The 55,419-nt window shown below is 76.2% G+C and carries 51 protein-coding genes and 1 pseudogene (2 of these 52 only partly in view); 24 read left to right on the top strand and 28 right to left on the bottom strand.

Annotation, left to right across the window (positions count from 1 at the left end):
* From ACGF07_RS04900 to ACGF07_RS04890, 3 genes are all read left to right on the top strand, one after another.
* Positions 1 to 1,566, top strand: the 3' portion of a protein-coding gene (locus tag ACGF07_RS04900; RefSeq protein WP_392895490.1) for a sensor histidine kinase. Its footprint begins 42 nt before the window's first position; only the last 1,566 of its 1,608 coding nucleotides appear in the window; its start codon lies beyond the left edge, outside the window; it ends in the stop codon at positions 1,564 to 1,566.
* Between the two features lie 125 nt (positions 1,567 to 1,691).
* Entirely contained in the window at positions 1,692 to 2,174 is a 483-nt protein-coding gene (locus ACGF07_RS04895; RefSeq protein WP_350738031.1) for a hypothetical protein, read from the top strand.
* Positions 2,171 to 2,371, top strand: a complete 201-nt coding sequence (locus ACGF07_RS04890; protein ID WP_392895487.1) for a hypothetical protein — start codon at positions 2,171 to 2,173, stop codon at positions 2,369 to 2,371. The genes ACGF07_RS04895 and ACGF07_RS04890 overlap by 4 nt, the downstream gene beginning before the upstream one ends.
* Before the next feature lie 118 nt (positions 2,372 to 2,489).
* Here ACGF07_RS04890 and ACGF07_RS04885 read toward each other — a convergent pair whose 3' ends face one another.
* Both ACGF07_RS04885 and ACGF07_RS04880 read right to left on the bottom strand, forming a co-directional pair.
* Positions 2,490 to 3,395 (bottom strand): hypothetical protein, encoded by a 906-nt coding sequence (locus ACGF07_RS04885; RefSeq protein WP_392895485.1) that lies wholly within the window; start codon positions 3,393 to 3,395, stop codon positions 2,490 to 2,492.
* Between the two features lie 132 nt (positions 3,396 to 3,527).
* On the bottom strand, positions 3,528 to 3,830 hold the full coding sequence (locus tag ACGF07_RS04880) for a hypothetical protein (RefSeq protein ID WP_350738039.1): 303 nt from the start codon (positions 3,828 to 3,830) through the stop codon (positions 3,528 to 3,530).
* 493 nt (positions 3,831 to 4,323) lie between these two features.
* On the opposite strand from ACGF07_RS04880, the gene ACGF07_RS04875 reads away from it, so the two are divergent.
* Positions 4,324 to 4,818, top strand: a complete 495-nt coding sequence (locus ACGF07_RS04875) for a hypothetical protein (protein ID WP_392895483.1) — start codon at positions 4,324 to 4,326, stop codon at positions 4,816 to 4,818.
* A 43-nt stretch (positions 4,819 to 4,861) separates the two neighbouring features.
* Here ACGF07_RS04875 and ACGF07_RS04870 read toward each other — a convergent pair whose 3' ends face one another.
* The 5 genes from ACGF07_RS04870 to ACGF07_RS04850 form a co-directional block, all read right to left on the bottom strand.
* A complete protein-coding gene (locus ACGF07_RS04870) occupies positions 4,862 to 6,997 on the bottom strand; it encodes a PIG-L family deacetylase (RefSeq protein WP_392895481.1) in 2,136 nt (711 codons plus the stop codon).
* A gap of 120 nt (positions 6,998 to 7,117) precedes the next feature.
* Complete coding sequence (locus ACGF07_RS04865) at positions 7,118 to 9,055, bottom strand: stealth family protein (RefSeq protein ID WP_392895479.1); 1,938 nt, start codon at positions 9,053 to 9,055, stop codon at positions 7,118 to 7,120.
* Between the two features lie 425 nt (positions 9,056 to 9,480).
* Positions 9,481 to 10,179 carry a hypothetical protein gene (locus ACGF07_RS04860; RefSeq protein WP_392895477.1) on the bottom strand — a complete coding sequence of 233 codons (699 nt, stop codon included), beginning with the start codon at positions 10,177 to 10,179 and terminating at the stop codon, positions 9,481 to 9,483.
* 5 nt (positions 10,180 to 10,184) lie between these two features.
* The gene (locus ACGF07_RS04855) at positions 10,185 to 10,754 is read right to left on the bottom strand and encodes a hypothetical protein (protein WP_392895475.1); all 570 of its coding nucleotides are present in this window, start codon (positions 10,752 to 10,754) and stop codon (positions 10,185 to 10,187) included.
* Between the two features lie 158 nt (positions 10,755 to 10,912).
* Positions 10,913 to 12,208: an MFS transporter gene (locus tag ACGF07_RS04850; RefSeq protein ID WP_392895473.1), complete on the bottom strand. Its 1,296-nt coding sequence runs from the start codon at positions 12,206 to 12,208 to the stop codon at positions 10,913 to 10,915.
* A gap of 47 nt (positions 12,209 to 12,255) precedes the next feature.
* On the opposite strand from ACGF07_RS04850, the gene ACGF07_RS04845 reads away from it, so the two are divergent.
* Positions 12,256 to 13,668 carry a PLP-dependent aminotransferase family protein gene (locus ACGF07_RS04845; protein WP_392895471.1) on the top strand — a complete coding sequence of 471 codons (1,413 nt, stop codon included), beginning with the start codon at positions 12,256 to 12,258 and terminating at the stop codon, positions 13,666 to 13,668.
* A 169-nt stretch (positions 13,669 to 13,837) separates the two neighbouring features.
* Here the strand turns inward: ACGF07_RS04845 and ACGF07_RS04840 are convergent, their stop codons facing one another.
* Together ACGF07_RS04840 and ACGF07_RS04835 are read right to left on the bottom strand one after the other, a co-directional pair.
* Positions 13,838 to 15,211 carry a solute carrier family 23 protein gene (locus ACGF07_RS04840; RefSeq protein ID WP_392895469.1) on the bottom strand — a complete coding sequence of 458 codons (1,374 nt, stop codon included), beginning with the start codon at positions 15,209 to 15,211 and terminating at the stop codon, positions 13,838 to 13,840.
* Complete coding sequence (locus ACGF07_RS04835) at positions 15,208 to 16,335, bottom strand: aryl-sulfate sulfotransferase (RefSeq protein ID WP_392895467.1); 1,128 nt, start codon at positions 16,333 to 16,335, stop codon at positions 15,208 to 15,210. The genes ACGF07_RS04840 and ACGF07_RS04835 overlap by 4 nt, the downstream gene beginning before the upstream one ends.
* Before the next feature lie 133 nt (positions 16,336 to 16,468).
* On the opposite strand from ACGF07_RS04835, the gene ACGF07_RS04830 reads away from it, so the two are divergent.
* On the top strand, positions 16,469 to 17,137 hold the full coding sequence (locus tag ACGF07_RS04830) for a helix-turn-helix domain-containing protein (RefSeq protein ID WP_392895466.1): 669 nt from the start codon (positions 16,469 to 16,471) through the stop codon (positions 17,135 to 17,137).
* A 302-nt stretch (positions 17,138 to 17,439) separates the two neighbouring features.
* A complete protein-coding gene (locus tag ACGF07_RS04825; protein WP_392895464.1) occupies positions 17,440 to 18,009 on the top strand; it encodes a hypothetical protein in 570 nt (189 codons plus the stop codon).
* 223 nt (positions 18,010 to 18,232) lie between these two features.
* Here ACGF07_RS04825 and ACGF07_RS04820 read toward each other — a convergent pair whose 3' ends face one another.
* Positions 18,233 to 18,916: a hypothetical protein gene (locus ACGF07_RS04820; protein ID WP_392895462.1), complete on the bottom strand. Its 684-nt coding sequence runs from the start codon at positions 18,914 to 18,916 to the stop codon at positions 18,233 to 18,235.
* The gene (locus ACGF07_RS04815) at positions 18,913 to 19,794 is read right to left on the bottom strand and encodes an NAD(P)-dependent oxidoreductase (protein ID WP_392895460.1); all 882 of its coding nucleotides are present in this window, start codon (positions 19,792 to 19,794) and stop codon (positions 18,913 to 18,915) included. The genes ACGF07_RS04820 and ACGF07_RS04815 overlap by 4 nt, the downstream gene beginning before the upstream one ends.
* Positions 19,795 to 20,092: 298 nt before the next feature.
* Here ACGF07_RS04815 and ACGF07_RS04810 point away from each other — a divergent pair, with 298 nt between their 5' ends.
* Entirely contained in the window at positions 20,093 to 21,088 is a 996-nt protein-coding gene (locus ACGF07_RS04810) for a helix-turn-helix domain-containing protein (protein WP_392895544.1), read from the top strand.
* Positions 21,089 to 21,143: 55 nt separating this feature from the next.
* Here ACGF07_RS04810 and ACGF07_RS04805 read toward each other — a convergent pair whose 3' ends face one another.
* On the bottom strand, positions 21,144 to 21,602 hold the full coding sequence (locus ACGF07_RS04805; protein ID WP_392895458.1) for a MarR family winged helix-turn-helix transcriptional regulator: 459 nt from the start codon (positions 21,600 to 21,602) through the stop codon (positions 21,144 to 21,146).
* A gap of 107 nt (positions 21,603 to 21,709) precedes the next feature.
* Here ACGF07_RS04805 and ACGF07_RS04800 point away from each other — a divergent pair, with 107 nt between their 5' ends.
* From ACGF07_RS04800 to ACGF07_RS04775, 6 genes are all read left to right on the top strand, one after another.
* Positions 21,710 to 22,642, top strand: coding sequence for a DUF4253 domain-containing protein (locus tag ACGF07_RS04800; RefSeq protein WP_392895456.1), 933 nt, complete (start codon positions 21,710 to 21,712; stop codon positions 22,640 to 22,642).
* A gap of 251 nt (positions 22,643 to 22,893) precedes the next feature.
* A complete protein-coding gene (locus ACGF07_RS04795; protein ID WP_392895454.1) occupies positions 22,894 to 23,979 on the top strand; it encodes a tetratricopeptide repeat protein in 1,086 nt (361 codons plus the stop codon).
* Positions 23,980 to 24,072: 93 nt separating this feature from the next.
* A complete protein-coding gene (locus tag ACGF07_RS04790) occupies positions 24,073 to 24,753 on the top strand; it encodes a (2Fe-2S)-binding protein (RefSeq protein ID WP_392895452.1) in 681 nt (226 codons plus the stop codon).
* Positions 24,750 to 25,754 (top strand): FAD binding domain-containing protein, encoded by a 1,005-nt coding sequence (locus ACGF07_RS04785; RefSeq protein ID WP_392895450.1) that lies wholly within the window; start codon positions 24,750 to 24,752, stop codon positions 25,752 to 25,754. The genes ACGF07_RS04790 and ACGF07_RS04785 overlap by 4 nt, the downstream gene beginning before the upstream one ends.
* Complete coding sequence (locus ACGF07_RS04780) at positions 25,751 to 27,862, top strand: xanthine dehydrogenase family protein molybdopterin-binding subunit (RefSeq protein ID WP_392895448.1); 2,112 nt, start codon at positions 25,751 to 25,753, stop codon at positions 27,860 to 27,862. Before ACGF07_RS04785 ends, ACGF07_RS04780 begins: the two co-directional genes overlap by 4 nt.
* 337 nt (positions 27,863 to 28,199) lie before the next feature.
* Positions 28,200 to 28,994, top strand: coding sequence for an NAD-dependent epimerase/dehydratase family protein (locus ACGF07_RS04775; protein WP_392895542.1), 795 nt, complete (start codon positions 28,200 to 28,202; stop codon positions 28,992 to 28,994).
* A gap of 190 nt (positions 28,995 to 29,184) precedes the next feature.
* Here ACGF07_RS04775 and ACGF07_RS04770 read toward each other — a convergent pair whose 3' ends face one another.
* Both ACGF07_RS04770 and ACGF07_RS04765 read right to left on the bottom strand, forming a co-directional pair.
* Positions 29,185 to 29,445, bottom strand: coding sequence for a GlsB/YeaQ/YmgE family stress response membrane protein (locus ACGF07_RS04770; protein WP_350738091.1), 261 nt, complete (start codon positions 29,443 to 29,445; stop codon positions 29,185 to 29,187).
* Between the two features lie 396 nt (positions 29,446 to 29,841).
* A pseudogene (locus ACGF07_RS04765) lies at positions 29,842 to 30,066 on the bottom strand (hypothetical protein); the annotation flags it as partial.
* 283 nt (positions 30,067 to 30,349) lie between these two features.
* On the opposite strand from ACGF07_RS04765, the gene ACGF07_RS04760 reads away from it, so the two are divergent.
* A complete protein-coding gene (locus ACGF07_RS04760) occupies positions 30,350 to 31,489 on the top strand; it encodes an MFS transporter (RefSeq protein WP_392895540.1) in 1,140 nt (379 codons plus the stop codon).
* Between the two features lie 162 nt (positions 31,490 to 31,651).
* Here the strand turns inward: ACGF07_RS04760 and ACGF07_RS04755 are convergent, their stop codons facing one another.
* Positions 31,652 to 32,458 carry an SAM-dependent methyltransferase gene (locus ACGF07_RS04755; protein WP_350738094.1) on the bottom strand — a complete coding sequence of 269 codons (807 nt, stop codon included), beginning with the start codon at positions 32,456 to 32,458 and terminating at the stop codon, positions 31,652 to 31,654.
* A gap of 53 nt (positions 32,459 to 32,511) precedes the next feature.
* On the opposite strand from ACGF07_RS04755, the gene ACGF07_RS04750 reads away from it, so the two are divergent.
* Positions 32,512 to 32,922 (top strand): MarR family transcriptional regulator, encoded by a 411-nt coding sequence (locus ACGF07_RS04750; protein ID WP_392895446.1) that lies wholly within the window; start codon positions 32,512 to 32,514, stop codon positions 32,920 to 32,922.
* 127 nt (positions 32,923 to 33,049) lie between these two features.
* A complete protein-coding gene (locus ACGF07_RS04745; RefSeq protein ID WP_392895444.1) occupies positions 33,050 to 34,153 on the top strand; it encodes a glutamate--cysteine ligase in 1,104 nt (367 codons plus the stop codon).
* Between the two features lie 350 nt (positions 34,154 to 34,503).
* On the opposite strand, the gene ACGF07_RS04740 is transcribed toward ACGF07_RS04745, so the two are convergent.
* From ACGF07_RS04740 to ACGF07_RS04720, 5 genes are all read right to left on the bottom strand, one after another.
* Entirely contained in the window at positions 34,504 to 34,719 is a 216-nt protein-coding gene (locus tag ACGF07_RS04740) for a hypothetical protein (RefSeq protein ID WP_392895442.1), read from the bottom strand.
* Between the two features lie 182 nt (positions 34,720 to 34,901).
* On the bottom strand, positions 34,902 to 36,626 hold the full coding sequence (locus ACGF07_RS04735) for a putative Ig domain-containing protein (protein WP_392895440.1): 1,725 nt from the start codon (positions 36,624 to 36,626) through the stop codon (positions 34,902 to 34,904).
* Between the two features lie 293 nt (positions 36,627 to 36,919).
* The gene (locus ACGF07_RS04730; protein WP_392895438.1) at positions 36,920 to 37,504 is read right to left on the bottom strand and encodes a MarR family winged helix-turn-helix transcriptional regulator; all 585 of its coding nucleotides are present in this window, start codon (positions 37,502 to 37,504) and stop codon (positions 36,920 to 36,922) included.
* A complete protein-coding gene (locus ACGF07_RS04725) occupies positions 37,501 to 39,198 on the bottom strand; it encodes an MFS transporter (protein ID WP_392895539.1) in 1,698 nt (565 codons plus the stop codon). Before ACGF07_RS04725 ends, ACGF07_RS04730 begins: the two co-directional genes overlap by 4 nt.
* A 242-nt stretch (positions 39,199 to 39,440) precedes the next feature.
* Positions 39,441 to 40,478, bottom strand: coding sequence for a medium chain dehydrogenase/reductase family protein (locus ACGF07_RS04720; protein ID WP_392895437.1), 1,038 nt, complete (start codon positions 40,476 to 40,478; stop codon positions 39,441 to 39,443).
* 108 nt (positions 40,479 to 40,586) lie between these two features.
* Between ACGF07_RS04720 and ACGF07_RS04715 the strand changes: the two genes are divergently transcribed.
* On the top strand, positions 40,587 to 41,228 hold the full coding sequence (locus ACGF07_RS04715) for a TetR/AcrR family transcriptional regulator (protein ID WP_392895435.1): 642 nt from the start codon (positions 40,587 to 40,589) through the stop codon (positions 41,226 to 41,228).
* Between the two features lie 72 nt (positions 41,229 to 41,300).
* Here the strand turns inward: ACGF07_RS04715 and ACGF07_RS04710 are convergent, their stop codons facing one another.
* Positions 41,301 to 42,200, bottom strand: coding sequence for a DUF1906 domain-containing protein (locus ACGF07_RS04710; RefSeq protein ID WP_392895433.1), 900 nt, complete (start codon positions 42,198 to 42,200; stop codon positions 41,301 to 41,303).
* Positions 42,201 to 42,541: 341 nt separating this feature from the next.
* Between ACGF07_RS04710 and ACGF07_RS04705 the strand changes: the two genes are divergently transcribed.
* The 3 genes from ACGF07_RS04705 to ACGF07_RS04695 all read left to right on the top strand — a co-directional run bounded on the left by ACGF07_RS04705 (position 42,542) and on the right by ACGF07_RS04695 (position 46,061).
* A complete protein-coding gene (locus tag ACGF07_RS04705; protein ID WP_392895431.1) occupies positions 42,542 to 43,603 on the top strand; it encodes a hypothetical protein in 1,062 nt (353 codons plus the stop codon).
* 86 nt (positions 43,604 to 43,689) lie between these two features.
* The gene (locus ACGF07_RS04700; RefSeq protein WP_392895429.1) at positions 43,690 to 45,231 is read left to right on the top strand and encodes a CHAD domain-containing protein; all 1,542 of its coding nucleotides are present in this window, start codon (positions 43,690 to 43,692) and stop codon (positions 45,229 to 45,231) included.
* A gap of 197 nt (positions 45,232 to 45,428) precedes the next feature.
* Positions 45,429 to 46,061 (top strand): hypothetical protein, encoded by a 633-nt coding sequence (locus ACGF07_RS04695; protein WP_392895427.1) that lies wholly within the window; start codon positions 45,429 to 45,431, stop codon positions 46,059 to 46,061.
* An 11-nt stretch (positions 46,062 to 46,072) separates the two neighbouring features.
* Here the strand turns inward: ACGF07_RS04695 and ACGF07_RS04690 are convergent, their stop codons facing one another.
* The 6 genes from ACGF07_RS04690 to ACGF07_RS04665 form a co-directional block, all read right to left on the bottom strand.
* Positions 46,073 to 46,708 carry a diguanylate cyclase gene (locus ACGF07_RS04690; RefSeq protein ID WP_392895425.1) on the bottom strand — a complete coding sequence of 212 codons (636 nt, stop codon included), beginning with the start codon at positions 46,706 to 46,708 and terminating at the stop codon, positions 46,073 to 46,075.
* Between the two features lie 68 nt (positions 46,709 to 46,776).
* Complete coding sequence (locus tag ACGF07_RS04685) at positions 46,777 to 47,739, bottom strand: alpha/beta hydrolase (protein ID WP_350740403.1); 963 nt, start codon at positions 47,737 to 47,739, stop codon at positions 46,777 to 46,779.
* Positions 47,736 to 47,972, bottom strand: coding sequence for an acyl carrier protein (locus tag ACGF07_RS04680; protein WP_350740406.1), 237 nt, complete (start codon positions 47,970 to 47,972; stop codon positions 47,736 to 47,738). The genes ACGF07_RS04685 and ACGF07_RS04680 overlap by 4 nt, the downstream gene beginning before the upstream one ends.
* 77 nt (positions 47,973 to 48,049) lie before the next feature.
* Positions 48,050 to 49,090, bottom strand: a complete 1,041-nt coding sequence (locus ACGF07_RS04675) for a beta-ketoacyl-ACP synthase III (protein WP_392895422.1) — start codon at positions 49,088 to 49,090, stop codon at positions 48,050 to 48,052.
* A gap of 173 nt (positions 49,091 to 49,263) precedes the next feature.
* Positions 49,264 to 49,878: a dihydrofolate reductase family protein gene (locus tag ACGF07_RS04670; RefSeq protein WP_392895420.1), complete on the bottom strand. Its 615-nt coding sequence runs from the start codon at positions 49,876 to 49,878 to the stop codon at positions 49,264 to 49,266.
* A 147-nt stretch (positions 49,879 to 50,025) separates the two neighbouring features.
* Entirely contained in the window at positions 50,026 to 51,117 is a 1,092-nt protein-coding gene (locus ACGF07_RS04665) for a VWA domain-containing protein (protein WP_392895418.1), read from the bottom strand.
* A 477-nt stretch (positions 51,118 to 51,594) separates the two neighbouring features.
* On the opposite strand from ACGF07_RS04665, the gene ACGF07_RS04660 reads away from it, so the two are divergent.
* Entirely contained in the window at positions 51,595 to 51,801 is a 207-nt protein-coding gene (locus ACGF07_RS04660; RefSeq protein WP_350740417.1) for a hypothetical protein, read from the top strand.
* A 16-nt stretch (positions 51,802 to 51,817) separates the two neighbouring features.
* Here ACGF07_RS04660 and ACGF07_RS04655 read toward each other — a convergent pair whose 3' ends face one another.
* Positions 51,818 to 53,017: a PP2C family protein-serine/threonine phosphatase gene (locus ACGF07_RS04655; protein ID WP_392895416.1), complete on the bottom strand. Its 1,200-nt coding sequence runs from the start codon at positions 53,015 to 53,017 to the stop codon at positions 51,818 to 51,820.
* A gap of 322 nt (positions 53,018 to 53,339) precedes the next feature.
* Between ACGF07_RS04655 and ACGF07_RS04650 the strand changes: the two genes are divergently transcribed.
* Positions 53,340 to 54,527 (top strand): serine hydrolase domain-containing protein, encoded by a 1,188-nt coding sequence (locus ACGF07_RS04650; protein WP_392895414.1) that lies wholly within the window; start codon positions 53,340 to 53,342, stop codon positions 54,525 to 54,527.
* Between the two features lie 171 nt (positions 54,528 to 54,698).
* Positions 54,699 to 55,419 carry the 5' portion of a YihY/virulence factor BrkB family protein gene (locus ACGF07_RS04645; RefSeq protein WP_392895412.1) on the top strand. Its footprint extends 353 nt past the window's final position, so the window shows 721 of its 1,074 coding nt (coding positions 1–721); the start codon lies at positions 54,699 to 54,701; the stop codon falls past the right edge of the window.

The following is a 55,419-nucleotide window of genomic DNA, read 5'->3' as shown; positions in this document are numbered from 1 at the left end:
GTGCCGCTGCTGGTGGTGCTGGCCGGGCTGCTCCTGTTGCCGCTGGTCGGCCGGGACCTGCGGCACCAGCAGGACGCCCGGCTGGCGGAGCGGGCGGCCGCCGTCCTGCCGAGCGTGCGCACCCTGGTGGCCGCCGATGCCCGTGGCCGGGCCAAGGCCGAACAGAACCAGCAGCGCAAGGTGTTGGACGCCGCGCTGGACTCGGGCGTGCGGGTCGCCGCCCAGGACGGCACCGTGCTGCTCGCGGGCGGCCCGCAGCCCGCCGACGCCCGGGCCCTGCCCACCGCGCCGGGCGGGCCGGTCACCGTCCGCGACCACGGCACGGCCTGGCGGGTGCTGACCGTCCACGTGTCCGGCGGCGGGACGGCAGGCGGCGGGACGGCGGGCAATGGGACGGCAGGCGATGGGACGCTCTGGGTCAGCGAGCCCGGCGCTCTGGCGGGCAACCAGACGGCGACGGTGCGCAGGCGGGTCCTGCTCGTGGCGGCGGTCGCGGCGCCGGTCTCGGCGCTGATCGGCTTCGCGCTCGCCGAACGCGCCACCGCACCGCTGCGCCGGCTCAGCCGCCGCGCCTCGGAGCTCGACCCGGCCCTGCCGCCCGGCGGCGCCGAACCCGACGGTCGCGAGCCCGGCGGTCGCGAGCCCGGCGGCGCCGAACCCGACGGTCGCGAGCCCGGCGGCGGCGGACCAGCCGGCTTGGCGCGTACGGGCGGCGCGGGCTTCGCGGCGGAGCGCAGCGGCACCGTCGAGGTGGACGAACTCGCCGCCGCGCTGGCCCGGTTGCTCTCCCGCTACGACGAGCAGGCGCTGCGCACCGCCCAGGCGCTGGAGACGGCGCGCTCGTTCTCGGCCGCCGCCTCGCACGAGCTGCGGACGCCGCTGATGAGTCTGGGCACCAACCTGGACGTGCTGGCCGCCCACCAGGACCTGCCGGCCGGTGAACGGGCCGAGATCGTCGCCGAGTTGCGCGAGGACCACGCCCGGCTGCTGGACCTGCTCACCGCGCTCGCCACGCTCGCCCGCGGCGACCTCGTCGAGGTCGACTCCTTCGGCCCGGTCGACCTCGCGGAGCTCACCGACGCGGCCGCCGCCGAGGCCCGGCGCCGGCACCCGGCGGCCGAGTTCTCCGTCGAACTCCCGCCGGAGCTGAGGCTGTTCGGGTGGGAGTCGGGCCTGCGGATGATGCTCGTCAACCTGCTGGTCAACGCTGCCGTGCACGGGCGCGGCGGCCCGCAGCGGGCGGAGCCGGCCCGGGTGAGGGTCCGGCTGGCCCCGGCCGGTCCGGTCGCGCTGCTCACCGTCGACGACGCCGGGCCGGGTGTCCCGCCGGGCGAGCGCGAGGCGGTCTTCCACCGCTTCCACCGCCGGCGCGACAGCCCGGGCTCGGGGCTCGGGCTCACCCTGGTCGCCCAGCAGGCCGCCCTGCACCGGGGCACCGTGCGGATCACGGAGCCGCCGGGTGGGACGGGGTGCCGGGTGGAGGTCCGCCTGCCGCTGCCCGACGCCGACGCACCGACCCTTCGGCTCCCGCTCCGGCGGGACTGGATCGCGGGCGAGGAGGGCTGAGCACCGCTCCCGCGTTCCACAGGGAATCCACAAGAAGCCGTCCTACGCTCCCGGCGACCGGGCCGCAGCGGGCCCGCAACCGCCGGCCCGGTCCCGTAGACCGTCCACGGCAGAAAGGGACGCCCATGTCCGTCGACCGCACGTCCGCCAACCGCACCTCCCTCCGCCGCGGGGCCGTCAGCCGCAGGGCCGCTGCGCTGGGCGCCGTGGCCCTCGCCGGCTCGCTGTTCGCCGCCGTCCCCGCCCAGGCGGACGGGACGGGCGGCTCGCCCTCCGCCGCCCCGGCCACGCCGTCCGCCCCCGCCACCGGGTCCACGCCCGCGGGCGACGGCGCGAAGGCCGTCTGCAAGCGGCTGCCGAAGACCGAGCAGCGCGTCACCGAGGCGCTCGCCCGGCTGAACGGCGACGCCACCGTCGCCGGGTCGGTCGCCCGCCTGCAGCAGCGGGTCGACAACGCCAAGGCCGCCGGCCACCCGGAGATCGAGAAGCTCCTCAACGACCGCCTCACCGCCCGCAAGGGCCTGGTCACCACCCTGCAGACGCGCAAGAGCGACCTCGACTCCGTCGCCACCTGGTGCGCCGCCCACGACCAGGGCAAGTCCCGGTGAGCCGCCGCCCGCGCGCCGTCCTCGCGGCCCTGTTCCTCACCGGTGCCGCCCTGCTGACCGCCGCCTGCGGTCCCACCGGGCACCCGGGCCCCGGCGCCGCCGACGCCAACCAGGTGCAGGACATGCAGCACAAGCTCGACGCCGCCGACAGCGCGGCCGACCGGGCCGCCACCGACGCGGCGGCCGACGGCAACTGACGCGCCACCCGCCCGCTGACCCGCTCAGCGGGCGGGTGCGCCCGGTCGCCGTGGCGGAGCACCGCTCGGCGGCGGCCGTGGCCCGTGGCCGTGGCTGTGGCCGTGCGCGGCCATGGCCTCAGGCCCCGGCGGCGGGCTGTTCGGCGTCGCCGAAGCGGGCCAGGGTCAGGGCGCCGGCCACGGCGGCCACGAAGCCCAGGACGGCGACCGGCGTCAGGTCGTGCCGGGTGTGGTCGCCGAGGACGAGCACCCCGACCACCGCCGGGCCCAGCGTCTCCCCCAGCACCATCGCGGCCGTCGCCGACGTCACCGATCCGTGCTGCATCGCCCAGGTCAGCGCGGCGAAGCCGCCGATGCCCGCCACCGCCACCGCGTACGCCGAGGGCTCGGCCAGCAGCTGCGGCAGCCTCGGTTCCGGCAGCACCCGCACCGCCACCCCGACGACCCCGAACTGCAGGCCGGCCACCAGCCCCAGCAGCGGCGTGCGGCGGGCCCCGCCGTACCGCACCGCCGCCCAGCCCGCGACGAGCAGGGCCACCGCGACGAGCAGCACGCCCAGCCGCAGCGCGTCGTCACCCGTGCCGTGGCCGTCCCGCCCGGCGGTGAGCGCCAGCAGCAGCAGCCCCGCGCACACCGCCACCACCCCGGCCCACTCGCTGCGCCGCAGCCGCACCCGCAGCACCCGGGCCGCCCCGACGGCCGTCACCGCGAGCGCGGAGGCCAGCGCCGCCTCGACCACGTAGAGCGGCAGGCGCTCCAGGGCGACCAGTTCGGCGGCGAAGCCGCCCATGTCCATCCCCACACCCGCCAGGAAGGGCCACTGGCGCAGCGCACCGGCCAACGCGGCGGCCTCCCCCACCCGCTCCCCCGCCCGCTGCCTCGCCCGCTGCCTCGCCCGCGGCCTCGACGGGTCCGCGGCCCGTGGGCCCGTACCGGCGGCCCGCCGGGCGCCGACCGCCTGCAGCACGGTGGCCGACCCGGTGAGCAGTGCGGCCAGGAGGGCGGCGAGCAGGCCGATGAGCATGGCCCCGACGCTACGTCCGCGGGCGCCCGCACGAGCGCCTGGCACGCCGTCGCAGCCGCCCCGCGGCCGGCCCCGCGGGTGCGGGGGCGTGGCGGTGCGGGGCCGTGGGCCTGCCCGTGCGATCGGGCGTTCTCAGCCCTGGAGGGACCATTCGTTGACCACGTCGAGGTTGCGGAACACCGGCGGCCCGTCGCACAGTGCCGCGACCCGGGCGGCGAAATCCGACGTCTCCGGCCGGTCGGAGTTCTCCATCGCCTGCTCGTACGAGGGGAACTCCACGATGTTCAGGTACACGTTCTCCTGGTCGCGGTCACGGGTTTGCGCGGCCCGGGTCGCCAGTTGGTGGCCCGCGTTCTGCTCGACCCAGCTGTCGAGCAGGGCGTTGAACTCGTCGATGCGACTGGTCTTGTACTCGATGATCTGGATGAAGCTCACGTCAGGCTCCTCGGCTCAGCAGCGGATGGTCGGCTGAACGCCCTCTCCAGCGTCGCCCCGGCGCCCGCGGCCCGCAAAGGCAGGGAACGGGTCCGCCGCGCGGCTCCGGCGAGGCCTGGTGAACGGGGGCGGGCGCGGCGCGGGCCGCCCTGCCGGGGGTGCGGGGGCGGAGCGGGCGGTCGCGAGGGTGGCCGTGTGGAGGAGCGCCGTGCCCGCGCGCCGGCTGGGCCGCCGCGCGCGCCGAAGTCTCCCGCCGTCCCAAGTCCCGCGTTGCGCGCGCTGGTTGGGGGCGGGATACCGGGTGCCGGGTGAGTTCCGGCGGGCGGGTGCGCGGCGGCCCGGGGCGGCCCGGGGCGGTCCGGGAGCTCCGGCCGGGGCGGTCCGGCCGGGGCGCGTGCGCTCGCCGGGTGGGCCGGCGGGACTTCGGTTAGCGTCGGCCCTGGAGCCCGGAGCCCGGAGCCCGGAGGACGGTCGGTGGTCGGAGGTCGGTGGCATGGCGGCGGCGGAACGGGCGCGGCTGGTGGACGGGTGGCGGCGGGCGGCGGAGCGGCAGCTGACGCCGACCAAGCGGTCGCTGGTGGTGATGTGGGCGGCGTTCGGCGCCACCTTCGGCACGGTGCGGTTCATCACCCACGGGATCAGGGGCGGCTGGCTGCCCTGGGGCAACATCTCGGCCGGCGGCAGGCACCTGCACCACTACAACATCGGCATCGCGGCGCTGGCCGGGGTCGGCCTGGTGGCCGTCCGCGGTGACGAACGGGCGGTAGGCCATCCGGCGGTGGCCGCGGTCTACGGTGCGGGCACCGCTCTGATCACCGACGAGTTCGCGCTGCTGCTGGACCTGCAGGACGTCTACTGGGCCGAGCAGGGCCGGGTGAGCGTCGACGTGTCGCTGTGCGTGCTCGCCGCGCTCGGCGGCTACCTGTCGGCCGCACCGTTCTGGCACGAGGTCGTGCGGGTCACCCACCGCCGGCTGACGGCGCGCTGAGCTCGCCCCGGCCGGTGCCTGGACGGCGGTGCGGGCCCACGTGTCAGGGCCCGACGGTGCTCCAGGCGCCGAAGCTGCCGTCCGTTCGCTGGCGGCTGTGGCGCAGGCGGCCGTCGGGGCCGAGCCCGACCAGGTCGGCGAGGCCGTCGCGGTCGACTCCGGCGGCCGGGGATCCGACGACGAGGCCGTCCAGGGCGCTCCAGGTGCCGAAGCGCCCGTCGGTGCCCTGGCGGCTGACGCTGACGCCGCCGTTGCGGTTGCGGACGGCCACCACCGTGCGGTGGGGGGCGGGGGCGTCCGCGGACGCCACGGCCGGCTCGCCGTCGCCGGCGTCGTCGCTGCCGACGTCGTCACCGCCGCCGCCGACGGGTCCGCCGGGTCCGCCGGGTCCGTCGGGTCCGTCGCCGACGGGCTGGGCCGTCGGCGTCCACCGGCCGCCCGGGGTGCTCTGGGTGAGGCGGACCGTGGCGGAGCGGGCGGTGGGCCCGGGCAGCAGGCCGCCCTCGGAGAGCCGGCGGTAGAACAGCACCAGGCGGCCGTCGGGGTCCTCGGTCACGCTGACGCGGCCCACCGGCGAGACCGCCGGGAAGTCGGGGTCGGGCGTCAGGGCGGCGCCGGGTGCGGACTGGGTCCAGTGCAGGACGGCCGGGCGGGTGCCGGCTGACGCGGTGGTGGCGAAGACCTCGATCCGGCCGTCCGCGGTGGCGGCGGCGCTGGGCGGCCCCTGCACGCCGGCCCCGCCGAGACCGGTCCACGGGCCCCACGTGCCGTCGGGTCCGGTCTGGGCCCTGGTGCTGACGCCGCCGTCGCGGTTGCGCACGAACAGGTGCAGCCGCCCGTCGCCGGCGGCGGCCACGGCGGGCGTGCTCACCTGGAGCGCGGGGTCGGCGAGCGGGGAGGACGGCGCGGCGGTGGCGGGGTCGGGGGTGCCCAGGTCGGCCCAGGCCCACGCGCCGGAGGCGTCCTGGGTGCGGGAGACGATCTCGCCGGTGTCCGCGCGCTGCCCGAACACCGCGAGGGTGCCGCCCTGACGGCGGATCACGGTCAGTGCGGCTGCCAGCGGTCGGCCCGGGGCGTCGTGCGCGAGCGGGCCGCGCCACACCTTGTCCGCGTCCTCGGCCCATTCCAGCAGGGTGCCGCTCTCCACCGCGAAGGCGTGCAGGGCGCCGGTCCGGTCGGCGGCCACCACCTGGGAGGAGCGCGGGTAGCGCAGGTACTGCCGGGACTGCCAGCTCGCGTACGCGCTCTCGTCGAAGGCGGCGCCGGTGGGCAGTTTGGCGTCGTGCTCGGCGTACCTGCGGAAGGTGGCGTGCTTGTCGGCGGTCTGCGCGGTGGACAGGTCGGCGGGCGAGGACCAGGTGTTGTAGTCGCGGTAGTGCTCGACCAGCAGCCGGGCGCCGGTCGCCGCGTAGGCGTCGGCGGCCGCGTCCGCGAACCAGGCGGCGGATATGTGGTCCGGGTGGTCGTGGTCCTCGTGGGCGCTCCAGAGCGTCGGGTCGGGCGCCGGGTCCTGCACCCTGAGCAGGGTGGGCCGCTGGTCGGCCAGGACGGCGCGCAGCATGGTGAGGAGCCGTCGGCCGTCGTAGGTCTGCGGCCAGCGGGTGCCGGGGCCGTCCATGTCCAGTGTCGGGGTCCGGGCGGGGGCGGCGCTGTCGCGGGTGTCCCACAGCCGGCGCAGGGCGTTGCCGCCGAGGTAGGCGGTGTCGGCGAACTCGGGGAGGTCGAGGAAGACGAGTTGCACCGATCGGTTCGCCCTGAGGGTGAAGCGTTCGGCGACGGGGCCGCCCGGGGCGGGCCGGTAGTCCTCGTGGTCCCAGCAGGCCGGACCGGGGTCGTCGGCGCAGCCTGCGGCTCCCGTTCCGGTGGCCTGGGCCGCCATCCGGGCGTAGGCGAGGCGGGCGCCGTCCTGCCGGTGGGCGGCGTAGGCCGCCCCGCTGCCGGCGTCGCCGGCGGTGACGTAGACGGTCGTCACCTTCAGGCCGGCCCGGATGCCGGTGGACAGGTCCGGGTTCATGAACAGCAGGTCGTCGTCCTGGTGGGCGACGATCTGGACGACGGCGGCGGGCCGGTCGTCGGTCTGCGGGGGCGGGACTTTCGCCCCGGTCAGTGCGGACGGGACCGTCCACGTCTGTGACAGCGTCAGGGCCCACGCCGCCACGGCGGTCGTCGCCCGCCCCATCCCGCAACCGCCCTTCGCTCATGCCTGCCGTCACGGCCCCCCGGGGCAGGAATGAAGGATTATCACATCATGTCGGGATGTGGTGCGGCCGGGCCCGGGCGGGCCCCGTCGGTGCGCCGCTCACCCGTCCGCGGTGGCGGCGGTGGCGGTGGCGGTGGCGTCGGTGGCGCCGGAGCGGGGGGCCGGCGGGCGGTGCGGGTCGTCTTGGCCCTCGTCCTCGGGTGCGGTGACCTCGTAGGGGGAGGGCACCGGGAAGTACGCCTGGAGGAAGGAGGTGACGGCCGCTTCCTGCTCCTGCGGGGAGAGGTGGTCCTCGGTGCCGTCGGCCAGGCAGAAGTAGTCCGCCCAGCGCTGCTCCCGCAGTTCCGTGAGCCGGGCGAGGTCCTCGGCGCTGTCCGTGACGAAGTAGCCGTCGTAGAGGTGGCCCTCCACGGCGCGGGCGGTCGCGTGGGCGTAGTGGACGGCCAGGGTGACCGGCGCGAGGTCGTCGGCGGCCCGGAAGGGCGAGCGCACGGTGCCGTGCAGCTGCGCCGCGAACCGCTCGGCGCTCTCGGCCAGGACACTGCGGCGCAGCGGGTGCGGGGCGTGCTTGAGGGTGCGGGGGTAGGTCTTGCCGACGGCGGCGGCCAGCGCGTCGCGGGTGTTCTTCAGCGCGGCGACGTAGACGGAGTCGTCGGCGTCGGCGTCGCCAGGCGGGATGATCCGGTTGTCGGGGAAGCAGCGCGGCAGGCCGTTGCCGAGGAAGAAGTCCTCGGGTACCAGGGTGCGGCCGAGGAAGACGTCGTCGTTGACGTAGAGGAAGTGCTCGGCGAGGCCGGGGATCAGGTGCAGCCGGGTTTCGATGGCGTGGGAGTTGAACACCGGTCCGGCGCCGGTGCCGGCGAACAGGTCGCGGTGGGAGACGACGGTCAGGCCCGGCTGGTCGGTGTCCAGCCAGTGCGGCACCTGGTCGTCGGTGACCAGGTACAGGTGGCGGATCCAGGGCGCGTGGGCGGCGAGGGCGCGCAGGCAGTACCGCAGCTCGTCGCGGTTGCGGAAGCGCTGGTCGGCGTCGCCCGCGATGCCGCTGGCGGCGACGCCGTCCTCCGCCGCGACGGGGCCGGCGGTGTGGGCGAGGCGGGCCCGGACGGCGGCGCGGCGCTCCTGCCAGGCGGGGTCGGCGTCGTCGACCCAGGTGATCACGGCGTCGATGGGGAAGGTGACCTGGTCCGGCAGGTCGGTGGCGAAGACGTCGAGCAGCGGGTAGGGCTGCCCGTCGACGGTCGTCGTGGCGGTGGCGGCGAGGGAGGGGACCCACCAGCCGAGCGGGGTCTCGTCGATCGAGGCGATGGCGCCCTCGGAGGGCGCGGCGGAGTCCCAGAACTCGACGTCGCAGCCGGTGTCGGGGCCGTAGAGGAGAGCGCCGATCACCGCGGTCCGGTAGATCCGCACGCCCTTGACCCGGTCGGCCGGCCAGATCGGGCCGGCCTGGTCCTCCTCCGGCCCGTCCTCCTCGGCCGGTTCCGCGGCGCGGGCGCCGTCGGCGGGGTCCGGTTCCTCCTCCACCAGCGCGACGGCGGCGGGCAGTTGCTCGGCCAGGACGGTGCCGAGGGTGCGGCCGTGCTCCAGCAGGTCCGCGTAGACGGCCTGGCCGGCGAACGCGGCGGACAGGGCGGCCAGCACCGCCGTCCGGTCGCCGGGGGCGATCGCCAGGCGGTGTCGCGGGTGCCGGTCGGGAACGATGCCGTGGTCGATGCCCGCCGCCCGCAGCACCCGGGACACCTCGGCGAGGTTGCCGTCCCGGCGCTGGCCCGGCAGGAGCCTGCGGTGCGGCTCCGCGAGGAGGTCGCCGCAGCGGGTCACCCCGGACAGGGTGTCGAGCAGCTGCGCCTCGCGGGCGGCGCGGGCCCGGTTCAGCCGGTCGATCGGGGTGAGCGGCTCCTCGCCCTCGGGTTGCGGCTCGGCCTGCTGCCGGGCCGCGGGCCGGTCGCCGTCCTCCGCCGCCAGGGGCCGGCGCAGGCGTGCCAGCGCGGCGAGGGGGCGCATCGCGGTGGCGAGGCGGGCCGGGGGGACGGGCACGGGAGCTCCAGGGGCGGGGGCAGGGGGCGGAACGGCGAAACGGCGGGAACGGGCGCCTTAGGTCCGGACTTCCGACTTCACCGATTTCCTCTCCTCACACCCGCGGGGCGGTACTCGCCTCGCGCTGGGGAGATCGTATGCGACTGGGAGGATATTTCATGAACTTCGGATAACGATCGGATGTCTGTTTGAAATGTGGACACCTGGGCGAGGCTGCCGTGGTCAGGACAGGAGCGGGCCCTTTCTCCGGCTTTTCCCTCGGGGACGTCGAATGGCCATGGAGTCGGGGTGGGGCGAATGGCGCCCTGTGACATCGCTTTACCTTCGCCTGGCCATCCCATGGGGCCGTCCGAACACGGATGGCGGAGGCGTCTCACGGAAGCGTGCTGACGGAAGGGTACTGACGGAAGGGTTGCTCTCGTCGCTCAGCTCTGCAGCAGGCGGTTGAAGAAGGTGCGGTACTGCTGCAGTGCCACCCGCAGCTCCTCGGTCTCGACCGAGTCACCGCGGTTCCACTGGCTCTCGAGGCTTCGACGGCGGTCGGCGAAGGACTCGGCGAGGCGCTGCATGAGATCCGCGACGAGGGCGTCCGCGGTGTGGACGGCCTCGCGGGGGTCGTCGACGAAGTCCGTCTGCACCTGCTGCCAGCGCTCGCGCAGTTCGCGGGTCTCCGCCTCCGGGAGCAGCGGTTCGCGCCCGTCGCCGCCGTCCGGGCCGCCGGTGACGTCCTGCTCGCCGCCCTGGGCGGCTCGGGTGTCCTGCTCCTGGGGGCCGGCGTCCGCGGAGGGCGAGCCGGCGTCCGTGGGGGCGGAGCCGGCGTCCGCATAGGGTGAGCCGGCGTCCGTGGGGGCGGAGCCGGCGGTCGGGTAGGACGTGTCGGCGTCCGCGTAGGCCGTGTCGGCGTCCGCGGCGCCCAGGCCCTCGCGGGTGCCTTCACCCAGGCTGCCGCCCGTGCCTTCGTCCGTGCCTTCGCCCAGGCCCTGGCCCAGACCCTGGCCCAGGCCTTCGTTCGCGGCCGGGGTGGCCTGCTCCGCGGCTCCGGTCGACTGCTCCTTCTTCTCGGCGGCTGCGGCGATGTCCTCGGTGGACATCCGTTCCTCGTCGTCGAAGTGCGTGCCCGACATCCCTGTCATCCCCTTTCGGTGTCCGTGCCCCGGTCGGGGGGCCCGCCGCCGTTCAGGAGCTCCGCGAACAGCGCGCGGTAGTGCACCATCGCGGTGCGGAGTTCCTCGGTGGTGGCGGCGTCCCGTGAAGCCGCGGTGTTGATCGCGTGGGCCGCGCGATAGTGCTCCAGCGTCTGTCCGTGTTCGACGGACAGGTCGCGCAGCCGCTGCTCGTAGTCCTCGGTGGGATAGCCGCGGTCGTGCATCAGCAGGGTGACCAGCCGGTCGGCGTGCTGGACGGCGTCGACCGGCCGGTCGACGAACTCCTGCTGGACCCGCGTCCAGTCCTCGGTGTACTGCCGTCTCGTCTGCGGCGACAGCGGCTTGATCCTCAGCTGTTCGTGGCGCTGCTCCCGCTCCCGCAGGTCCCGCTCGGCGGACAGCCGGCTGCCGGAGCGGCGCACGGTCCTCTCGTACTCCGGGCCGAACTGCTGCTGCAGTCGGCGGCGCCGGCTCACGAACCACCACAGCGCGACGGCCAGGATCAGCAGGACGGCGACGGGGACGATGATCGCGATGAGGGTCCCGGTTGACATCAGGTCCTCCCTCGTCCTTCGGTGCCCCAGCCGCTGCCCCGAATCGGCGGGTTGAAACGTCCTCCCGCGGCCGGACGCCCGGCGTCGCGGCGGCCCGGCGTCGCGGCGGCCCGGCGTCGCGGCGGCCCGGCGTCGCGGCGGGTCAGCGCTGGGGCGGGTCAGCGCTGGGGCGAACTGCCGGGCGTCCCCGCGGGGTTCGGCGCGGGGCTCCGGGCGGGGTCCGGGACTGGGTCCGGCGCGGGGTCCGGGGCGGGGGCTTCGTCGTGTGCCGGGGTGCGGCGTGCGGTGCGGCGGTCGGCCAGGGCCGGGGCGAGGGCGGCGAGCATGGCGGCGCCGGTCAGGGCGAAGGCCCAGGGGTAGCCGGTGCCCGCGGCGAGCCAGCCGAAGGCGACGGCGCCCACGCCCATGCCCGCGTCGTAGGCGAAGTTCCACAGCGCGCTGACGGTGCCGTAGCCGGCGGTGGGCACGCGGGCGTACATCAGGTTGATCGTGGCGTTCTGGGCGATGCCGAAGCCGATCCCGAACACGGCGACCGCGACGACGACGGCCACCGGGCTCGCGGTCAGGGCCATCAGCAGGGTGCCGGCGGCCGACAGCAGCAGGCCGGGCAGCACCAGGGCGGCGGGGCCGTGCCGGTCTCCGTGCCGCCCGGCCAGCCAGCGGGCCAGGGTGGACGCCGCGGGCTGGACGAACAGCGCCACGGCGACGACGCCGGCGGCCGAGGCGGGGACGGCGAGCGGCAGGAACGTGACGACGATGCCGGCGGCGACGGCCGTGGCCGCGAAGGTCGCGGCCGGACGCAGCAGGTCCGCTGTGCGCAGCCCCTCGGCGATGCCGATCGGCCGCCCGGAGGCGCGCAGCCGGTCGGGCAGGCCGGGCACCGAGGGGATCGCGGCGAGGGCGGCCACGGCCGCGGCGGTGAACACCGCGCCGTAGCCCGCGTGCCCGGCCAGCCACACCCCCAGCGGCATGGCCAGGATCGCCGGGGCGCCGCTGACGATGCCGACCAGGGCCAGGCCTTCGCCGCGTCGTTCGGCGGGGATGAGCGCGGCGGTCAGCGAGCCGCCCGCCACCACGGTGAACGCGAACCCGAGCCCGCGCAGGAGGCACACCGCGACGACGCACCACAGGTCGCGGGAGAGCACGAGGGCGAGGGCGGGGGCGCCCAGCAGGCCCAGGCCGGCCGCCAGGACGGTGCGGTAGCCGTGCCGGTTGACCAGGGCGGGCGTGGCCAGTTCGCCCAGCACCGTCGCCAGCATCAGCGCGCCGGTGGCCAGGCCGGCCCGGCCGCCGCCCTCCCCGCCGGCGGCGGCGTAGCCGGGGACGGTCGACAGCAGCAGGTAGAAGCTGGTCGAGGCGCCCAGGATCGAGAGGAAGCGCAGCAGCAGCGGGCGGGTGAGCAGGGGCGGGCGCGGCGGGGGCGCGGGGAGGTCGGAGTCGAGCGTTTCGGTCACGGCAGGACGCTAAGGGCGCGACCGGACTGCCGGTAAGATCCGGTTCCGTGCCTGTGGAGTGGTCCAGTTCCCCGCCGGAGTTGCTGCTGGCCCTCGATCGCGGCGGCGGGCGGCCGCTGCGCACGCAGGTGGAGCACGGACTGCGCGAGGCGATCCGCACCGGTCGGCTGCGTGTCGGCGAACGGCTGCCGTCCTCGCGGGAGTTGGCCCGTACGCTCGAGGTCTCCCGGGGGCTGGTGCAGGAGTGCTACGCGCAGCTCCAGGCCGAGGGCTACCTGGTGACCCGTGCCGGGTCGGCGACCAGGGTGGCGTCCGGGGCCGGGGGCGCCCCGCCCGCACTCCCCCGCGCGGAGCGCCCCGCGTCCCGGCTGCTGGCCGATTTCCGCTGGGGCGTACCGGACTTGGGGTCCTTTCCGGTCCGGGACTGGCTGTGGGCCGTGCGTGAGGCGGCCCGTACCATGCCGGTGGCCGATCTGGACTATGGCGACGCGCGCGGCAGCGCCGTCCTGCGCGAGGTCCTGGCCGGGTACCTGCGCCGGGTGCGTGCCGCCGTGGCCGATCCGGAGCACATCGTGGTCTGCTCCGGCTACGCGCAGGGGCTGGGCCTGGTCCTCGGGGTGCTCGCCGACGCCGGGGTGCGCAGCGTGGCCTTCGAGGACCCCGGTTCCCCCGCCACCGTCGGCGCGGCCGCCGCCGCGGCCGGGCTGCGGGCGGTGGCGGTGCCCGTCGACGAGCACGGCATCGACGTCCGGGCGCTGGCCGCCACGGACGCGCGCGCCGTCGTGGTCACCCCCGCCCACCAGTGGCCCACCGGCGTGGCCCTGGCGCCGGAGCGCCGAGTGGCGTTGGTCGAGTGGGCCAGGCGGCGCGACGCGTTCGTCCTCGAGGACGACTACGACGCCGAGTTCCGCTACGACCGCGGGCCCGTCGGCGTGCTGCAGGGACTGGCACCGGAGCGGGTCGTCGCGATGGGCACCGTCAGCAAGTCCCTGGCGCCCGCCCTGCGGATCGGCTGGATGCTCTGCCCGCCCGCCCTGGCCGGAGCGCTCGCCGAGCACAAGCACCGCAGTGACCGCGGCACGCCCGCACTGGACCAGCTCGCCCTGGCCCGGCTGATCGAGTCCGGGCGCTTCGACCGCCACCTGCGCCGGATGCGCGCCACCTACGCGGGCCGCCGCGCCGTCCTGCTCGACGCGCTCGGCGCCCACGCCCCCGCGCTGACGGTCAGCGGCCTGGCGGCCGGCTTCCACGCCGTCGCCCACCTGCCCCCGGGGGTCGACGAGCACCGCGTCACCACCGCCGCCCGCGAACGGTCGGTCGGCCTCTACGGCATCAGCGGCTGCCGCGCCTCGCGCGCCACTGCGCCGGCCCAACTCGTCCTCGGCTTCGGCGACGTGGGCGAACGGGCCATCGCCGAGGGCATCGCGGCCGTCGGCCGGCTGCTCGCCGGGCGGGTGTGACGGGCCGGCGGGTCGGTGGCGTCCTGCCCGCCGCGGTCCCGCGGGGCCGGGGCGGCGGGCGACCGTGCTGGTGAGCGGGTTCGCGGGGCCGTCGGCACCGGGCGCGCTGTGGTGAAGTCGTCGGCGGGCGCGCGGCCGTGGGTGCCGCAGCCGGCGGGCCGGGCCGGCTTCACGGCGGGCAGCCGTCCGCCCCGGGAGGCGGCGGGGGTGTGAGGCCGGCGTGCGGCGGGCGGCCCGGGGGCCGGGTCCATCCGGGTCCGGCGTCCCCGTTCGCCGCGGCGCGGGGGCGGGTGGCCGTGAGGAGGGCGTGCAGGACGACCGCGGTCAGGGTGCCGGCGACGACTCCGCTGCCGAGCACCGGCCGGACCCAGTCGGGGAATCCGCCGTAGAGGCCGGGGGCCACCACGGGGAGCAGGCCGGCGGTCAGGGCCAGGCCGGTGACGACCAGGGTGTCCGGGGCCTCGCCCGCGCGGGCCCGGCCGAGCATCTCCACGCCCATGACCGTGATCACCGCGTAGACGACCAGCGCGGCTCCCGCGACGGCCGCCGGCGGCAGGCCGGCCACCAGTCGCGACAGGGGGGAGAACAGGCCGGCGGCGATCAGCAGGCAGCCGGCCCCGGCCGTCACGAAGCGGCTGCGGACCCCGGTGAGCCGGTTGATCCCGATGTTCTCGGAGCTGGTCACCATGCTCGGCGTGCCGAGGAGCCCGCCGAACAGGGAGACCAGCGCGTCGGCCCGGGCCACCCGCGGGACGTCCCGGCCGGGGTCGGGCACCTCGCTGTTGAGGACGGTCTGGCCGGTGGCCTCGGCCAGCGAGGTGAGGCTGAAGAGCAGCAGCGGCAGGGCGGCCACCAGGTCCGGCCGCGGGGCGCCGTACGGCAGCAGGTGCGGGAGGGAGACGCCCGCACCTGCTGCCGGGGTGAGCGTGCCCAGGCCGGTGGCGACCGTGAGGAGCGCGCCGCCGGCGAGGCCGATCAGCACCGCGCACTGGCGCCAGGCGCCCCGCAGCAGCAGGTGGGCGACGAGGGTCGCCGCGACGGTGAGGCCGGCCGCGGCCAGGGCGCCGGGTGCCGCGCTGCCGCCCGGGCCGGTCAGGAGCAGCGTGGTGACCCGCACCATGGACACCCCCACCAGCAGCACCGTCACGCCCATGACCAGCGGGGGGAAGAGGGCGACCACCCGCCCGTACAGGGGGGTGACCGCGAGCAGCAGCGCCGCGGCGAGGAGCACCGAGCCGGATGCGACGGCCGGGCCGTGGTCGCGGGCGATCTGGACGAAGAGCGCGGTGGCGGCGCCGCCGGGCAGCATCACGAACGGCAGCCGGGCGCCGAAGCCCCACCGGCCGAGCGACTGGAGGACGGAGCCCGCTCCGGAGAGCACCAGGGCCGCGCCCAGCAGGGACGAGGCCTGGGCCGGTGTCAGGCGCAGCGGTGCGGCGATCAGGAACACCGTGGAGACCGGTGTCGCCGCCATGGCGAGTACGTGCTGGAGGGCGAGCGGGAGCAGCCGTCGCAGGGGCGGGCGCTCGTCGGCGGTGGTCACGGGTGGGCCGCCTGCAGCCACGGGATCTCCTCGGGGGCGTAGCGGTAGGCGCGGAAGACGGCGTTGGGTTCGGCGGGGAACAGCGTGCGGACCTCGTTCTCCGTGTAGGCGCCGAAGTGGGGGATCACGTACTCCCAGCAGAGGTAGCCGTCCGGTGTGACCTCGAAGAGGCGGCCGGCGGGCGAGTCGGTCACCAGGGTGTTGCCGTTGGCCAGTCGCTGGGCCGAGCCCATGAACGGTGCGAAGAACGACTCGCGGGCGGGGTCGTGGTACTCCCACACCACCTCGCCCCGGGCGCGGTCGATCTCGACGACGCGGGAGTAGGGCACGTCGTGGCCGGGCCGGTAGACGCCGTTGTCGAAGACCAGGAGGCGGCCGTCGGCCAGTTCGGTGGGGTGGTGCTGCTGGGAGAGCGTGCCGGGCCGGCTGCGCCAGAGGATCTCGCCGGTGGCGCGGCTGATCACGACGACGGCCGAGACGCTGCGCAGGCTGGCGAGCACGTTGCCGTCGGCGAGCGGGGTCACGCTGTTGACGAGCGGCCAGTGTTCGCGGGAGTAGTCGGGGTGGAGCGGGTAGTCGGCGCGGTCGAGGTGTTCCGCGGCGCGCCAGGTCCAGCGCGGCGATCCGTCGGCCGCCACCTCGGTGATGGTGTCGGCCCACACGGTCGTTCCGCCGGCCTCGGAGCCGGGGACTCCGCCGAGGACGGTCCTCGCCTCGGCGCCGCGCAGGGGTTCGACGCCGGTGTAGAGGACGCCGCCGTCGTCGAGGTGGTGGGCGTCGTGGTGCTGGCGCGGGTCGCGGTGCTCCCACAGCACCGTGCCGTCGGGTGCGGCGCGCAGCATCACCCCGCCGCGGTACTTGTGCCACATCGGGAAGAGCGACTCCTCGCCGGGCAGGACGCCGTTGTAGGCGAGTTCGCCGCCGGCCAGGAGCCGGGCATGGCGGCCGGGGCGGTAGGGGAGCCGCCATCGGTGCGCGGTCGTGCCGTGCAGGTCCACCAGGTACACGTCGCCGCCGCCGGTCAGCGGGGCGAACAGGGTGAGGCCGGGGAAGGCGGCGTCCGGGTCCAGGGCGATGAGGCCGGTGCCGCGGCGGCGGCGCTGGTTCTGGTCGACGCGGGGCATCGATCACTCCGATCAAAGTTTTTTTGATGGGGTCAAAGTGCTTCGACGATAGGAGTGCTGTGTGACGGCCTTGTTGCAGCCGTACGAAACGTGCCGAGCGGGCCGTAGGGTGACGGCGGGAAGGAGCGTGATCATGAGCGGTGCGCAGCCGGGGGCGCGGTCGGGCGGCGGCGGTGCGGACACGCGCGGCGGCGGCGGTGCGGGAGCGCGCGGCGGTGGCGGTGCGGGAGCGCGCGGCGGCGGTGCGCAGCCGCGGCTGGGCGGTGCGGTCCGCCGGCGCCGGCGCGCCCTGGAGCTGACGCTGGCGCAGGTGGCGGGGCGTACCGGTCTGTCCGTGCCCTTCCTCAGCCAGGTCGAGAACGACCGGGCGCGGCCGAGCATGCGCTCGCTCCAGCGGATCGCGGACGGGCTGGGGACGACCGCCGTGGAACTGCTGGCCGCCGCCGACCCGGTCGACCGGCCGGTCGACGTGGTCCTCGCCCGGGACGACGCGGGCCTGGCGCCGGACACCGGGGTGCGCCCGCTGGTGCGCGGACGCCGCCGGCTGCACGCGCTGGAGTTCACCGGGGACCAGCAGGCGGACCGCGAATTCGTCCACGCCGGTGACGAGTTGATGTACGTGGCGGACGGTGCGGCCGAGGTGGAGGCGGAGGGCCGCCGTTACCGGCTGCACCGGGGAGACACCCTCTACCTGACGGGCGGGGTCCGCCACCGCTGGCGCGGCACCCGCCCCGACACCCGGGTGCTGCTGGTGGCCGTCTCCGAGCACGACACGGGGACGCCGCGGGAGCGGGGCGACTGATCCGGGGGCCGCGGGCGGTCCGAAGGCCGCGGGCGGTCCGGGGGCAGCCGGTCATGGCGGGCGCGCGCGGACGGCGGCGGGACGGCCCGGCGGCGGGGCCGACGGACGGGCCGCCGGGGGCCGGGGTGGAGCGGTCGCGGGCCGGGGCTGGGGCGGGGGGCCGTACCTGCCGATCGGCACATGACGCGGAGCGCGCGGGCCGCGCAAATGTGCCGATCGGAACTGCCGGGCGGGGGTGGTGAAGCGGGAGGCTGGAGGACATCAGGGGCCGTCAGGAGGGTGGCCCGGAAGGAGATCTCGTGATGACCGCCGTGTCCGCCTGCACCACGTCTGCCGCTGCCCGTACCGACGCCGGCTCCGACGCCCCCGCGCCGGGGTGGGTGGTGCTCGCCGCCAAGGCCGCCGCGTGGAGCACCGTGCCGTCCGGCCTGTGGCGGCTGTGCTTCGCGACGGGGGCGACCATGGGTTTCTCCGGTGAGGCGCTGGCGTTCCTGCACCAGGCCGTGCCCGGGTGGGGGTCGGTCTACATGATCGCCCTCAGCGTGGTGGCCGAACTGCTGTCGTTCCTCACCATCGGTCTGGTCCGGCCCTGGGGCCGCGTCGTGCCGCGCTGGATACCCCTGCTGGGCGGGCGCCGGGTGCGACCGCTCGCGGCGATCGTGCCCGCCGCCCTCGGCTCACTGATACTCACCGCCGGCGGGGTCCTGGGCGTTCTCGGCTGGAACAGCCCCGACAACATGGGCAACCCCGATGCCCCGCACGGCTTCGCCGGCCTGGCGATGACGCTGTGCTACCTCCCACTGGTGGCCTGGGGCCCGCTGCTGGCCCTCGTCGTCGCGGACTACGCCCGCCGCACCCTGCGCCGCAGGTAGCCGAAGACGCCCTCGGCCGACTCCCCCGGGGCCGGCCGGCGTCACCAGGCGGTTGGCACCACCAGGCCGTTGGCTCGACGGAGGGCTCCCGGCCGTACGGCGGCGGCCCCCCGGCCGTACGGCGGCGGCCCCCCCGGCCGTACGGCGGCGGCCCCCCGGCCGTACGGCGGCGGCGCCGGGCCACAACCCGCCGGCCGCCGGCCGCTGGCCGCTGGCCGCTGGCTCAGCGCACGCGGCCGTTCCACTGCCAGCCGTCGGCCGGGCGGCGCGGGTGCCCGGGCAGGGCGGTGCGGCCGGTGCACCACAGGAGGGTCTCGGCGGGGCCGTGGCCGCGCGGTGCCTCCGGGAAGAGCCGGTCCACCGCCGGGCCGGCGAGGTGTTCGGGCGGCTGCCAGCCGAGCTCGAAGGCGCCGGCCAGATCCCAGGTGTGGACGAGGAGTTCGACCACCCCCATGGCCGCGAAGCCGGGACCGTCCGAGTGGCCCCAGGGGTGCCAGGCCCGGGCCGCCGGCGGGGTCGAGCGCACCGTGGTGGCGAGCAGGCCGGCGGCGATCCGCAGGCCCTCCAGGCAGTGCGGGATGGGAGCGGCGGGGTCGAGCGAGCCGACCAGGGTGATGTAGCGGTCGGTGGGGCGGACGGTCAGCAGTCCCGCGTAGCCCAGCAGGCCGAGCGCGAGGTGGTCCAGTGTGGCCCGGGCGCTCCAGTCGCTTCCGGCGGGCCGGCGGGACCAGTCGGCCGCGGCGGCCCGTTCGAGGACGCCGGTGGTCACCGCGGCGGCTTCGACGACGTGTGCCGCCCAGTCGGTACCGGAGGGGGCCGTACCGGCCCACGGGGCAACGGACATGGACGAGGAGGCGGACGGGGGCATGGTGGTGGGCACGGATACGGCAGCGGCGGCGACGCTCACTTCTGGACCACCTCGATCAGGCGCGCGTAACTGTCGGCGCCGTGACCGGCGGCGATGGCGCGCCGGGCCTGGTCGGCGAAGACCTCCGGCAGGGCGGTGTCGATGCCGCGCGCCCGGCTCGCGTGGAGCAGGTGCTCCATCGCGGCGAGGTGGACGTCCAGGCTGGCGTCGTCGCCCGGGTAGGTCCGGGCGTCGGCCTGCGCCGCGTAGCGGCCGATGAACCCGGCGACGGCGCCGGACAGCCAGCGGGTGGCCACCGGCGTGAACTCGGCCGCCCGGACACCGTCCGCACCGACCAGGGCGACACCGTGCAGCCAGCCGCTCAGCGCGGACCACATCAGGCCGAGCAGCGCCGTGTCGTACAGCCCGGCGATCCCGGCGTCCGCGCCGAGTTCGACCGGCTCCCCGAGGGCGGCGAGCGTCGCGCGGTGGCGGGCCAGGACGTGGGGCGCGCCGCCGTAGAGCACCGTCGCGTCCGCTCCCCCGATACCGGGCGGGGTGATCATGATGGCGCCGTCCAGGTAGTCCAGCCCGATGCCGTCCGCCCAGTCGGCCAGCTCGCGGGCCTGCTCGGGCGAGCCGGAGGTGAGGTTCACCAGGGTCCGTCCGGCCAGCGCCGCCTCCTGGCCGGCCAGCACGGCGCGCAGCGCGTCGTAGTCGAGGACGCAGGCGACGATCAGCCGGTTGGCCGTGACCGCCGCCCCGGGCGAGGCGGCCGAGACGGCGCCCCGGGCGATGAGCGGCTCGGCCTTGGCCGCCGTACGGTTCCAGACGGTGGTCGGGTGACCGGCGGCGAGGAAGGCGCCCGCCAGTGCGGTGCCCATCGCGCCGAGGCCGAGGACGGTGACGGATTCCCGCTCGTGCGGCGTGGAGTTCATGAGTTGCTCCCGTTCGTGCAGCCGGCCCGGGCGTTCCGGGCCTTGATCGACACCCCCACGTTCGCAGCGCCCGCGCGCCCCGGACAGTGGCAGGATTGCCCTTTGCCGCACGGTTCCTGCCAGGAAGGTGTCCGCCATGCCCGACTCCCCCGCCGAACCCGCGGCCGGTCGCACGGTCGGTCCTGCGGTCGGTCGCGGCGCCGGTCGCACGCTCGGGCGCGCCGCCGGACCCGGCACGGTGGCGGTCGCCGTCGTCGACCACGCCGAACTTCCGCTGTGGGACCTCTACGAACTGGGCATGGCCTGCGCGGTGTTCGGCATCCCGCAGCCCGAACTCGCCGACCGCTGGTACGAACTGCGGCTGTGCGCCGAGACGCCGGACGCCCCGGCCCCGCCCCGGGCTGCCGGCGGCTTCGGGTTCTCCCTGCGCGCCGAGTACGGGTGGGAGGCGCTCGCCGAGGCGGACACGGTGGTCGTCACGTCCGTCCCGGACGCCTGTGTGAGCGGCGAGCGCGAGGTGCCGCCCGCGCTGCTGGCCGAACTCCGGCGTGCCGCCCGGGCCGGAGCACGGATGGTCTCGTTGTGCACCGGCGCCTTCGCCCTCGCCGCCGCCGGGCTGCTGGACGGCCGCCGGGCCACCGCCCACTGGTCGCACACCGCCGACCTGGCCCGCCGGTACCCGGCCGTCACCGTGGACAACGGGGTGCTCTACGTCGACGACGGCGACGTGCTCACCAGCGCCGGCGTCGCCGCCGGCCTGGACCTCTGCCTCCACATCGTCCGGCGCGACCTCGGGGCGCACGTGGCCAACCGGTTGGCGCGCAAACTCGTCGTGCCCGCCCACCGACCCGGCGGGCAGGCCCAGTTCGTCGACCTCGCCGTGCCGGTGGCGGACGACGAGAGCCTCGCCCCGGTCCTCGCCTGGGCCACCGAGAACCTCGACCGCGCCCTCACCATCGGCGAGTTGGCGCGGCGGGCCAGGATGAGCCCGCGCACCTTCTTCCGCCGCCTGCAGGCCGCCACCGGCACGACGCCGCTCCAGTGGCTGCTCAACCAGCGCCTCGCCCGCGCCCAAACCCTCCTGGAGGCCACCGACCTGCCGGTGGAGCAGATCGGGGAGAGGAGCGGTCTGGGCAGCGCCGCCAACCTGCGCCGCCACTTCACCGCCCGCGTCGGCGTCACCCCCACCGACTACCGCCGCGCCTTCCGCTCACCGGCCGCCCCAGCCGCCCCAGCCGCGCCGGCCACCGCAGCCGTCCCGCCCCTTGCCGCCGTCCCGGCCGTGTCGGCCTGACCGGGCCGCGGCCCTGCACCCCGGCCCGCCGGGCGCGGCCTGGGCGGCGGGGCCGTCAGTGGTGCCAGGCCCGTCCTCCGGTGTTGCGGATGACCCGCTGCAGGACCTTCAGCGTGGTCAGGTACTCCTCGTCAAAGATGTCCGCGTGGCGCTCGGCCCACAGCTCGCCCTGGAGGGCGGCCGCCTTGTCGTAGAACGCCCGTCCCTCGGGGGTCAGGTCGAGCCGTCCCCCGGCGGACTCGGTGACCCAGCCGCGGGCGACGGTGGCGTCGATGTCGGCGTCGAGGGCCTCCTGGCCGGTGTCGAGGTAGTCGCGCAGGACGGCGGAGACGTCGTCGCGGGTCCTCGGCTCCTCGGCACGGGCGAGCTGGGCGAGCACCCACCACTGCGGCTGTGTGGTGCCGAGTTCGGCCAGCGCGCCGCGGGTGCGGGTGACGACGGCCTTGTAGGCCGCCCAACTCCAGTAGCCGATCGGCTGCTTGATCAGTTCGGTGTCGCTGTGCGAGTACTCCACGGCCGGTCCCGCCCCTTCTCGTCGATCACTTCGGCGCCACCGACCCTAGAAGCTGAAGTCGACTTCAGGTCAAGCGGGGAGAACCCGACCGCCCCTACCGTGGACCCATGATCGATCGCGCCTCGCTGCCGTCCGAGCTCTACCCGCTGTTCCCCGGCGCCACCGCCGGGCAGTACACCCTGTCCACTCCCCTGCCGCCGGGGCGCCTGATCGTCCCGGCCGAGGCCGAGGCGGAGACCGGGAGCGGCACCGGGAGCGACGCCCGGAGCGGCCCAGGGAGCGCCGCCGCCGGGGGCGAGGCCGGCGGCGGCGCCCCGGTGATGTGGCTGAGTGACGGGCCGGCACCCGCGGGGCTGTGGCAGGAGCTGCAGCGCGAGCACCCGCGGTCGGGCCTGTGGCCGCTGCTGCTGACGCGCCGGGTCACCGACCCGCGGTTCCGGCCCTGGGCCACCGGGGAGCTCCACCCGGCCCGGGCGTCCTCGCCCGCCTCCCACGACCCCTGCGCCCTGCTGCGCGGCTGGTGGAACTCCCCCGCCGTGGCCCGCCCGGACGACCCCGGGCAGGCGAAGGAGCGCGACATGATGCTGGAGCCGTTCGGCGTCGACTGGCCGGGCCCGGCCCCCTCCCCTGCTGCGGCGCCGGACGACGATCCAAACGCCGCCGCGGCCGAGGTGGCGCACTGGCTGCTGCACCACGACCCCGGGCTGCGGATCGGGCTGGTGCGCGCGGACAGCGGCGCCGAGGCGCTGGCCGTCTGCGGCTGGAGCGTCGCCGGCCGTCGCGACCCCGGTGAGCTCGCCGCCGTCGTGCTGAGCTGGGAGCGCAGGTTCGGCGCCCGGGTGGTCGAAGTGGGCCCCGACGGGCTGCGGTTGAGCACCACGGTGCGCCAGGACGACCCGGACGACCTGGACGGGGTGCTTCCGATCGCGGCCGAACACGTCGCGTTCTGCCCCGACAACGTCTTCAAGGGCACCGAGAGCCTGATCGACTACGCGCAGGAGCTCGTCCTGGAGAAGTGCTGGTCGTTCTGGTGGCACTGACCGCGCCCGCGCGAGGTACGAGCGAGGGGGCGCACCGTCGGTGCGCGGCCGTCCCAGCGACGGGCCGGCCGAACGGCGGCGGCCCCGACGAACGGCGGCGGCCCCGACGAACGGTGGCGGGCCCGACGAACGGTGGCGGCGCGCAGTGTCCGGGGGGTGACCGCGCGCCGCCGACCCGCCCGCGCCCACCGTCTACCCCGGTTGTCCCGGCCCATGCCGCGGGCTCAGGTCCGTTTGTTAGGTTGGCCGTTGTGACTCCGGAAGAGATGGTCCGCCTCGGCGTCGAGCGCGACAAGCAGGGTGACGGTGCGGAAGCGGAGCGGCTCTTCGCCGCGGCCGCCGAAGCGGGGAACGCCGACGCGATGAACCACTACGGCGTCCTGCTCGGCAAGCGGGACGACTGGGCCGGGGCCGAGGAGTGGTACCGCAGGGCCGCCGCCACCGGGAACGCGTTGGGCGCCTACAACGTCGCGTTCGCGCTGGTGCGGCGCGGAGAGGACGCCGAAGCCGAGGGCTGGTACCGGCGGGCGGTCGAGGGTGGTGACGAGGAGGCCGTGGTGGGCCTCGCGCTGGCCCTTCAGCGGCTGGGCCGGCCCGACGAGGCCGAGGGCCTCCACCACCGGGCGGCCCGGCGCGGGCACGTGGTCGCGATGAACCACTACGGCCGGGCGATGGAGCGCCAGGGCGATCCCGCCCGGGCGCAGGAGTGGTACCGCAAGGCCGCCGACGCGGGCAGCGTCGACGCCATGTTCAACCTCGGCTTCCTGCTGCGGGCCCAGGACGACCTGGCGCAGGCGCTGCGGTGGTTCCGCGCGGCCGCCGACACGGGTGACCGGCAGGCGCGGTTCGAGCTCGCCTGCACGCTGGAGACGCTGGAGCGGTTCGACGAGGCCGAGGCCCTGTTCGGCGAGCTCGCCGAGGACGGGTACGACCAGGCGCCGCAGCGGCTGGCGCGGCTGCGGGAGCGACGCGCGCCCCGGGCCGCCCCCGCCGCAGCGGTGCCGGAGCCGGCCCCGGCCACGGCACCGGCACCGGCACCGATCGGCACGGTGTACCTCCTCCACACCGGCGCCGCGCCCGCCCGGGAGGAGATCGAGCGGCTGATGAACCAGGTGGTGCGCGACGCCGGCGTCGAACTGGCGGCCACGGCCCGGCTCACCGTCACGGGCGGGGTCCACGAGCCCACCGAGGAGATCGGCCGGGCCGTCGTCGCCCGGTACGAGGGCGAGGGCGCGGTGCCGCCCGGATCGACCGAACGGGCGATCGTGCGGAGGTATCCGGTCGCGGGGGCGCACCGGCTGGTGATCCTCATACCCGGTGCCGCGCCCGGGGCCTGAGCGCGCGGCAGTGCCAGTGCCCTCCGGCCGCCACCGGTGTGACCTGGCGCCGTGCGCCGTGTGGGCGCGGGCGGGGCCGGGAAATCTCGTGCGATGAACTCAGACATCACCGTGCAGGTCGACGGGGTCCCGCGCCGGCTGACCGTCGACACGCGCACGACGCTGCTGGACGCCCTGCGGGAACGGCTCGGGGTGACGAGTCCCAAGAAGGGCTGCGATCACGGGCAGTGCGGCGCGTGCACGGTGCTGTCCGGCGGGCGGCGGGTGCTGAGCTGCCTCGTGCTCGCGGTCACCCAGGACGGCGCCGAGGTCGTCACCGCCGAGGGCCTCGCCGCCCGGGCGGCCACCGCCGACGGGCAGGACGACGCCGACGCACGGACCGCCACCGATGCACGGACCGCCGAGGAGCGGCACGCCGACGGCGCCCTGCATCCGGTGCAGCGGGCTTTCATCGACTGCGACGCGCTCCAGTGCGGCTACTGCACCCCGGGGCAGGTGGTCTCCGCGGTCGGGGCGCTGGAGGAGTTCGCGAGGGGCTGGCCGAGCGCCGTCACCGAGGGTCCGGGGGCGCCGCGGCTGGACCGCGCCGAGGTGGCCGAGCGGATGAGCGGCAACCTGTGCCGCTGCGGGGCCTACGTCAACATCGTGACCGCCGTGCAGCAGGCCGCCGGCACGGGGCCCACCGGCACGAGTACGGCCGGCACGGAGCCGGCCGGAACGGCGACCCCCGGCACGGAGCCGGCCGGAGCGGCGAGCGCGGGGGCGGCCCGGTGAAGCCGTTCGACTACCGCAGCCCCGCCGACGCCGCGGAGGCCGTGCGCAGCGTCGCCGGGAACCCGGGTGCGGTGTTCCTGGCCGGGGGCACGAACCTGGTGGACCACCTCAAGCTGGGGGTCGTCGAACCGGACCTGGTCGTCGGCGTCGCCGCCCTCCTGCCCGGTGAGGTGGAGGAGCTCGGCGGGGGCGCCCTGCGGATCGGCGCGGGTGTCAGCAACAGCGAGCTCGCCGCGCACCCGCGGGTGCGCGAGTGGTTCCCGGTGCTGTCGCAGGCGCTGTTGTCGGGTGCGTCGGGGCAGTTGCGCAACATGGCCACCGTCGGCGGCAATCCGCTGCAGCGCACCCGCTGCGTCTACTTCCAGGACGTCACGACGCCGTGCAACAAGCGGCGGCCGGGCTCGGGCTGTTCGGCGGTCGGGGGGTGGACGCGCCACCACGCGATCCTCGGCGCCTCCGAGCACTGCATCGCCGTGCACCCGTCCGACATGGCCGTGGCGATGGCCGCGCTCGAGGCGCAGGTGCGGGTGCTCGGGCCGGACGGCGAGCGCGTGGTGCCCTTCGTCGACCTGCACCGGCTGCCCGGCGATGCTCCCGAGCGCGACACGGTGCTCGGGCACGGCGAGCTGGTCACCGCGATCGACCTGCCGGCGCTGCCGCTCGCGCGCCGCTCGGCCTACCGCAAGGTGCGCGACCGCGCCTCCTACGCGTTCGCCCTGGTCAGCGTGGCCGCGGCGGTGGAGGTCGAGGACGGTGTGATCACGGACGCGCGGGTCGCGTTCGGTGGTGTCGCGCACGCGCCCTGGCGCGCGTACCGGGCCGAGGAGGCGCTGCGGGGCGCCCCGGCGTCGGAGGCGAGCTACCGGGCCGCCGCGGACGCCGAACTCGCCGACGCCCGGCCGGCCGAGGGGCTGGACGGCGGCAACGCGTTCAAGATCCCGCTGCTGCGCCGCACCCTTGCCGCCGTCCTGCGCGGCCTGTCCGGAGAGGACGCCCGATGACGTTGCCGCGCGAACCGGAGGCCGTCGGCCTCGACCTGCCCCGCCGGGACGGGCCGGTCAAGGTGCTGGGCACCGCCACCTACGCGTACGAGACCGCGTTGGCCGGCGCCGCCTACCTGCACCCCGTCCAGGCCACCGTCGCCCGCGGCCGCGTCACAGAGCTGGACACCGGCGCCGCAGAGGCGCTGGAGGGCGTGGTGGCGGTGCTCACCCACGCCACCGCGGAGCGCCTGGCCTCCACCGGGAACCGGGAGTTGGCGGTCCTGCAGGACGACCGGGTGGCCTTCCGGGGCCAGGTCGTCGCCGTGGTCGTGGCCGACGCTCCCGAGGTGGCGCGGCACGCGGCCGCCCTGGTGCGGGTCGGCTACGCGCAGGAGGAGCACGACGTCGAGCTGCGGGCCGACCGCGAGGACCTGTACGCGCCCGAGAAGGTGAACCCGGACTTCCCCACCGACACCGCCGAGGGCGACGTCGACGCCGCGATGGCGGCCGCGGCGGTGAGCGTCGAGGAGACGTACCGCACCGCGATGTACCACAACAACCCGATGGAGCCGCACGCCACGGTGGCGCTGTGGGAGCCGGCCGGTGACGGCTTCCTGACCCTGTGGGACTCCACCCAGGGCGTCCATTCGACGCGCTCCGCGCTGGCGGCGGTGTTCGGGCTCGAGGAGGCGCGGGTGCGGGTCGTGTGCCCGTACGTCGGTGGCGGGTTCGGGTCCAAGGGGCAGCCGCACGTCAACGTGGTGCTCGCCGCGCTGGCCGCCCGCGCGGTGCCCGGCCGGCCGGTGCGGCTGGCCCTGACCCGGCAGCAGATGTTCTGCCTGGCCGGCTACCGCACGCCGACCGTCCAGCGCTGCCGCCTGGGTGCCGACCGGGACGGCACGCTCACCGCCGTCGCCATCGACGTCGTCGAACTGACGTCGCGCATCCAGGAGTTCGCGGAGCAGACCGGGGTGCCGACCCGGATGATGTACGCCTCGCCGAACCGGCGGACCACGCACCGCCTCGCCGCCCTGGACGTGCCGGTGCCGTCCTGGATGCGCGCCCCCGGGGAGTGCCCCGGCATGTTCGGCCCCGAGGTGGCGATGGACGAGCTGGCCGAGCGCCTGGGCCTGGACCCGGTCGAGCTGCGGATCCGCAACGAGCCGGACGTCGAGCCCGGCTCGGGCAAACCCTTCTCCAGCCGCAACCTGGTGGGCTGCCTGCGCGAGGGCGCGGCGCGGTTCGGCTGGGCGCAGCGCGACCCGCGGCCGGGGGTGCGCCGGCGCGGCGACTGGCTGGTGGGAACGGGCGTCGCGGCCTCCACCTACCCGGTCAGCCGCATGTCGAAGTCGACGGCGACGATCCGGCGGGAGGGGGAGCGCTACGTCGCCGAGATCGGCGCCGCCGATCTGGGCACCGGCACCTGGACCACGCTGGCGCAGATCACCGCGGACGCGCTCGGCGTGCCGGTGGCGCGGGTGGCGGTGCGCATCGGCGACACCGACTACCCGGTGGCGTCGGTGGCCGGGGGCTCCTCGGGCATGACGACGTGGGGCTCGGCCGTGGTCGAGGCGGCGCGCGCCTTCCGCGCCCGCTACGGCGACGAGCCGCCGGAGGGGGCCGAGGCGTCCGGCGACGTCGGGCCGGCCGACGAGCGCTTCGCGATGCACGCCTTCGGGGCGCAGTTCGCCGAGGCGCACGTCCACGCGGACACCGGCGAGGTGCGGGTGCGGCGCCTGCTGGGCGTGTTCGCCGCGGGCCGGATCATCAACCCGCGCACGGCGCGCTCGCAGTTCGTCGGCGGGATGACGATGGGGCTGTCCATGGCGCTGCACGAGAGCAGCGTCCTCGACCCCCGCACCGGCCACGTCGTCAACCACGACCTCGCCGACTACCACATCACGGCCAACGCGGACGTCGAGGGGATCGAGGCGCACTGGCTGCCCGAGCACGACCCGCACGTCAACGCCATGGGGTCCAAGGGCATCGGGGAGATCGGCATCGTCGGCACGGCCGCCGCGGTGTCGAACGCGGTGTGGCACGCCTGCGGTGTGCGGGTGCGGGACCTGCCGATCACGCTGGACAAGGTCCTGCCCGCGCTGGAGCGGCCGTCCGCGGGCGGGTGAGGGAGCGGCACCGGCCGGCGGGAGGGCGGTCGTCCACGGCTGCAGCGGAGGTCCGCACCCCGGGCGCGGCGGGCCCGGCCGGCGGGCGGCGGCCGGGCCGTGCGGGTCGGGGTGGCGGCGGCGCGTGGAGTCCGGGGGGTAACCCACGCGCCGCCGAGCCACCCGCAACGGCCGTCTACCCCCGCTTCGCCGGTCCATGCCTGCGGCGGACCACCCGTCACAGGAGCGGCCCCCGGGGTAGCGTCAGCCGGGGTACCGCCAGGTGCGCTCGCACGCCGACGGGCCCGGGCCCGTCGGTTCGACGGGCCCGCGAGGAACCAGGGAGGCGCGACAGATGGTGGACCGACCCCGTCGGGTCCTGCTCACCGGGGCCGCCGGCCGCATCGGCAGTTGCCTGCGGGAGCTTCTGCCGGCCTACGGCTACCGGCTGCGCTGCTTCGACCGCCTGCCGGTGCCCGGCGAACCGGACGCGATCACCGCCGACCTGCGGGACGCCGAGGCGCTGGCGGCGGCGGTGGACGGCGTCGACGCGGTGGTGCACCTGGCCGGGATCCCGGGCGAGGCGCCGTTCGCCGACATCCTGGCCGCCAACATCGACGGCACCTACCGGCTCTACGACGCCGCTCGGGCGGCGGGCGTGCGGCGGATCGTCTACGCCAGCAGCAACCACGCGGTGGGTTTCACCGAACGGCCCGCCGACGGCGGCACCGTGCCGGTCGACACCCCGCAGCGGCCCGACACCTACTACGGGCTCTCCAAGTGCTTCGGGGAGAACCTCGCCTCGCTGTACGCCGACCGGCACGGGATGGAGACGGTCTCGCTGCGGATCGGCTCCTTCGCCGACGAGCCCCGCAGCGTCCGGATGCTCGCCACCTGGCTCAGCCCGGGCGACTGCGCCCGCCTGGTGCACGCCGCGCTCAGCGGGCCGGTGAGCGGGCACACCGTCGTCTACGGCATCTCCGCCAACACCCGGGCCTGGTGGGACCTCGCCTCGGCCCGCGCGCTGGGCTACCGGCCGGTGGACGACGCGGAGGCCTTCGCCGCCAAGGTGATCGCCGAGCACGGTGAACCGGCCGCCGACGACCCGGAGTTGCGCTACCTCGGCGGCAGCTTCACCCAGGCCGTCCCCTGACCGGCGCCGCACTCCACCGGTCACCGCCGGCCGCCGACCGCGGGCGGGGCCCTCACCTACGGCCCGGGCAGACCGGCTCGGTCGGACCGGCCGGACACACTGACGGGCCGTCCGACGGCTGCAACCGTCGGACGGCCCGCGGAGCGCACCCGCCGACACCCGGGCGGGCGCTGCTCCCTGCGGTGTCGTCTCAGCGCCGTCGCCCGACGTAGACGGGCGTCACGAAGGCGATCAGGACCGCTGCCACACCGACCTGCAGCGCGTGCCGTATCCAGTCGATGCCGTCGGTGTGCCGCACGCCCAGGAAGGAGGCCGCGGCGTTGCCGAGGAGGGCCCCCACCAGGCCGATGAGCACGGTCAGCCACAACGGCACGGGCTGGCGTCCCGGCAGTACGAGCTTCGCCAGCAGGCCCACCACCAGGCCCGCGATCACGGCCCACAAGAACGTCACAGTCGTGTCCCCTCTCTGCTTCCTTGCCCGATCAGACGTCCCACCGTCTGCCCCCGTCCCCGGGTCTCATGCTCACCGCACCGGCCGTCCCTCGGAACAGGCCGGCCCGCGGCCCCGGCGCGGCCGGGGGGCGGGACCGGGAGGCGCCCCGGCGACCGCCCGGGGCGACCGGACGGGCGGCCGGGGCCGCGGGCCGGTGAGCGGCGCGCGCTACGGGGCCATCGGGTCCTGCGGCAGCGCGCCCGGATCGCCGGCCGGTGCCGGGCTGCCGCCGGCGGGGGTGCCTGCGCCGGGGACGGTGGCGGTGCCCTCACCGGTGCCGGTGCCGGTGAGGGCGTCCCCGGCGGCGCGCACCGGGGTACCCGCGCCGGCCCCGCCGCCGCTGCCGTTGCCGTTGCCGGACAGGCGCGCGGCGAGCAGCCGCTTGCCCATCTCGGCGCCCTTGCGGCTGTCGGCCTGCGCCTTGCGGAACAGTTCCGCCACCTCCTGGTCGCCGTCCCGCTCGGCGTCCTGGACGTAGGTCTCCAGGCGCAGCGCGTTGTTCAGGCACGCCTCGACGTACCAGAGCAGGTTGTAGTCCTTGTCCTTGGTGCCGGTGACGTGACCGGTCTCCTCGTTCATGGTCGCGGTCTCTCCTTCCGCGCCCCGGTGCGCGCCGGTCCCGTCGGCCGGGCGGCAGGGCGCGTCGGCGCGTGTACCCGGGTGGGCAGGGCCAATCCCGCGCCGCCGCGCCGGCCGGCCGGGGTCGGGCGGGGGTACGGCCGGTCGGCGCAGTGCACGCCGGTGAGCCGTGGGCCGGGCCGGAGTGGGTGCCTATCGTGGGCTGGTGACCGATCATCGGGAAGCCGGGACCGCTGTCGCCCGGACGGGCTATCTCCTGGCCGCGTTCGCCTTCGCCGTCTGCATGGCCGGGACCACCCTGCCCACGCCGCTGTACGGGTTGTACCGGGAGCGGATCGGCTTCTCCGAGCTGACGGTGACGGTCGTGTTCGCCGTCTACGCCTTCGGTGTCATCGCGGTGCTGCTGCTGGTCGGCGACGTCTCCGACACGGTGGGGCGCCGTCCCGTCCTGCTGGGCGGGCTGGTCTGCGCGGCCGGCAGCGCGGTGGTCTTCCTGGGCGCGGACAGCGTGCCGCTGCTGTGCCTGGGCCGGTTGCTGTCCGGTCTGTCGGCGGGCCTGTTCACCGGCACCGCGACCGCGTACGTGCTGGAACTGGCCCCGTCGCGGCGCCGGGGGCGGGCGGGGTTCGTGGCGACCGCCGCGAACATGGGCGGGCTCGGCTGCGGGCCGCTGCTGTCGGGGCTGCTGTCCGAGTACGCGCCGCATCCGCTGGTGCTGCCGTTCGTGGTGCACCTGGGGCTGCTCGCGGTGTCCTTCGCCCTGCTCCTGGTGCTGCCGGAGACCGTGGAGGAAGCCCGCCCGCTGCGCACCGCCCGGCCGCACCTGCCCGAGCTGCCGCCGCAGGTGCGCGGGGTGTTCGTGCCGGCCGGGGTCGCCGCGTTCGCCGGGTTCTCCCTGCTGGGGCTGTTCACCTCGGTGGGGCCGGCCTTCCTGGCGGAGGGTCTGGGCGTCCACGACCGTGCGGTGGTCGGCCTGGTCGTCTTCGCGGCCTTCCTCGCCTCCACCCTGGGCCAGCTCCTCGTGCCGCGGCTGGGGACGGCGCGGGCGGTGCCGCTGGGCTGTTGCGTGCTGATCGCCGGGTTGGCGCTGCTGGCGGGTTCGCTCGCGTGGGCCGTGCTGGCGCTGCTGGTGCTCGCCGCGCTGGTCGGCGGCGCCGGCCAGGGCATGGGGCTGCGCGGGGCGGTGGGCGAGGTCGCCGGGGCCAGTCCCGCCGAGCACCGGGGCGGGGCCCTGTCGGCGCTCTTCGTGGTCGCCTACTTCGGCATCTCGATCCCCGTCATCGGGGTGGGCCTGCTGACCGGGCCGCTCGGCCTGGCCCACGCCGGCCTGGTCTTCACCGCCTGCATGGCCCTGCTCGCCGCCGCCTCCGGCGTCTACCTGCTGCGCCGGGCGGTCGTCGGCGAGGCGGCCGGCGGGCCGTGACCCCCGGGCCGGCCCGGGTGCGGCGGGTGGGCGGGGTGCGACGCGCGGCCCGGGTGCGACGCGCGGCCCGGGTGCGACGCGCGGCCCGGGTGCGACGCGAGGGCGGGGTGCGACGCGAGGGCGGGGTGCGACGCGCGGCCCGGGTGCGACGCTCGGGCCGGGTCAGGGCGCCGGGTGGCGCAGGGCCTCGATGAAGCCGGCGGTGGAGGGGCCCGGCAGGGGGCGGCCGTAGGTGTCCGCGACGCGCTGCAGGGAGGTGAGGGTGGTGGTCCAGCCGTGCCGTTCGAGCCAGGTGTGGGTGTCGGGGCCCAGGCCGCCGCGCCACAGGCCGGTGATGTGGGCGAGGGCCGGGTCGGGCGGGGTGGCGGTGATGTCCCGGCCGCGTTCGAGCAGCAGGCGGCTGCCGGGGGCGGCCAGCGCGGTGACGGCGGTGAGCAGGCCGGCCGCCTGCTCGGCGGTGAGGTAGGGCAGCAGCCCTTCGGCGAGCCAGGCGCAGGGGCGCGCGGGGTCGAAACCGGCGGCGACCAGCCGGGCGGGCCAGTGCGGGTCCAGCAGGTCGGCGGGCAGGGAGGTGCGCTCGCTGCGGGGCACGGCGCCGAGCTCGTCGAGGACCTGGTCCTTGAAGGCCAGGACGGGCTCCAGGTCGAGTTCGAACACCCGGGTGCCGGCGGGCCAGTCCAGCCGGTGGGCGCGGGTGTCCAGGCCGGCCGCGAGCAGCACGACCTGGTCCGCGCCGGCGGCCAGGAGGCGGTCGTCGTAGAAGCGGGTGCGCAGGATGCTGTTCGCGACCAGGGCCTTGGCCAGGGCGCTGCCCGACCCGGGGGCCGGCGGGGTGCCCGCGGCCTCGAGGAACGCGGCGGCGTACGGGTCGGTGAACAGCGGGTCGGGGCGGGAGCTCTCGCGGGCCCGCACCCGGGCGACGGACAGGGCGGTGCGGGAGACCGGGCTGAGCGGCTGAGGGGTCGTCATGCCCGCAATGTACATCGCCAGCGATACATCGGTGAAGATGTATTCTGCCGGGCATGGACGGCGTGCGACTCCTCAGACTCGGCAGGCGGCTGACCGACCTCGGCCGCGAGTTGGTCGGCGATCCGGCCTCCGCGCTCCCCGCCGGGGAGGTCGCCGTGATCTCCGACGTGTTCCGCCACCCCGCGACCACCGTCCAGGAGATCCGGGCCCGGACCGGCTTCGCCCAGAGCCACGTCTCCACGTGCGTGGCCCGGCTGCGCGAGCGGGGCCTGCTCGACGCCGCCGCCGACCCGGCCGACGGGCGGCGCACCCTGCTCACCGCCTCCGAGCGGGCCCGCGAGGCCGTCCTCGCCCGCGCCGCCCGGCCCGCCGAGCCGGTCATCGCGAAGGCCGTCGCGGACCCCGACCGGGCGCGCCGCGTCACCGAACTGCTCGACGAGCTCGCCGGCCTGCTGCTGCCCTGACCGGCCCCGCCCCGGGCCGCCACGCGGGCCCCCCGCAGGCCATGCGGGCCCCTCGGTGTCCGAGGGCCGGTCCGGGGACCGGGGCCGCCGGCCGTGTACGAAGGCCGCCCCGGGGTAGCGGAGCGGCATGCTGACACTCGGAGTCGAGGAAGAGTACTTGCTGGTCGACCCCCGCGACGGCACGCCGCTGCCCCGGGCCGCCGAGGTCCTGGCCACCGCCTCGCTGGCGCCGGCGCTGCGCCCCGCCGAGGCGCAGCACGAGCTGCTGCAGGTCCAGGTGGAGAGCGCGACCCCGGTCTGCGAGGACCTGGCGGAGGTGGGCCGGCACCTGACCCGGGTGCGCGCCGGGCTGAGCGCGGCCGCGGCCCAGCACGGCTGCCGGGTGGTGCCGGTCGGTTCGGCCCCGTTCGGGCCGCCCGGGCCGGTGCCGGTCACCGACCACGAGCGCTACCGGCGGGCCCGCCGGCAGGCGCCGGCGCTGGTCGACGACCTGATGCTCAACGGCATGCACGTCCACGTCGGCGTCCACGACGAGGAGGAGCGCGTGGGCGCCCTGGTGCGGTTGCGGCCCTGGCTGCCGGTGCTGATCGCGCTGAGCGCCAATTCGCCGTACTGGCGCGGGGGTGACACCCGTTTCGCCAGCTGGCGCACGGTGCACTTCGACCAGTGGGCGGTCAGCGGGCCGCCGCCCGCCTTCCGCGACGCCGCGGACTACCGGCGGCGGGTGGCGGCGCTGCGGGCCGCCGGGGCGATCGCCGACGCGGGGCAGCTGTACTGGCACGCCCGGCTGTCCGAGCGCTATCCGACCGTGGAGGTGCGGGCGGCGGACGTCCAGCTGACGGTCGCCGACGCGGAGCTGTTCGCCGGCCTGGTCCGGGCCCTGGTGACCACCGCCGTCCTGGAGGAACGGCAGGGGCTCCCGCGCCCGGACACCCCCGAGGAGCTGCTGCGGGCCGCGACCTGGCACGCCGCCCGCACCGGGGTGCACGGGCAGCTGGTCTCCCCCGCCGACGGCACCGCCCGCCCGGCCGCGGCCGTGGTCGAGGAGCTGCGCGCCTACGCCGCGCCCGGCCTGGAGGCGGCCGGGGACACCGGGCGGGTGGCCGGGCTGTGGTGGGGGTTCGAGCGCGAGGGCAACGGCGCGGACCGCCAGCGCCGCTGGTTCCGCGAGCAGGGCTGGACGGGTCTGGCGGAGCACCTGGCGGGCTCCACCGTGACCCGCACGCCCTGAGTGCTGGGGCCCGTCTTCAAACCCCGTCGTCCGCCCGAAGGGCGGGCGGGGCGGCGTTGGGGTGCGTGCATCGCAAGGCGGAGGATGGGGGCACCTCCCGGCCGAAGGCTGGGGTGGGGGCACCTCCCGGCCGGAGGCTGGGGTGGGGGCACCTCCCGGCCGGAGGCTGGGGTGGGGGCACCTCCCGGCCGGAGGCTGGGGGAGAGTCCATGCGGTGGGGGCACCTCCCGGCCGGAGGCTGGGGGCCATCGGCGACCGACGACAACGCGGCGAGGCGCGTGCCCTGGGGGCACCTCCCGGCCGGAGGCCGGGGGAGCGTCGGCCCGCAGGCGGGGGTTTGAAGACGGGCCCTAGGCGTCCCCGCTCTCGTCGTCCTTGCCCTCGCCGTCCTGGTCCTCCAGTTCGTCGGGGTCGAGCCGGCGGGCCCGGCCGGGTTCGGCGGTGGTCGCGTCTCCCTGGCCTTCCGTGGTGTTCCCGGAGCCGGGGGCCCTGGGGTCGCGGGACGCGTCGTCGCCCTCGTGGTGCAGCGGCACGCCGCCCGCGCCGCCCTGGGGGATCTCGTTCACCGTCGGCTCCTTGCCTCGTGGCGGATTGCTCGGTCGCCTGGCGGGTGCCCCGCGGGGCGCGGGGTCAATCAGCCGGGCACGGGGCGGCCGGGCGCCGGGGCCGCAGGCGCTGCGGCGGGCGGGGCGGGAGCGGTCGGCGCCGGCCGCCCTCCCCTGGTGCGGGGAGGGCGGCCGGCGTCGGTTCACGACACCTTGACGGCGGTGTCGTCCAGGACGAAGGAGGTCTGCTTGGTGTAGTCCTCGGTGCCGGTGAACTTGAGGGTGACGCTCTGGCCGGCGTACCCGGACAGGTTGAAGCTGTGCTGCTGGTAGCCGGCGGCCGCGTTGACGTTGGAGTAGGTCGCCAGGGTGGTGCCGTTGGCGGTGACCGTCAGCGTGTCGAAGGCGGTGGTGGTGCTCGCGGCGGTGTCGATGTGCAGCCAGAAGCTGAAGGTGTAGGCGGTGCAGCCGGCCGGCAGGGTCACCGTCTGGGCGAGGGTGTCGGTGTTGGTGCTGCCGTAGCCGTCCAGCCAGGCGTCGTAGGTGCCGGAGTGCGGCGGCTCGCTGGAGCTGCTGTTGGCGGTGCTGCTGCCGCTGGTGTTGGTCTCCGTCCAGCCGGCCGTCGAGCCGGTCTCGAAGCCGGGGTTGGTGAGCAGCTGGGCCGGGGTGCAGCCGCCGCTGCCGGCGGGCTGGACGGTCCAGGTGAAGGTGACGGAGGAGGACGGGCCGGTGGAGTCGGTCGCGGTGGCCGTCACGGAGTAGGTGCCGGCGGTGGTGGGGGTGCCGCTGATCAGGCCGGTGGCGGTGTTGACGCTCAGGCCGGCGGGCAGGCCCGACGCGGCGTAGGTCAGGGTTCCGCCGGCGGTGTCGGTGGCGGAGAGCTGGAGGGTGGTGGCGGTCGCGGCGGTGGCCGTGCGGGCGCCGGGGTTGGTGAGGGTGACGCTGCCGGTGCCGGTGCCGGTGCTGCCGGCGGCGAGCCAGGCGGTGGCGTTGAGGGCGAGTGCGGCGTCGGTGCCGGCCGGGTCGTTCCAGCCGTCGTAGAGGGTGTTGCCCGGCTGGCCGGTGCCGTCGTCGATGGTGGAGCTGTCGCCCCAGATGGCGACCCGGCCCTTGCCGAAGGTGCTGGTGGCGAAGGCGGCGCCGGTGGTGCCGGAGTAGCCGGTGCGGTAGACGAGGCCCTTGGCGGCGGGGTTGTCGGCGGGCTTGAGGGTGAAGGTGGTGCCGTTGCGGATGATGCTGCCGGTGACGGTGCCGAAGGGGCCGTGCAGGACGGGGTCGGTGGCGTCGTTGACGGCGGTCGGGTTGTCGGTCTGGATGTTGAGCAGGTCGACGGAGAACCCGAACGGGTCGTTGCTGTTGACCGAGTTGGCGCTCATCAGGTCGTTGATGATGGCCGGGGAGTCCCAGCCGTCGTTGTTGCGGTCGCTGGCGGTGTGGTCGGAGATCAGGAAGAGCCCGCCGCCGTTCTGGACGAACTTCATGACCGCGGTCTTCTCGGCGTCGCTCAGCCGGATGTTGGGCTCGGGCAGGACGAACTCGTCGAAGTTGGCGAGGTCCAGCGCGGCGCCGGTGCCGTAGGTGATGGTGGAGCCGCTGGGCAGGGTCTTGAGGCTGTACTGGCCGGTCTTCTGCAGGGCCACGCCCCAGCTGGAGATGGCGCCCGTCCAGTCGGTCTCGGACTGCGGGTTGGCGTTCTGGGCGAGCGGGTCGGGCTGGCTGGTGCTGATGATCCAGTCCGCGTTGCCGGCGGTCTCCGCCTTGCTGGCGTCGAACAGGACGCGGTGCGGGGTGGTGGTGGCGGTGGACGCGGCGGTCGCCGCCGGGGCCGCCGCCACGGCCCGGTGGGGGACGGCGCTCGCGCCGGCGAGCACCGTCAGGGCGACCGCGCCCAGGGCGAGGGGGCGGATGGCGTCAGTTCGTCTGAGCATGGGTCAGGTCCTCCGTCACGTGGGGGTGCAGGGGAAGTGCTACGCGCGTAGGCGCGGTGGGCACCGTCCCATGGTGGGGTGAGCGGAGCTTGAACGGAACGCGACGAACAGACGCTTCGTGTCCGGGCGCCTCCCGGCGGGCGTTCCTGCACAGCCGAGACACCGTCAGTTCACCGGATCCCCCGATGCGCGGCTCGTTCGGGACCGGTTGGCGGGCCTCACGCCCGGGGGTGGTCCGTTCGGCCCGGCGACGCCGTCGGCGTGGTTCGGGCCCGGCGGTCCTCAGGGACGCCTCAGGCGCCGCCGCCGGGTGTGCGCGGATGGCCGCCGTCGGACGGCGGTCGGCGGGGGTCCCGGCCGCCCCGGGCCGCCGGGCCGCCCAGTTCCACCCGGCCGTCCTGGTCCACCGGGCTGCCCGGGTCCACCGGGCCGGGCGGGTCGGGTTCGTCGAGGAGCAGTTCCAGCAGCGGCAGGGCCTCCTCCAGCCGGCGGCACTGGTCGGGGGTGAGCCGGGCGCTGCGCCGGGCCAGCAGGGCGGAGCGTTCGCGGCGGATGCGGTCGAGGGTCTCCAGGCCGCGCGGGGTGGGGGCGAGCAGGGCGGAGCGTTTGTCGAGCGGGTCGGGGGTCTTGGCGATCAGGCCGTCGGCGAGCAGCGGGGCGAGGGTGCGGACCATGGAGGGGACGGCGACGCCCTCGCGCGCGGCGAGTTCCCCCAGGCGCAGCGGGCCGTGCTGTTCGGTGCGGGCCAGGGCGGAGAGTTGGGCGGCGGGCAGGTCCTGGTCGCCGCAGGCGCGGACCATCTGGCGGTGGAGGCGGCCGATCGCCAGGCGCAGGCGGACGACGGCTTCGGCGGGCAGGCCGCCGCCGGGGGCGGTCACGGTGCTTGCGCCCCGGCCGGGGCGGCGGCGGGTGTGCCCGGGTCCGGGGTGCGGTGGCGGACGAGGGAGGCGGCCGCGGCGACCAGGGACATCGCGATCGCGAGCCAGAACACCACGACCAGGCCGTCGTGGAAGGGGCCGGAGATCAGTTGCGGGAAGAACTGCCGGCCGGTGAGGGTGTGGGCGTTGGCCGGCGGGAGTTGGCCGAGGACGTGGGGGCCGAGGAGTTGGCGGACGGGGTTGTAGCCGAGGAAGGCGGCGAACAGGGTGCCCACCGGGGGCAGCGCGGCGATGGCGTGGGCGTCGGCGGCGGGCACGCCCTGGGCGGTCAGGCCGGTGGTGAGGGTGTGCGGCAGGGAGCCGGCCAGGCCGGCCACCATCAGGGAGAAGAACACGCCGATGGACAGCACCATGCCGGCGTTCTGGAAGGTGGCTCTCATGCCGGAGGCGGCGCCGCGGGCCGCGGCGGGCACGCTGGACATGATCAGTGAGGTGTTGGGGGCGGCGAACAGGCCGCCGCCGAGGCCGTTGAGGAAGACCAGGAGCGCGAACCAGGGGTAGCCGAAGTCGGTGGGCAGCAGGAGGAGTCCGGCGAAGGACAGGGCCATCACCACCAGCCCGCCGGCGGCGAACAGCCGGGCCCCGGCGCGGTCGGAGAGGTAGCCGGCGATGGGTCCGGCGGCGAGGAAGCCGATGGTCAGCGGGACGAGGTAGATGCCGGCCCACAGCGGGGTGTCGGCGTAGTCGTAGCCGTGCAGCGGCAGCCAGATGCCCTGCAGCCAGATGATCAGCATGAACTGCAGTCCGCCGCGGGCGATGGAGCCCAGCAGGGTGGCCGCGTTGCCGCCGGCGAAGACCGGGTCGCGGAAGAGGGAGAGCGGGAACATCGGTTCGGCGGTCCTGGCTTCGACCAGGCAGAAGAGGGCCAGCAACGCGGCGCCGCCGAGGAGTCCGGCCAGTACCCAGGGGTTGGTCCAGCCCATGGTGTGGCCGCCGTAGGGCTGGATGCCGTAGGTGATCGCGGCGAGCAGGGCGGTGAGGCCGACGCCGAAGGTGATGTTGCCCCACCAGTCGATCCGGGCGCTCCTGCGCACGCCGGTCTCGCGCAGCGAGCGGTAGGCCCAGACGGTGCCGAGGACGCCGATGGGCACGTTGACCCAGAAGATCGAGCGCCAGTTCCACTCGGCCAGCAGTCCGCCGAGGACGAGGCCGACGAAGGAGCCGGCGATGCCCGCGACGATGTTGACGCCGAGGGCCGTGCCGCGCTGGCGCAGGGGGAACGCGTCGGTGATGATCGCCGCCGAGTTGGCCATCAGCATCGAGCCGCCGACCGCCTGCACCACCCGCCAGCCGATCAGCCACAGGGCGCCCGGTCCGCCGTGCAGCGGGTCCAGGGACAGCGCCACCGAGGTGAGGGTGAAGATCAGGAAGCCGGCGTTGTAGATCCGCACCCGGCCGTGGATGTCGCCCAGTCTGCCGAGGGTGACGACCAGGACGGCGGTGACGAGCATGTAGCCCATCAGCATCCACAGCAGGTAGCCGACGTTGCCGGGCTGCAGCGGGTCCAGGCCGATGCCGTTGAAGATCGCGGGCAGCGAGATCAGGACGATCGAGGCGTTGACGGTGGCGATCAGGGTGCCGAGCGTGGTGTTGGACAGGGCCACCCACTTGTAGCGGGGGTCGTCGGCCGCCATGCCGGTACGGGTCGGGCGCCGGCGCCCGGTGCTGCCGGTTGCGGGGATCCGTGTCGCCACCGTGCCTCCTACCGGCCGGGCCGGCTCGCCGCCGGGGTCGGTGCGTGGATTTCGATAGCTTCCGCCACCTAACGATAGTGCGGCGGCCGCATCCCCGGTAGCCCTCGCGCCCCCGGGGTGCGGGGCCGGCCGGCGGTCCGGCGCTCCGGCGCTCCGGCGGTCCGGCGCTCCGGCGGTCCGGTTCAGGGGACGATGACGACCTTGCCCGCGACGGTGCGCGATTCGGCCAGGGCGAGCGCCGCCGCGGCCTCGCGCAGCGGGAACTCGGCGGCGACCTGGGCGGTGAGCGTGCCGTCGGCCAGCAGCGCGAGGACTTGGGTGAGGTCCTCGCGCAGCCGGGCGCGGAAGGCCTCGGGGCGGCGGCGCCCGGCCCAGAAGTTGTAGAAGTGGGCGGACCTGCCGTTGGGCAGGAGGTTCCACAGGGCGAGCCGTGCGAACAGCTTCAGCACGGGCAGCCGCGAGTTCCCGTCCTCGTCCTTGGTGGCGGCGGTGCCGTAGGAGACCAGTACTCCGCCGCGGCGCAGCAGGCGCCAGGAGTCCTGCAGTCCGGGGCCGCCGACGTGGTCGAAGACGGCGTCGACGCCGTGCGGGGCGAGGTCGCGGATGCGCCGGTACACGGCGGGGTCGCGGTAGTCGACGGGGGTGGCGCCCAGGCGGCGGACGGTGTCGTGGTGGCGGGTGGAGGCGGTGCCGATGACGGTCATCCCGGCGTGGCGGGCCAGTTGGACGAGGGTGGAGCCGACGCCGCCGTTGGCGCCGAGGACCACGATCGTGGCGCCGTGGGGCACGTGGGCGGTGCGGTGGAGCATCTGCCAGGCCGTCACGCCGTTGACGGCGACGGTCTCGGCGGCGGCGGCCGTCACGCCGTCGGGCACCGGGACCAGGTCGGCGGCGTCGAGGTGCAGGAGGCTGGCCCAGGCTCCGGTCTTGGTGACGGCGGCGAAGCGGCGTCCGGTCAGGGCGGGGTCGACGCCGGGGCCGGTGGCGACCACCGTGCCGACGACGTCGTAGCCGGGGACGAAGGGGAAGGGCGGCTGGTCGTAGTACTTGCCGCGGCGCATCTGCTGTTCGGCGAAGGACACGCCGGTGGCGTCCATCCTGAGCAGGACCCGGCCGGTGGCGGGCGGGGGGAGGTGGCGGGTGCGCACCTGCAGGCCGCCGGGGTCGACGGTGCCGGGCAGGAGGACCTCGGTGGCGGGGGTGGCGGCGGCGCTGCTCATGGCGTACTCCGTGGCGGGTCACTGGCTGATACGTCCGTAAGGTTACGCATGTAAGTTCGGGGCGTGCAAGAGCTTGGACCCGTAAGTTCTCACTTGTAAGCTCACGGCATGAGCAACGAACCGAGTGCGCCGCCCGCCCGCCCGCGCAACCGCCGCGGGGAGGGTGGGCGCCTGCGTGACGACATCGTGGCCGCGGCGGTCGAGCTGCTCGAGGAGGCGGGCACGGAGACGGCCGTCACCCTGCGCTCCGTCGCCCGCCGGGTGGGGATCGCCGCGCCGTCGATCTACCGTCACTTCCCGGACCAGCCGGCCGTCATGCTGGCCGTGGTGCAGCAGGCCTTCGACCAGTTGGAGGCGGCCCTGCGCGCCGCGCTGGAGGGGGCCGGGGAGGACCCCCGGCGGCGGCTGTTCGCCGTGTGCCACGCCTACCTGCGCTTCTGCGAGGACCACCCGCAGCGCTACCGGACGATGTTCGGCGGCGTGTGGGTGCCCGCGCTGCGCGACACCGCCGTGACGGCGCAGGACGTGGAAGCCCTCGGCCACGGGACCCTGCACCTGCTCGTCGGGCTCGTGGAGGCCTGTGTCGCCGCGGGCCGGTCCACCAGCACCGACCCCTTCGCGGACACCGTCGCCCTGTGGCTGGGCCTGCACGGGCTGGCCCACCAGAAGGCGGTGACGGTCTCCTTCCCGTGGCCCGCGGACATCGCCGACCGCCTCATCACCACCCTGGCGCGCCTCGACGCCGGGTGACGCCGCCTCCGCCGCCCCCGTCCCGGTTGGTGGCGGGGGCGGCGGGGCAGCGCCCGCCGCGGCGGGGGCGGCTCAGGCGTCGGCGGCGACCAGGCCGTCCAGTTGGTCGCGGTCGATGTTGAGCGTCACCCCTCCGTACGTCTCGTCGGCGCTGCCGCGGTACTGGTGGATGCGGTGGGCGGCCCACAGGTCGTCGGGCAGCCCGGCCTGTCCGTCGGTCGTGGGGCGCCCGTCCCAGCGGGCGTACCAGATCGCGTCGGGCATCGGGGCGCGGCCGGCCCGGGCGGCGGCGACGATGTCGGCGATGCCGGAGCTCATGCTGGAGTAGAAACCCGAGCGGTACCCGGCCGCCCACAGCGCCCTGGTCCAGCCGACGGTGAAGTCGACCACCGCGGCGCTGCACACCGCGTCGCCCGTCGGATAGGACTCGATGTCGAGGTAGACCGGGCTGCCCGGGCCCAGCCCCAACTCCTGCAGCGCCTGCGCGGCCTCGCCGGCCTCCTGGCCGCCCTGCTCCTCGGCCCGGGCCGGGTCGATCCGCAGCGGCTTGTCGTCGCGCTGGGCGCAGGGCGCCTGGAGCCCGACGTGCGTGGGCACCAGCTTCCAGCCCATCGCCCGGACCGTGGAGACCCACTGCGGCGTCAGCCGGGGCTGCTGGCAGCCGCGCTGGCTGCCGCTGGTGTAGATGTTGACCGCGCCGTAGGGCGAGGCGCTGCGCCAGACGTACAGGGCCTCGGCCGGCGGGGCCGAGCAGGCGTCGAAGCCGGCGCCGGTGTAGCGGTACTCCGGGGGTTGCGTCGCGCCGTCCAGCGGCAGGGCCGGCGGGGCGGGTCGGACGGGCGCGGGGAGGGTGCGGGGGGCGGCCGCCCGGGCGGCGGCCGGCTGCCACCCGGCGGACGCGTGGCCGGGGACGGCGGCGGGGAGCAGGGCGAGCGGGACCGCCAGGAGTGCGGTCGGAAGGGGAAGGCGCATCCCCCCGTCCTAGCCGCCCGCCGCCGGGGCCCGGGCGCCATCGCGCCGACGCGCCGGGCCCGTTCACCCGGAATCACGACACGGTGCGCCGCCGCCCTCGACCGCGGCCGTGCGGCCGGTTCCGCCGAATCCCCGAGGCATGCCCCGGCCGGCCCGGCGCGCACCGCCGCGCGGGCGGCGCCCACTCCCCCGGGTCCCGCCCGTCCTCCGAATGCCCGGCCCCGGTGGCACTCGGCTGGCCGATGAGCAGGCTGGAGGAGTGCTGGAGGAGTTCAGCTGTCCCGGGCTCGACACAGCGGTGGGACCGACGCTCTCCCAGTTGTCCGCTCTCAGGAGGCCCGATGGCTCGCCCGTTCTCCCCCGGTCGCACCGCCGTGACGGCACCGGATCCCGCTCCCGGCCCCGCCGACGGTGCGTCACCCTCGCCCGCTCCGGCCGTCGCCGCGGCGCCCGAGGCGGCGCCCGGCGTGTCGCCCGGCGACGCCTTCGCCGTGACGATGCTGGAAGCGGCGGCGGCCCGCCCGGTCGAGGAGGTGGCCGACCTCCTGCACCACCTCGGCTCCGAACGGACCTCGCGTCTTGCGCCCGCCCTCCAGCGCGCGGTGGCCACCCGCCCGGTCGAGGACCTGGCGCGCCTGCTCGCGCTCCTGCGCCCGGACGCCCCCGCCAGTGCCGCGGAGATCCTGCGCGCGGCCGTCCTCACCCGCTCCGCCGACGACGTCGCCCGCCTCACCGCCCTGTTGGGCACCGATCCCGACAGCGGCATCCGGGACGCCCTGTGCGAGGCCGCGGCCCTGCGCCCGGTGGCCGACGTCGCCCACCTGACGCAGCTGCTGCACTCCATCCGCTCCGGAGCCAGCCCCGCCCACTCCCCCGCCCCCGCGGCGCCGCCCGGCCCGGGTGCCGAGGCCCCGGGCGGCGCCGGGGCCGACGCCGAGGACGAGGCGGCCGCGGCGGCCGGGGCGCGGGGCGGGCGCGGGCCCGTCGCCCGGCTGCGTCCGGCGCGCTCGCCGCTGCGGTGGTTCGCCGCCGCCGCGCTGGTGGCCAGCGGCGGCCTCCACCTGTCGATCGTCTCCCCCTACTGGGGCCAGAACCGGGCCGCGGACATCGGGTTCACCGCGCTCGCCGCCCTGTGCGTGGTCCTGGCCGTGGCCCTCGTGGTCCGCGACAGGCTGTGGCTGTGGATCGCCGCCGCCGTCACGGGCATGTCCACCGTGATCGGCTACGTGCTCTCCGACCGGCTCTTCGTCCTCGACCTCGGCAAGACGCTGACGCCCTGGCAGAGCCGGCTGGGGCTGGCCACCCTCGCCTGCGCCGCGACCCTGATCGCGCTGACGCTCCTGCTCGCCGCCGGCCGCAGACGCCGGCGCCCGGCCGGCCCCGTGCGCAGCGGCGCCGTCTGAGCCCCCGGCCGGCGGCCGTGTGCGGGCCCGGCGAACGTTCGCCGGGCCCGCACATGCCCGCGCCCGTTGCGGGCACGCGCAGGCACATGGGCACACAGCATGTGGAGACGGAGCGAAAGTACGACGGCGCCGCGCTTCCGCGGCTCGACCGCCTGCCGGGCGTTGCCGCCGTGCGGGACGCCGCGCCCCAGGACCTGGACGCGGTCTACTACGACACCGCCGACCTGCGCCTGCTGCGCCGGCACATCACCGTGCGCCGGCGCGGCGGCGGCGAGGACGCCGGCTGGCACCTCAAGCTGCCGCGCACCGGCGACGAGCGCGAGGAGGTCCGCCTGCCGGCGCCGCCCGGCGGCGGCGAGGTCCCGGCCGAGCTGGTGCGGCTGGTCGCGGCCTTCACCCGCGGCGCCGCGCTGGTGCCGGTGGCGCACCTGCGCACCCACCGTCGCCGGGTGCTGCTGCGCGACGGGCGCGAGGAGGTCCTCGCGCAGGTCACCGAGGACCGGGTCGCGGCCCAGGCCCTCGGCGTGGACGGCGGGAGCACCACCGAGGTCGGCGGGTGGACGGAGTTCGAGGTCGAGCTGGACCACGGCACGCCGGAGCTGCTGGACCGCGTCGAGGCGGTGTTCACCGACGCGGGACTGACCCGCTCGCCCTGGCCCTCCAAACTCGCCCGGGCCCTGGACGGGACGCGCGCGGCCGCGGCCGGCTCCGCCCCCCGGGTGGCCGCCCAGGCCCCCGGATCGGCGGGCGCCCTGGTCATGGACGGCTTCCGGGCCCAGCTGGAGGCGCTGCTGGCCCTGGACGCGGCCGTGCGCCTGGGCCGCGCGGACTCCGTGCACCAGATGCGGATCACCGCCCGCCGGCTGCGCAGCCTGCTCAAGGCCCACCGGCGGCTCTTCCGGCGCGGGAGCACCGAGGCGCCGGCCGCCGAACTGCGCCGGCTGGGGCGGCTGCTCGGCCGGGCCCGGGACCAGGAGGTGCTCGGCGAGACGCTGGTGGACCAGCTGGACGCGGTGCCCGCCCGGCTGCGCCGGGGCGCCCTGCGCGGCCGGCTCACCGAGCGCTACGCCCAGGGCTACCGCACCGCCTGGCGCCAGGTGGTCGCCGAACTCGACGGCGCCCGCTACTACGCCCTGCTGGAGCGGCTCGACGCCTTCGCCGCCGACCCCCCGCTGCGCCGGCGCCGGGCCGGGCGGGACGCGCGCCGCTACGCGCGCGAGGTCCTGCGGCGCGAGCAGCGCCGCACGCTCAAGCGCCTGGACCGGGCGCTGGGCCGGGAGCCGGGCCCGCGGCGCGACCTGGCCCTGCACGGCGCCCGCAAGGCCGCCAAGCGCGCCCGCTACACCGCCGACCACGCCCAGTCGCAGGTCCCGCGGCGTTCGGCGAAGCGGGCGGCGCGCTTCGCGGGCCGGATGAAGGACCTGCACAAGGTCCTCGGCGCCCACCAGGACAGCGTGGTGGCCCGGCAGGAGCTGATCGCCCTGGAAGGCCGGGAGGCCGGCGCCGAGCAGGACGCCTTCGCCTACGGGGTGCTCCACGAACGCCAGCGGCACGCCGCCGAGGCCGCGCAGCGGCGCCTGCCGGAGCTGCGCCGGCGGGCGGGGCGCCGCAAGCTCACCCGGCTGTGACCGCGCCGGGCGCGGCGGCCGCGCCCGGCGTCCGCACCCCCGGCCGCGGCGCCCCGGGCGTGGTGCCGCGGTTGGGGGCCGGTGGGGGGACGCCGTTCTGACGTATCATCTGTCGATCTTGGAAGGCCGGTGCGGCCGCCGGCGCCCCGTGCGGGCGGGGCGGGCGCCGGCGATCGTCACGAACGGGGGAGTTGCGCATGACCGTGCACACCGGTGCCGCCGCGAGGGGGCTGGGCCTGGGCCTGGCGTCGATCCTGCTGGGGGGCGCGCTGAGCGCCTGCGGCTCCAGCCCGGTCACCGGGGCGCTGGCCGGCACCGTCGCGCAGCAGTGGGTGGACTTCCCGACCGTCCTCGCCGACGAGAGCACGGTCAAGCAGACCCTCCCGGACCCGGCGACCATGCCCGGCTGGAAGTCCCACCGCAAGGAGGTGGACACCGCGGACGGCACCGAGGAGGACTGCCCCGGCTGCAAGCTCTCCGGCACCGTCGACTTCGAGGCCTCGGGCGCCAAGGCCTCCTTCATGATCACCACCTTCGCCGGCTCGTCCCAGGCGACCGCCTACCTCACGACGACCACGAAGAAGGCCGGACAGAACGCCTCCCCGATCTCGGTGGCGACCATCGGCAACGAGACCCACGCCTTCAGCGGCACGTTCGACAGCGACACCGGCGACGTCATCCTCATGCGCGTGGGCACCGTCGTCGCCGGCGTCATGACCACCGGCCCCTCCGACGTGCCGAGGCTGCAGAAGATGGCGACCATGCTCGCCCGGCGCATCGAACAGAGCGCCGCCGGCCAGCACGCCGACGCCGCCCTCGACACCGCCTGAGCCCCCGCACCTCACCGCGCCGCCCGGCCCCGGCGGGCGGCGCGGGCGCAGCGCAGCAGTTCCTCGCCGTAGGGCAGCGCGACGAACGCGGCGGTGGCGGCGGCGAAGCCGGCCAGGTAGCGGGCGGGCAGGGGGTGGGGCTTGGGGTTGAGGCGCCAGGCCCGGCGGGTGTCGCCGCCGCGGGCCAGGGAGCGGACCTGGTCCCAGTGCAGGCAGGCGGTGAAGGCGACGGCGGTGAGCGGGAGCACTTCCAGGAAGCTGTGGATGTGCTGTTCGAGCGGGGTGACGTCCCGTCGGCCGGTGGCGATGGTGACGTCCCACAGGGCGGTGGCGCCGTGGGCGAGGGCGGCGGCGCCCATGGTGGCGAGGACCAGGGGGTTGATCTCGGCGACCAGGCCGAGGACGACCGGGGCGCCGGCCTCGGCCATCATCAGGGCGTGGACGAGGGATTCCCGCACGCCGCTGGTGTCCTCGATGTCGGAGCGGCGGTGCATGACCCAGTCGCCGACGGCCGGGGCGAACCACAGCGGCAGCACCCCGTAGAGGAGGAAGCGCCGGCTGGCGTTCTCCACGTCGTCGGCGGGGCCGGTGGTCAGCTCCGGTGCGGCGCGCCACCGCCGCCAGGGGCGGGTGGGGGTGCTGGGCATGGACTGGTCCTCTCGTCCGGGCGGGTCCCACGGGCCCACCGCGCCCGGTCGGCGCGGTGGCGGGGGGTTCAAGACGGGCTCTGAGCGGGGTACGCGAAGTCCAGGTCGTCGAGCGGTTCGTCGTGCAGGAACCGCAGGACGAGGTGGGCGTATTCGGCGTCGCGTTCCAGGTGGGCCATGTGGTCGGCCTCCTTGAGCAGGACCAGGGTGGAGCCGGTGATGGTGCGCGCGACGTCCCGGTTCTGCCGCGGGGAGGTGGTGATGTCGTGCTCGCCGGTGAAGACCAGGGCGGGCACGCCGGTGATGCCGCCGTGCGGGATGAGGGCGCGGTCCAGGACGCGGCGGTGGCACGCCGCGTGGCGGCGCGCCTGGCGCCAGGTGGTGCGCAGCGCCTGCTTGCGCAGCAGCCGCTGGACGGCGGCGGACTGCTGGACGCGGTGGTGTTCGTCGGTGTTGACCAGGTAGCGCACCAGCCGGTCGGCGTAGGTGCCGTTCGCCGGGCAGGCGCCGTCCAGGGATTCCCCGGGGCCGGGGGCGGTGGCCTCGATGTGGCGGACGGCCTCGCGCAGGAAGTCCCGCATGGTGCCGGTGACCCGGTGGGTGGTGCCGGCCAGCAGCAGGCGGCTGACCCGGTGCGGGCAGCGCTGGGCGATCCGGTAGGCGATCGGTGCTCCGTAGGAGGCTCCCAGGACGTTGACGCGCGGCAGGCCGAGGGCGTCCAGCAGGTGCAGGGCCGCGGCGGCCAGGGTGTCGAAGCCCTCCTCCTCGGGCAGGTCGTCGGCGGTGCCGGTGCCGGGCAGGTCGGCGAGGATCACCGGGGTGTGGGGGGCGATGCGCCGTTCCAGCCGGGGCCACGCGTACATGTCCTGCAGGGCGCCGCCGAGCAGCAGGAGGGGTTCGGTGCCGGGGCGCGGGTTCCGCCAGTCCTGCGGGAGCGGTCCGGCGTGCACGATCCGGCAGCCGTAGCCCATGCCGTGCCAGCGCAGGCGGTGGAGGTCCTCGGCGGGCTGGGGCGGGGCCGGCGGTGTCATCCGCGGCACTCGGCGTGCCGGCCGATCAGTGCGGCGAGGTCGTCCACGGTCCTGGCGGCGGCCAGGTCGTCCTCGCTGATGTCCACGCCGAAACGGTCCTCCAGGTGGAGGGAGAGCACCACCAGGGCCATGGAGTCGACGCCGGCGCTGGCGAGGGGGGCGTCGGGGGTGACGGGCCCGGAGGGCAGGCCGCACCGGGCCGTCAGGATCTCTTTGACTTGCTCGAACGTCACGGGCGTTTCCCTCCGGGGGGGCGGGCGGCCGGCTCACGGGTGCGGCGGCCGGTGGGTGGGGTGGGCCGGGCGGCCGGTCAGGGCAGGCGGGCGCTGAGCCCGGCGGGCCACACCAGGGTGGTGGCCGCCCAGGCCAGGCCGCTGCCGAAGGCGACCAGCAGGACCTTGTGGCCGGGTTTCAGCTCGCCCTGGTCGGCGGCGTGGGCCAGCAGCAGCGGCACGGAGGCGGCCGCGGTGTTGCCCACCTGCGCGATGTTGGACGGGGCGTGCGCCGCGGGGATGCCCAGGGTGTCGGCGACGGTGGCGGTGATGCGCTGGTTCGCCTGGTGGGCGATCAGGCGGTCGACGTCGCCGATCCCCCAGCCGGCCGCGGCGGCCGCCTGCCGGGCGGCGGCCGACATCCGGCGCACGGCGTGCCGGAAGACCTCGTTGCCGCGCATCTGCACGAAGTGCTCCTCGGGGGCGGCCAGGTGGCGGCGGTGGCGCTCGCGGGCACCGCCCGCGGGGACGGCGATGGCGTCGGAGAGGGAGCCGTCGCTGCCCCACACCACCGGGCCCAGCGCCCCCTCGGCGTGCGGCGGGCCGGCCTCCAGGACGGCGGCGCCGGCGCCGTCGCCGAAGATCGGCGCGGTGGCCCGGTCGGCGGGGTCGACGAGGGAGGTCATCGTCTCGGCGCCCACCACCAGCACCCGCTGGGCCGTGCCCGCGGCGATCAGGCCGGCCGCGACGGTGCAGGCGTACAGGAAGCCGGAGCAGCCCGCCATGACGTCGAAGGCGGCCACGGCGGGCAGGCCCAGGCGGTGGGCGACCCACGGGGCCGTGGCCGGGCAGGGGCGGTCGGGGGTGTTGGTGGCCAGCACCAGCGCGTCCGCGCCGCAGGCGCCGGCGGAGGCCAGGGCGCGGGCCGCGGCCTCCACCGCCATGTCCCCCGTGGCGACGGGCGGTTCCGCGATCCGGCGTTCGGCGATGCCGATGCGCTCGCGGATCCACTGGTCCGAGCTGTCGATGCGGGTGCACAGCTCGCTGTTGGGAACGCGGCGCGGCGGCAGCCACGCCCCCAGCCCGGTCAGGACGGCGGCGGTGCGGCCGCGGTCCGTGGCCCCGGGGGTGTCGGTCACGGGTGCTCCCTCGCTCGGACGGATGTGCACGTGGGAAGGCGGAGCGGCCCTGCTGCCGAACCGGCCGGGCCCGCCGGTCAATTCATAGAGGAGCGCCGCTGACGGCGGCGCCCCTGCCACACCGGGAGGCGGTGGCTGCCCCCCGAAAAGCGGAGCGCCCGGGGCCGGTGCCGTCAGAGCACGTCGTAGACCAGGTGCGTGGCGGTCGTGGTCGCGACGGCGCTGCGCCGTTTCAGGGTGCGGGGCACCGCGCCGGTGAACAGCGGGGTGCCCGAGCCCAGCACGACGGGTGCCAGGTGCAGCGACAGGGTGTCGACGAGTGCGGCGTCCAGGGCCGAGCGGACCAGGGCGGCGCCGCCCATGAGGACGACGTCGAGGTCGGTGCCGGTGCGCGCCGAGGCGGCTTCGGCGCGCCGGCGGGCGGCGGTGACGGCGTCGGACAGGCCGGTGGTGACGAAGGTCCAGTCGAGGTCGCCGAGGCGCACCGTGGGCGGCGGGGTGCTGGTGACGACGACGAGGGCGGGTTTGCCGACCTCGCCGGCGCCGTAGCCGGTGTCCTCGTTCCAGCCCTGGGGCCCGTCGACGATGTCGAAGAGCCGGCGGCCGAGGACGACGGCGCCCGAGCGGCGGGTCGCTTCGGCCAGGAGCCGCCGGTCGTCGGGGTCGTCGGAGAACGCCCAGGTGTGCAGGGCCTCGCCTCCGGTGCCCAGGCCGTTGTCCGGGCCGGGGTCGGGCCCGGTGACGAAGCCGTCGAGGGAGAGGGAGATGTCCGCGATGATCCGAGTCATGTCAGGTGGACCCGATCCGTCGGCCGAACTCGTCACTCATCCCCGGAGTATGTGACCGCCGTCACGCTCTCTTCAAGGGCCCACGCCGCCGTTCACCGACACGGACGCTGCGGGCGGCGCGGGCCGGCCGCAGGGCCGCGGGGCGGGCTACAGGAGGACGAGGAGCTTGGTGCCCGGCACCAACTTGCGGTTGACGGAGGTCGATTGGACGAAGACGGTGTACGACGGGTTCTCGCCGGGGCGGACGGTGGCCTCCGCGGCGGGCAGGCCGAGGAGGCGGCGGGCCGCCGGGCCCGAGAAGACCCTGCCGGTCATCCGGCCGGTCGCCGGGTCCTTCTCCGCCACGGCGAGCTGCTTGCCGCCCTGGATCTTCTCGCGCTTGGACAGTTCGTAGAAGGCGCAGCCGGTGGTGTAGGCGTGGCCGGCGCTGGTGACGAAGTCGCGGATCGGGGTCGGCTGGTCGACCGGGATCAGGATGTACTTGCCGGTGTCGAGGGCGGCGAGGTTGGCCTTCACGTCGGCGGTGTTCAGGTCCTGGCCCATGGCGAAGAGGTTCCGGGTGCCGCGCACGCCCTTCTCGCGGCCGCGCAGGAAGCTGGTGGCGGCGCTCTTGACGGTTCCGATGGCCTCCTCGACGCCCTGGCTGGAGTCGGCGTCCCAGATGGCGATGTTGCCCGCCGGGAAGCCGTACTCCTGGGCGGTGCGCTTGGCCAGGGAGTTGGGGACGAGGATGGCCGAGGTCCAGTGGTCGGGCAGGTCGTCCATGGCGGTGCGGATGCGGCCCATCCAGCCCTGGAGGACGGCGGTGCCCCGCCCGCCGGGCATGTGGATGTGCATCTGGCCGCTCTCGGAGCAGCCGGAGGCGTTCTCCTCGCCGTCGGTGACGACGACTTGGAGGAAGGAGTGCTCCCCGTAGCCCTCCCAGATGTTCTTCAGGTCGTCGACGGACTTCACGGCGGCCTCGATCAGTGCCGTCGCCCCGTTGTCGACCCGGTAGAGGCCGCGCAGGGACGGCAGGTGCTTGACGTCCATGTCCCAGACGAGGTTCTGCACTTCGTGGTCGAACGCGTAGAGGCTGATGCGGGTCTCGTGGCCGAGCCGGTCGGATTCCTCCTGGAGGCCCTTGACGAACTCGTCGACCACCCGGATGAGTTGCTCCTGGTGCTGGCGCATCGAGCCGGATTTGTCGACCACCAGGGAAACGTGGTTGACCTTGTGCTTGATCCGGTTCCCGGACATGCTCCACCCCTTTTTCCGACGCTTTCGCGGGCGACTTTCCGGCGCCTTTCCGGCGTTCCCTCCGACGTTGTGACCACGGTATGAGGAGGCACTGACAGTGCGTCGGGGGCAGGGCCCGAGGGGCGGTGGTGCGCGGCCGGGGGCGCGGTCGGCGAGGGCGCGCCGGCGGGTGCCGGCGGCGGTGCGGCACCCGGGTGGGCGGTGCTGCGGGCCGGCGGCCCGCCGTGCCGCATGGCGCCGATCCGTCGATCCGCCGGCCCGGCGTCCCGGCGCCCCGGTGTCGCGGTGGCGCGGAGGCCGGGCCGCCCGGTGCGCGGCCCGCGGGCGGGCGGGTGGCGGCGGGGCCGGGGGGATGCGGCCGGCACGTCGCGGCCGCGGGATTCCCGCGTCGGCGGAGCGGGCTGACCGGCTGCCCCGGGGACGGTGCGCGGCGGCAGTAGCCTGGAGAGTTGGCCACGTTCCAGATCGGAGGCGAGGGTGTCCACGACGACTCGGCCGAACCATGAACTGCAGACGATGGGCGACCTGTTCGCGCTGCCGGGCGAGCCCGGGCCGCCCGAGGTCCAGGACCGGGCGCGGCGCGCGGTGGCGGCCCGGGCCCGCGGCGTCGAGGACTGCCGGCTGCTGCTGGAGGCCCTGGGGCTGCTGAACCGGACGACCCCGGACGCCGGGGCCGGGCCGTAGGGGCGCGCCGGGGCGCTCAGGGCCCGGGGCGGCGCGGATGCCACTCCACCAGGGCGATGGTGGCGTCGTCGCGCAGCCGGTGGTCCTGGTGGGTGACCAGGACGTGGATGAGGCGGCGCAGGGCCTCGGGCGCCGGGTCGCCGCCGGCCATGTGCTGGACGAGGGTGTCGGTCAGCCGGCGCTCCCCGAAGAGCTCGCCGGAGGCCGAGCGGGCCTCGGTGACGCCGTCGGTGTAGACCAGCAGCCGGTCGCCGGGCTGCAGCCTGGCGTGGTGGACGGGCTGCGGCCCGTCCACGTGGAAGCCGAGGCCGAGCGGCAGTTCGGCGCGCCGGCGCAGGGCGTCCGCGACGACGTGGCCCTCGCGGATGAGCAGGGGCGGCGGATGGCCGCAGTTGACCCAGGACAGTTCGCCGGTGGCCGTGTCGAGGTCGGCGATCACCGCGGTCATCAGGCGGTCCGGGATCCAGCGGGCCAGCGCGCGGTCGATGGTCCGGGCGATGTCGGCCAGCCCGCCGCCGGCCCGCCGGGTGGAGCGGCAGGCGGCCAGCGCGACGGAGCTGGCGCCGCCGGAGGCGAGGTCGTGGCCCATCGCGTCGAACACGGACACGTGCAGGTGCCCGCCCGCCACCGCGTGGTCGAAGGCGTCCCCGCCCACGTCGTAGGCCGGTTCCAGGACGGCGCTGGAGGTGACGTCGCGGGTGCCGATGGTGCGCGGCGGCAGGAACGCCCACAGCAGTTCGGCCTGCAGGCTCATCCGGTGCTCGCGTCCCACGTCGACGAGCACGTCGCTGTACGCGCTCTTGGACACCACCAGCAGGGCGACCAGCGCCGCCAGCGCCTCGCAGCGGGCGGTGGTGCGGGGCTCCCCCGCCGCGCCCTCGATCCGCAGCACGCCGATCCGCTCGACGCCGTCGACCAGCGGGAACCAGCCCACCGCGGGCGTCGCGGCGGAGAGCTGGGTCTGCTGCAGCCGGTAGGCGCGCCCGCCGAGCGTCCCCTCGACGTCGACCCGCTCCCCGGGCGGCCCGTCCCAGGGCTCGGGCAGCGGGACGAGGTGGCGCTGCTGGACGTCGGCCAGGTAGACCCGGGCGCCGTCCGCGCCCAGGGCGCGGGCCGCCTCGCGCACCAGGCCGGGCAGCTCGGCCGGCCCGCTCCCCCGGGAGCAGTCCAGCAGGTGCGCCAGCACGCCGCCCAGCACCGCGTCCTCGCAGCTCACGCCGCACACCTCCGGTCGGCTCGTCCACCTGCCCGGCCACGGCCCGCCGCGCGCCGCCGCGCACGGGCCGGGGCCGCCGTCCCTTCCCCTTCTCCCATGATCCGGGCGAGGTGCGCGGTCGGCGCCCGGTGCGGACGGACGCCCTGCGGGGGTGCGGCCGGGATCGGCCGGGCGGGTCACGGTCCGGGGCCCGGTGTTTCCCCGCGGCGGCGGGGGGTGATTCCTTGCGGCCGGGGCGGCGGGCGCTGTCCGCCGCCGGATCACCGTCGGAGGGTTTCCCGTGTCGCTGCTGTCGTGCCGTCGTGGAGGTGGGGCCGCCGTTGTGGCCGCCGCCTCGTTGCTCACCGCCTCCCTGGTCACCGGGGCCGCCGGGCCCGCCGCCGCAGGAGGCGGTGTGGGCGCTGCGGGCGGTGCCGGCGCCGTGGCCGGGCAGGACGGGGAACGGGGGCTGCGGCAGCGCCTGCAGGAGCTGGTGGACCGCCCGGACGGCCCGCCCGGGGCGATCGCGGTGCTGCGCGACGGCGAACGGGTGCGGGTGTTCCGCGCCGGCGTGGCCGAGGTCGGCACCGACCGGGCGCCCCGGATCGACGACCACATGCGCCTGGCCAGTGCCTCCAAGGCCTTCAGCGGCGCGGTCGCCCTGCGGCTGGTCGACTGCGGGCTGCTCGCCCTGGACGACACCCTCGCCCAGCGGCTGCCCGCCCTGCCGGCCGCCTGGGGCGCCGTGACCCTGCGCGAGCTGCTCAACCACACCAGCGGCCTGCCGGACTACAGCGAGGCGCCGGCCTTCGTCGAGCAGATCCTCGCCGACCCCCACCACGTCTTCGACTCCCGCCACCTGCTGGACTTCGTCGCCGACCAGGGCCTGGAGTTCACCCCCGGCACGCAGTACCACTACTCCAACTCCGACAACATCGCCGTCGCCCTGATGGCCGAGGCCGCCACCGGTCAGCGCTACGAGGACCTGCTCGCCACCGAGGTCTACCGGCCGCTGGGGCTGACAGGGACCAGCCTCCCCTCCGGCTACGAGCTGCCCGAGCCCTACCTGCACGGCTACGACGTGCAGCCGCCCGAGCCGCCGCAGGACGTCAGCACCCGGTTCGGCGCCTCCGGCGCCTGGGCCTCGGGCGGCATGGTCTCCACCCCCCGGGACTTCAGCACCTTCGCCGCCGCGTGGGCCGGCGGCCCGCTGATCAGCGACGCCGCCCGGCGCGAGCAGCGGACCTTCGTCCCCGGCGCCTCCCAGCCCGCCGGCCCCGGCACCAACCGCGCCGGACTGGCGACCTTCGAGTACGCCACCCGCTGCGGGGCCGTGTACGGGCACACCGGCAACACCGCCGGCTACACCCAGTTCGGCGCGGGCACGGCCGACGGGCGGCGCAGCGTCACCGTCAGCGTCACCGAGCAGGTGAACGCGACGGCCAACCCCGACCTGCTGGCCCACCTGCGGGCCGTCGAGGAGGACTTCGTCTGCGCCCTGCTGTCCGACCGGCCCGACCGGCGCGGCTGACCGGGCGGCGCGGCTGACCGGGCGAGTCGGGGGCCGGGCCGGTGCCGTCCAGCGGGCCGGGGTGCCGGACGGTGGGGTGCCGGGCGGTGGCCGGCGGCGCGAGGGGTAGGCGCGACTGCGAACGACCCGTGGCGGACCGGCTTTGCGGCCGGACGGCGAGGGAGAGCGGACATGAACCCCATCGAACGCGCCCTGCGCGCCGTCGACCGCGCCCAGCAGCGCCACACCGCCCCGGGGCTGGTCGTCGGCGTGGTCAAGAAGTACGGCGACGACCGCTGCGGCCTGCTCGCCGCGCTGATCACCTACTACGGCTTCGTCGCGCTCATCCCGCTGCTGCTGTTGCTGAGCACCGTCCTCGGCTTCGTCCTCCACGGGCACCCGGACGTCCAGAGGTCCGTCGTCAACTCGGCGCTCGCCGACTTCCCCATCGTCGGCGACCAGCTGCGCCAGAACGTCCACTCCGTCCAGGGCAGCGGGCTGGCCCTGGTCATCGCCCTGCTGGGCCTGCTGTACGGCACGCTCGGCGTGGCGCAGGTCCTCCAGCACGCCATGGCCGAGATCTGGAACGTGCCGGGGGTGGTGCGCCCCGGCTACTGGCCGCGCCTGGCCCGCAGCCTGCTGCTGTTCGCCGTCCTGGCCGTCGGCCTGCTGCTGGCCACCGCCGCCGCCACCCTCGTCACCCTCACCCTCGGCGGCCCGGCCGCCCGCGTCGGCGGCCTGATGCTGTCCGCGCTGGTCAACACGGCCCTGTGCCTGGCCTGCTTCCGCGTGTTGACGCCCAGGACCGTCCCCACCCGCGCCCTGCTGCCCGGCTGCGGGCTCGCCGGGCCCCTGTTCACCGTGCTGCAGGCCTTCGGCGCCCTGCTGGTGGCCCACCAGCTGCGCCACGCCA

Source organism: Kitasatospora sp. NPDC048194 (assembly GCF_043202455.1).
Classification (GTDB): domain Bacteria; phylum Actinomycetota; class Actinomycetes; order Streptomycetales; family Streptomycetaceae; genus Kitasatospora.
Note: the sequence above shows the minus strand (reverse complement) of the source record. Positions and strands in the feature narration are given on the sequence as shown.

Bases quoted from the DNA above. Each gene is read 5' to 3' on its own strand.
- ACGF07_RS04885 (WP_392895485.1), bottom strand. From the start codon at position 3,395: ATGCTCATCGGCCTGCTCGCCGCCCTCCTGGCCGCACTGCTCACCGGG.
- ACGF07_RS04735 (WP_392895440.1), bottom strand. From the start codon at position 36,626: ATGCTCAGACGAACTGACGCCATCCGCCCCCTCGCCCTGGGCGCGGTC.
- ACGF07_RS04780 (WP_392895448.1), top strand. From the start codon at position 25,751: ATGACGTTGCCGCGCGAACCGGAGGCCGTCGGCCTCGACCTGCCCCGC.
- ACGF07_RS04830 (WP_392895466.1), top strand. From the start codon at position 16,469: ATGAGCGGTGCGCAGCCGGGGGCGCGGTCGGGCGGCGGCGGTGCGGAC.
- ACGF07_RS04800 (WP_392895456.1), top strand. From the start codon at position 21,710: ATGATCGATCGCGCCTCGCTGCCGTCCGAGCTCTACCCGCTGTTCCCC.
- ACGF07_RS04895 (WP_350738031.1), top strand. From the start codon at position 1,692: ATGTCCGTCGACCGCACGTCCGCCAACCGCACCTCCCTCCGCCGCGGG.
- ACGF07_RS04745 (WP_392895444.1), top strand. From the start codon at position 33,050: ATGCTGACACTCGGAGTCGAGGAAGAGTACTTGCTGGTCGACCCCCGC.
- ACGF07_RS04690 (WP_392895425.1), bottom strand. From the start codon at position 46,708: ATGCCCAGCACCCCCACCCGCCCCTGGCGGCGGTGGCGCGCCGCACCG.
- ACGF07_RS04875 (WP_392895483.1), top strand. From the start codon at position 4,324: ATGGCGGCGGCGGAACGGGCGCGGCTGGTGGACGGGTGGCGGCGGGCG.
- ACGF07_RS04705 (WP_392895431.1), top strand. From the start codon at position 42,542: ATGGCTCGCCCGTTCTCCCCCGGTCGCACCGCCGTGACGGCACCGGAT.
- ACGF07_RS04815 (WP_392895460.1), bottom strand. From the start codon at position 19,794: ATGAACTCCACGCCGCACGAGCGGGAATCCGTCACCGTCCTCGGCCTC.
- ACGF07_RS04720 (WP_392895437.1), bottom strand. From the start codon at position 40,478: ATGAGCAGCGCCGCCGCCACCCCCGCCACCGAGGTCCTCCTGCCCGGC.
- ACGF07_RS04835 (WP_392895467.1), bottom strand. From the start codon at position 16,335: ATGCCCCGCGTCGACCAGAACCAGCGCCGCCGCCGCGGCACCGGCCTC.
- ACGF07_RS04870 (WP_392895481.1), bottom strand. From the start codon at position 6,997: ATGGGGCGGGCGACGACCGCCGTGGCGGCGTGGGCCCTGACGCTGTCA.
- ACGF07_RS04855 (WP_392895475.1), bottom strand. From the start codon at position 10,754: ATGTCAACCGGGACCCTCATCGCGATCATCGTCCCCGTCGCCGTCCTG.
- ACGF07_RS04755 (WP_350738094.1), bottom strand. From the start codon at position 32,458: ATGACGACCCCTCAGCCGCTCAGCCCGGTCTCCCGCACCGCCCTGTCC.
- ACGF07_RS04685 (WP_350740403.1), bottom strand. From the start codon at position 47,739: ATGACACCGCCGGCCCCGCCCCAGCCCGCCGAGGACCTCCACCGCCTG.
- ACGF07_RS04710 (WP_392895433.1), bottom strand. From the start codon at position 42,200: ATGCGCCTTCCCCTTCCGACCGCACTCCTGGCGGTCCCGCTCGCCCTG.
- ACGF07_RS04715 (WP_392895435.1), top strand. From the start codon at position 40,587: ATGAGCAACGAACCGAGTGCGCCGCCCGCCCGCCCGCGCAACCGCCGC.
- ACGF07_RS04695 (WP_392895427.1), top strand. From the start codon at position 45,429: ATGACCGTGCACACCGGTGCCGCCGCGAGGGGGCTGGGCCTGGGCCTG.
- ACGF07_RS04810 (WP_392895544.1), top strand. From the start codon at position 20,093: ATGGCCTGCGCGGTGTTCGGCATCCCGCAGCCCGAACTCGCCGACCGC.
- ACGF07_RS04750 (WP_392895446.1), top strand. From the start codon at position 32,512: ATGGACGGCGTGCGACTCCTCAGACTCGGCAGGCGGCTGACCGACCTC.
- ACGF07_RS04790 (WP_392895452.1), top strand. From the start codon at position 24,073: ATGAACTCAGACATCACCGTGCAGGTCGACGGGGTCCCGCGCCGGCTG.
- ACGF07_RS04700 (WP_392895429.1), top strand. From the start codon at position 43,690: ATGGGCACACAGCATGTGGAGACGGAGCGAAAGTACGACGGCGCCGCG.
- ACGF07_RS04725 (WP_392895539.1), bottom strand. From the start codon at position 39,198: ATGGCGGCCGACGACCCCCGCTACAAGTGGGTGGCCCTGTCCAACACC.
- ACGF07_RS04825 (WP_392895464.1), top strand. From the start codon at position 17,440: ATGACCGCCGTGTCCGCCTGCACCACGTCTGCCGCTGCCCGTACCGAC.
- ACGF07_RS04860 (WP_392895477.1), bottom strand. From the start codon at position 10,179: ATGTCGGGCACGCACTTCGACGACGAGGAACGGATGTCCACCGAGGAC.
- ACGF07_RS04670 (WP_392895420.1), bottom strand. From the start codon at position 49,878: ATGACTCGGATCATCGCGGACATCTCCCTCTCCCTCGACGGCTTCGTC.
- ACGF07_RS04760 (WP_392895540.1), top strand. From the start codon at position 30,350: ATGGCCGGGACCACCCTGCCCACGCCGCTGTACGGGTTGTACCGGGAG.
- ACGF07_RS04665 (WP_392895418.1), bottom strand. From the start codon at position 51,117: ATGTCCGGGAACCGGATCAAGCACAAGGTCAACCACGTTTCCCTGGTG.